Source organism: Streptomyces sp. NPDC005496, from assembly GCF_042872045.1.
GTDB lineage: Bacteria > Actinomycetota > Actinomycetes > Streptomycetales > Streptomycetaceae > Streptomyces.
Genome location: NZ_JBIAJQ010000010.1, coordinates 283,526 through 341,196 on the forward strand (window position 1 = coordinate 283,526; position 57,671 = coordinate 341,196).

Consider the following 57,671-nt stretch of genomic DNA (forward strand, 5'->3'; position numbering starts at 1 on the left):
CCGGTCCACCACAGCGACCGCGCCCGCCTGGGCCGCCATCTGGTTGCGCAGGTAGGGCAGGAGGTAGGTCATTCCCTCCGGGCAGCCCTGGTACGCCAGCGAGAGCCGGTCCTCGGCCGAGCTGAGGACCCGGTGGGTGAAGCGACGTCCGGGAAGGTCCGCCCAGCGCTCCCGCACCCGGGCCCAGCCCCCGGTGCCGGTGGTCCACCGGTACCGCGCCCAGACCGTGAGCGGCACGGTGCCCGTCACGGGGTCCGCCCGTTCGCCGCGGCGAAGACGACCTGCCGCAGTTGCTCGGCATCGGCGATCTCACGAACCCGGCTGTCCGGGATGGGCGTGAAGTCCTTGAGGCCGTAGGAGCCGGAGCCGTGCACGACGACCTCGTCCGTGTCGAGCAGGCCGCGCTCCATGCCGGTGAGGACGCCGGTGAGGACCATCACCAGCGACCACTCCCGCAGATGACGAGGGTCTGCCGGCAGCTCGACGGCCGTGTCCGCGAGCAGCGCCCGGGTCTCGGAGTACCGGGAGAGGCATTCATGCAGCGAGACGACTACGCCGCCCCCACCGTGCGTGCGGATCAGCTGGTTCATCGCGGGTGAGGTCGCGGGCCGGCGGGTGTAGAAGGTCGGTTCGAGGTTCTCGGCCGGATCGAAGGTCGCGGCGGGGTAGTGCGGGTCCTCGTGCTGGTGGTACAACCCGGTCGCCGGGTCGAGGCGGTACGTGGGCGGCGTCGCGTCGTACAGGCTGAGCACCATGTCGGGTGTCGCCATGTGCTGCACCAGGAAGTACTGCGGCGCGGCCGTCGGTGCGGGCAGCAGGGTCGTCCCGAAATGGTGGCCCAGCAGGCCGAAGGCGCTCGACACCGCGTGGGCGTGCGACCGGGTGACGCCGGGAGCCTGCGGCAGCTCGGCATGCTCGGCGAAGGCGCGAACGGCGTCGCAGCACTGGTAGTTGGCCAGGTCCAGGGTGTGCCAGAGCCGGAACCCGGTACGGGCGGCCAGTTCCTGGGCAATGGTGTCGACCACCTGCTTGGTGAGGGGCTTGACCTCAGGTCCACCCGGTGCGAGCACGCACATGGGATTGCGCGCGGCCAGGGCGGTGTCCTCGCTCAGGGCGGAGGACCACAGCTTGGGCCGGGCGGCCTCCGGGACGACGGTGACGATCCGCAGCCTGTCCGGGTCGCTGAGGCCGGTCCGGTAGGCGCGAAGCACCGCGTCCCGCAAGGCCGTTGCCTTGTTCGCCGAGGACGGGGTCACGATCATCACCGGCTCGCCGGTCCGTTCGGTGTGCAGCACCGCGCGGGCCACGATCACCAGCGAGGCCAGGGTCTTGACCGTACGGGTGGCCGGGTTGCCCATCAGGTCGAGCAGGACGAGCCTGCTCGAGCCGACCGTGCCCAGCTCCGCGAAGTGCGGATCGGCGACGGCGAAGAATTCTCTCAACGCGGAGGAGGAGGAAGGAAGTTCGAACGCAGGGGTGAACTCGGAGCTGGACCGGGAGCTACGTCCGACCTGGCTGAGGGCTTGCCGAAGCTGGTCCTCGTATTTCGTCAGGACATCTCCACGGTGAAGAACATCGCTGATCAACGTGCTCCTCCGACGGATGGGATGCGCGCGAGGCGGGTGCATGCACCGACCGGTGCGGTCACGCCCCAGCCTCCGACCCGACGCTCCCGCCCCGATACCGGATCACTACCGGGCGGGTCCTCCGCACGGTTGATCCCCACTTACATGGGACGTCCGCCTGGGCAATGGACGCCGCGGGCGCCGTCGGGCTGCCGGACATGGGGGTGGAGCAGGGAGGCCGCGGCGACGAGCGAGGTATTGATCTCTCGTGCGCGCCTCGTGCGCGAAGAGCAGGTACACCTCGGCAGTGGGCTGCTCAAAACCGTCCTGAGGCATGTTCGTCTCCTCCCTCATGGGCGGAAACGGGGGCCGTCGGACGGCACCGTCGGCGGGGGGTTGGGCGAATAGGGACCCAGCGGTGGGTGCCAGCCGACGTGGTCCTGCGTGCAGCCGCTGAGTCGCCCTGCGTGAGCGTGACGAGCTGGCGGGTCTGGACGGCGAGTTGCAACATCAGGTGCTCCCGGGCGATGACGCGGGAGGCGGCGGGGACGGTGGATGGGGTGGAGGCGGGGGTGGGGCGAGGTGTTCCCTCCGCCTCCGGGACAGGACGAAGGGGAACGCGAAGCCCAGGACTGCTCCTGCGGCACCCCCGACCAGCCCGACCAGAGGGGCGTCCCAGCCCACGCCGGACTCCAGCAGCTCTGTCGGCCCCGCCACCAGGCACCCGAACAGGGCGGTGAGGAGCGCACCACGCCGCCGCTGGTGCAAGGTGGGCCGTTCCCTCAAGGCACGAGACTGTCGAGTTCGATGTCGACAGGGAAGGGAACAGAGACCTTCAATCGTCCTCGATGGATGCCGGTGGCCACATACATGCCGGTCATGCCATCGAGCTCGTAGGTGTGAACAGCAGGGAGCCCAGCTTCATCTTCGATGCGCCAAAAGTGGGGGATCTTGGCCTGTGCGTACTTGAAAGGCTTCAAGGACCGGTCACGATCCGCCGATTCCTCTGAGACGACTTCAATAACCAGAGCCACGTCTTCGGGCGCATACCAGGTTCGATCGGGATCGTACGGCGCGGTGGTGACCAGCGTGTCCGGCTCAGGACGGCTCTTCCTGTCGAGTCGAATGGTCATTTCACGTTCAACCTCGAACCCGGCAGGGACAGTCCGTCGCAGCGCGAAGGTCAGGTTCTCCACGAGCCGAGAGTGCCAGGAACGCTGCGGCGACATCATGAAGATCAGGGCTCCGTCGATGAGTTCCGTGTGCCGCGGGGCTTGGGGAAGATGGTCGAGATCGTCGGCCTCCCAGCCACTCGGCCTAGGCGGGATCATCCAGTCGGGAAGTTCGGCACTCACGGCTTCCTCCAGGTCGCATCAAACAGGTTGACCAGGGCTTTTACCCCGAGTCACGGATGCGGTCGGACGGCTAGAGCCAGCGTAGTTGATATCACAGGTCTCCCGATGGCACCTGGCATCCTGCTGCGTTTCAGGTTGCCTGGAGGCTGGGACAGTTCGGATCTCCGGAGCTGATGGTCAGGCCGCGGCGCGGGCAGAGCCCGGCAGGCCGGAAGTCCAGGGCGGTGAGGAGCGCACCGCGCCGCCGCTGGTCCAAGGTGGGCCGCATCCCCCTCACGCTCACAGGCGGGTCCCTTCGTTCGACGCGGGGCCCCATGCAGTACGCCGGCCTGAGCCTTCGCCTCGTATCGTCTCCTGGCGTGGCGAGCCCGCGGACCGGTTCCCGGTGATCCCGCGTCCCGGGCCGCGGCCGGTGGCCGGTCAGGCGTAGGTGTAGAAGCCCTGGCCGGATTTTTTGCCCAGGAGGCCGCCTTCGACCATGCGCAGCAGGAGCGGCGGGGGCGCGTAGAGGGGTTCCTTGAACTCCTCGTACATGGCCTGGGCGATGGAGACGGTGGTGTCCAGGCCGATGAGGTCGGCCAGGCGCAGGGGGCCCATGGGGTGGGAGCAGCCCAGGGTCATGCCCTGGTCGAGGGTTTCGGCGGTGGCCAGGCCTGATTCGACCATGCGGACGGCGGAGAGCAGGTAGGGGAAGAGGAGGGCGTTGACGAGGAAGCCGGCGCGGTCGGGGGCGGTGATGGGGTGTTTGCCCAGGACGTCGCGGACGAAGTGGTGTGCGCGGGTGGTGACGGCTTCGTCGGTGAGGACGGAGGGGATGAGTTCGACCAGCGGCAGGGCCGGGACGGGGTTGAAGAAGTGCAGGCCGAGGACCTGGCCGGGGCGGCGGGTGGCGGCGGACAGGCGGACGACGGGGATCGAGGAGGTGTTGGTCGCCAGGATCGCGTCGGGGTCTTCGACAATTTTGTCGAGGGTGGCGAACAGGTCCAGTTTGAGCGGCTCGTCTTCTTTGACGGCCTCGATGACGAGGTGGCGGTCGGCGAGGTCGGCGAGGTCGCGGGTGAACGTCACCCGGTCCAGGGCCGCGTCGCGCTGGTCGGAGGTGAGTTTGTTGCGGCTCACTCCGCGGTCCAGGGAGGCGGCCAGGCGGCGGGGGGCGGTGGTGAGGGAGGTTTCGGAGAACACGGCGACGGTGACGTCGAGGCCGGTCTTGGCGCAGAGTTCGGCGATGCCGGTGCCCATGATGCCGCTGCCGACGACGCCGATCCGTTCGATGGCGGCGCCCGGCTGGGCGGGGATGGTGGTGGTCATGTGGGTGTCCCCCAGGTCAGAAGGGTGGCTCCGATGGACATGCCGCCGCCGAATCCGGCGAGCAGTACCAGTTCGCCCGCGTGCAGTGCTCCGGTGCGGTGGGCTTCGTCCAGGGCGATGGGCACGGAGGCGCTGCCGACGTTGCCGTAGCGGGTGAGGGTGCGGTGGGTGTGGGCGGCGTCGAGTCCGGCGCGTTCGACGACGTCGGTGAGCATGACGCCGTTGGCCTGGTGGGGGACGAAGTGGTCGACCGCGCCGATGTCGACGCCTGCGCTGCGGGTGAGGGCGCGCAGCGCGGGTGGGACGTGTTCGGTGACGAAGTCGCGTACGCCGCGGCCGTCCATTTTGAAGTGGTGGCCGCCGTCGGCGACGGTGGCGGCGGAGGCGGGATTGCGGCTGCCGCCGGCTTCGACGCGGATCAGGTGGTGGGCGTCGCCGCGGCTGGAGAGGTCGGTGGCGAGGATGCCGTAGGGGTGGGGTACGGCGCCGACGACGGCGGCTCCGGCGCCGTCGGCGAACAGGATGGCGGTCTTGCGGTCGGTGAAGTCCAGGATGCGGGAGTAGATGTCGGCGCCGATGACCAGGACGCGGGCGTCGGGGCGGACGGTCACCAGGCTGTGGGCCAGGGCGAGGGCGTAGACGAAGCCGCTGCAGACGACGTTGATGTCGAAGCAGGCGGCGCCGTAGGCGCCCAGGTGGTGCTGGACGAGATAGGAGGTGGGGGGCTGGGGGAAGTCGCCGGTGGAGGTGGAGACGATGAGGTAGTCGATCTGATGGGGCGTCAGTCCGGCTTGTTCCAGGGCGCGTTCGCCGGCCTTGACGGCGAGGTCGGAGGTCGCTTCGTGGGGGGCGGCGTAGCGGCGGGTGCGGATCTGGGTCTTGTCTTCGATCCACTGGGCGCTGACGCCGACGCGTTGGGCGACTTCTTCGTTGCCGACCTCGTGCTTGGGCAGGTAGGAGCCGGTGGAGAGGATGCCGATGCCCATGTCAGGCCGCCTGCCCGGAGACGGGGGCGGGAGTGCTGGTGCGCAGGGGGTTGAGGCGGGTGGCGCCCAGCTGGTCGCGCAGGGCGGGGTCGGTGACGCCGAGGCCCTCCTGGGGTGCCAGGCACAGGACGCCGACCTTGCCGGTGTGCTGGTTGAGCTGGACCAGGCGGGCGGCTTCGCCGACGTCGTCGAGCGGGAACACCCGCGACAGCACCGGGGATAGGTGGCCCAGGCGGACCAGGCGGTTGCACTCGGCCTGTTCCTGGAGGTTGGCGGCGTGGCTGCCGATGACGCGTTTGAGGTTCATCCACAGGTAGCGGTTGTCGAAGTGGTGGTCGTAGCCGGTGCTGGATCCGCAGGTGACGACCACGCCGCCCTTGCGGACGACGAACACGGAGATGCCGAAGGTGGCGCGTCCGACGTAGTCGAAGACGACGTGGGGGTCCTCGCCGACCAGGCGGCGGATCTCGCGGCCCAGGCGTTTGCCGAGCTCGATGGTCTGCTCGGGGCTGGGGGCGCTGTCGGTGCCCAGGCCGATGTCGTTGCGGTTGATGACGACGTCGCAGCCCAGGCGGCGCAGCGCGTCGGCCTTCGTCTGGGAGCCGACGACGCCGACGGCGATGCCGCCGGCGTTCTTGACCATCTGCACGGCGAACGCGCCCAGGCCCCCGGTGGCGCCCCAGATGAGGACGATGTCGCCCTGTTTGATGCGGGCGCCGTTGGCGCCGACCAGCATCCGGTAGGACGTCGCCGCGGTCAGCAGGACGCCGGCCGACTCCTCCCAGGTCAGGTGGGCGGGTTTGGGCAGCAGCTGGCTGGCGCGCAGGACCGCGTAGTGGGCCAGGCCGCCGAAGTTGGTCTCGTAGCCCCAGATCCGCTGTCCGGTGCCGAGCATGGCGTCGGCGTGGGTCTGGGGTTCTTGTTCGTCGACCTGGACGCAGCTGGCGACGACGTGGTCGCCCACCTTCCAGTGCCTCACCCCGGCGCCGGTCCGCACGACGACGCCGGCCGCGTCGGAGCCGACGACGTGGTGGGGCAGGTCGTGGCGGGCGGCGTAACCGCCCTGGCGGGCCTGGCGCTTGAGGAATTCGAAGGTGGACACCGGGGCGAAGGTGGCGGACCACACGGTGTTGTAGTTGATGGAGCTGGCCATCACCGCGACCACGACCTCGTCGGGGGCGAGGTCGGGCATCGGTACCTGTCCCACGTGCAGTGACTTGCGTACGTCCTTGTCCTCGACGCCGTCGAACATGCCGGTGTCGCGGGCCAGGATGTGCGCGGCGGTGTAGGTGGCGGGCAGGTCGTGGCGTTCGAGTTCCTGCGGGCCGGCCCCGGACAGCAGGGCCTGGGTCAGAGAGTCCATGAGGTGCCTTTCTCCGTCGCCGGGCCGAGCGGTGGGCGTGGTGTGGGGCGCGGCGGATCGTTGGAGAGCGCGGAAAAGGGGGGGCCGTTGTCGCGGAAGGGGGCCTGCCCGGTGCTCCCCCGCCCCGCGGCGGCAGCCGGGGGCAGGGGAACTGGGGCGGGGGAACTGGGGGTGTTAGAGGACCGCGCCCTGCTTGGTGCGCCGGCGCAGGCTGGGCCTGCTGGACTGGCCGAGGTCCTTCCACATGTCCGACAGGCCGATGACGGTGCGGGCCGCGAACAGCCGGCGGATGGACACCTCCTGCTTGAGTTCGGTGCGGATGAGGCCGACGAGGCGGATCGCGCGCAGGGAGTTGCCGCCCAGGTCGAAGAAGTCCTCGTCGATGCCGACCCGCTCGCGTTCCAGGACGTCGGCGAAGGCCGCGGCCAGCACCCGCTCGGTGTCGTTGCGCGGTGCCCGGTAGGTGCCCTCGTCGAAGGCGGGCTGCGGCAGGGCCGCCCGCTGCACCCGGCCGTCGGCTCCCACCGGCAGGGTGTCGAGGACGGTGAACACCGACGGCACCAGGGACTCGGGGAGCCAGCCCGCGGCGAAGCGGCGCAGTTCGTCGGCGGCGACGCTGTGGCCGGGGGCGGGCACGACGTATGCGGCCAGGCGCTGCGCTCCGGTGGCGTCCTTGCGGAAGCCGGCGACGGCGTAGGCGACCGCGGTGTGTTCGCTCAGCACCTCCTCGACCTCGGGCAGTTCGACGGCGACGCCGCGGACCTCGCCCTGTTCGTCGGCGCGGGCCACGTACTCCAGGCGGCCGCCGGTGCCCCGGCGCGCCCGGTCGCCGGTGCGGTGCATCAGGGTGCCGGGCGGCCCGAAGGGGCAGGGCACGAAGCGCCGCGCGGTCAGGGCGGGGCGGCCCGGGTAGCCGGGGGCCACGCCGGGGCCGGCCACGTAGAGTTCTCCGCTCACGCCGACGGGGACCGGGGCAAGTCCCGGGCCCAGGACGTACAGGGCGGTGTCGTCCAGGGGGCGGCCGACGGTGCCGGCGTGGCGTACGGGTTCGTCGGCGGCCAGGCGGTGGCAGGCGGCGAAGACGGTCGCTTCGCGCAGTCCGTGGCCGTGGACGACGGTCAGGTCGGGGCAGGCGGCCTTGACGCGGCGCAGTGCGGCGGCGGAGACGCGGTCGCCGCCGGTCCACACCTCGCGCAGGGCGGCCAGGCTGTCGGGGCGCTGGGCGGCGATGGTGGCGAACTGCACGGCGGGCAGCCACAGGGTGGTGAGGGCGTGGGCGGCGGCTGCCGCGGCCAGCGCGTCGGCGTCCAGAACCGCGTCGGGGTGGGTGACGACGTGGCCGCCGCTCAGGAGCGGCAGCCACACCTCCAGGGCGAGGGCGTCGTGGGTGGGCGGGGTGTGCCAGAGGACGGTGCTGTCGCCAGCGCCCTGCCAGTGCGGGTCCTGGACGAAGTGGCTCATGTTGCGGTGGCTGACCGCGACCGCCGGGTGGTCGGTGCCGTGGTTCGTCGCGGCGGGCAGGACCGCCAGCAGACTGTCGGGGCGCGGCGGCCGCACCGCCGGCCCGGCGGCGGGCGTGGTGTCGGTGGCGCTCCAGGCGAGGTCGGCCGCGGCCAGCACCGGCAGGTCCAGCTGCGCGGCCAGGCGTGCGGTGTGGGCGGCGTCGGTGAGCAGGACGCTCGCCGGACTCTGGCGCAGCTGCGCGCTGAGCTGTTCGGCCGGGGCGTCGGGGTCCAGCGGCAGGTAGGCGGCGCCGGCTTTCGCGACGCCCAGCAGGGCGATGGCCAGGTCCGCGGAGCGGGGCAGCGCCAGCGCCACGACCTTCTCGCCGGTGAGGCGGGCGGTGAGTTCCCGGGCCGTGCGGGTGGAGTGTTCGTCCAGCTCCCGGTAGGTGAGGGTGCGCTCGCCGCAGGTCAGGGCCGGGGCGTCGGGGCGGCCGGCGGCCTGGCGGGCGAACAGCTCGGGAACCGTCGACCAGTCGGTGGCGGGGGCGGGGCGGCGTGCGGGCAGCACCTGCTCGCGTGCGGGGCCCTCCAGTACGTCCAGTGCGCCGACGGGCGCGTCGGGGGCGGCCACCGCGGCGCGGATGAACGCGATCAGCTCCTCGCCGACGTGGCGCAGTTCGGCGCGGTGGTAGAGGCGGGCGGGGGCGTCCAGGCGGATGAACAGGTCGCTGTCGGCGCTGCCGTCGGTGTAGACGCCGATGGACAGTTCCTCGAAGGTGCCGGTCGTCGCGCCGCTGTAGCGGGCCGGGCTGTCGCCGAAGTGGAGCTGCTCGACGAACTCCACGACGTTGACGACGGCGCCGTAGCTGCCGCGTCCGCTCAAGGGGGTGCCGGCGGCGCGCTGGATGTCGGAGTAGTGGCAGGCGGTGTGCCCGGAGATGTCGTAGGTCTCCTCCACCAGGGCGTCGGCGACCTCGGCGAACGTGGAGTTCAAATCGACGTGCGCGCGCACCGGGACCACGTTGACGGCGAGTCCCGGGGTGCGGCTGGCGACGCCGACGCGGTTGCCGACGGCCAGCGAGAGGAGGAAGTGCGGGCGGTCGCAGCGGTGGCGCAGGAACACCGCGGTGGCGGCGCTGAGCAGCTGCGACATCCACAGGCCCATGGACTGGGCGGTCTTGGTCCACACCTCGGCCTCGGCGCGGGGCACGGACAGGGTCCGGCTGACCATGCCGATGGTCTCGGCCACCTCCGACCAGCGGTCGGCGCTGCCGAGCGGTTCGGACAGCTCGGTGCGCTGGGTGTCGGACAGGGCCACGCGCGGCACCTGGGCGGGCGGGGGCGCGTCGGTGAGGTAGGTGCGCCAGAACTCGCTGTCCTGGGTGAAGGTGTCGGAGTCGAGGTACTGGGTGGCCTCGCCGGCGAAGGAGGCGACGTCCCAGGGGTGCGGCAGCGGCGGCGCCTGATGTCCGCCTGCCAGCGCCGTGTACACCTCCGCGAGGCGCTTGGAGAGCAGGCCGCCGGCGCCGAATCCGTCCGAGATGAGGTGGTGGTAGGCGATCACCAGCAGGGAGCGGGTGGGGGCGAGGGTGACCACGCCGAGCCGGAACAGCAGGTCCCGGCTCAGGTCGAAGGGCCGGCGCACCAGGTCGGCCATGGCTTCGCGGGCCGCCTGCTCGGGGTCGTCCTCGGCGCTCAGGTCGAGGAAGAAGGGCTGCCAGTCCCCCAGGTCGCGGGGCGCCATGCGCAGTCCGCCGCCGTCGTCGGTGAAGTTGACGCGCAGCACCTCCGCCTCGCCCATGACGTGCTGGAACGCGGCGGCGATGACGTCCGTGTCCAGCTCACCGTCCACGTCCCACATGGTCAGTGCATGGTTCGGCGTGTCGGGAGCCATTTCCTGCGCCCGCCACATGCCTTTATGCGCAGACGACGCACCGAATGAACGCACACAGATCAACCCCTCAACAAGCCCGGATTCCGGCGGAATTCGCAGATCGACCCCCATCGTCGTGGGGGTCGGATCAGCCGTTCAAGACAACTCGGTTCCCGGCGGGACAGGGCGCGCTGAGGCTTGCGCTGTCCCGCCGGCGGGACACTTTCCATCTCACTCCCCCGCCCCGCCCCGGCCCGCTTGCTCGCCGGGTGCGGCGGGCGCGGGCGGGTGCGGGTGGGTGTCATCGCGGGTCGGCGGCCATCAGGGACACGATGTGCCCGGCGATCAGCCGGGGTGAGGGGTGGCGCAGCACCACGTTCGGTTTGAGTTTGCGTCCCGTGGACGCGCTGAGGCGTTTGCTGAGCTCGGAGGAGAGCATCGAGTCGAAGCCCAGTTTCATGAACTCGTCGTCGGGGCCGAGCTGTTCGCTGGAGGCGTGGCCAAGGACCACGGCGACCCGTTCCAGGACGTGGTCCAGGACCAGGGCGTGCGCGTCGTCGGGGGACAGTGCCGAGATCCGCTCCGACAGCGGGACCAGGCGGTCCTCGTCGTCCTCCCCGGCCACCTGCGCCTGCGGTGCCGGGGCGGCCGGTGTCGTAGGGGCGAGGGAGCTGAGCCAGTAGCGGCGGCGGGCGAAGGCGTACGTGGGCAGGTCCACCCGCCGGCGGGTGGTGAACAGGGCGTCCCAGTCGACGTGGCCGCCGCGCACGTGCAGTGCGGCCAGCGAGGTGAGCACGGACTCCACCTCGCCGCGACCGCGCCGCGAGGAGGACAGCACCAGCGCGTCGTCCACGTCCTCGACGGTCTCCTGCACCGGAACGGTCAGCACGGGGTGCGGGCTCATCTCGATGAACACCCGCGTGCCGTCGTCGGCCAGGTGGCGGATGGAGGACTCGAAGCGGACCTGCTCGCGCAGGTTGTCGTACCAGTAGCCGCCGTCCAGTCGGGCGGTGTCGACGGGCTCGCCGTACAGCGTGGAGTAGAACGGCAGCTCGGCGGAGGCGGGGCGTACGTCGGTCAGGCAGGCCAGGACCTCTTCGCGGACCCGGGTCACGTGGTGGGAGTGGGAGGCGTAGTCGACGGAGATCCGGCGGGCCTGGGCGCCGTCGGCCTTCGTCTTGTCGACGAACTCGTCCAGTGCGTCGGGTTCGCCGGAGACCACCACCGAGCGGGGTCCGTTGACGACGGCGACGCTCACCCGTCCCTCCCAGGGGGCCAGCCGTTCCTGCACCTCCTGCGCGGACTGGGCGACGGAGGCCATCGCGCCGTGCCCGATCAGGCCCACCAGGGCCTTGCTGCGCAGCGCCACGATGCGGGTGGCGTCCCGTAGGGTCAGCGCGCCGCACACGTAGGCTGCGGCGATCTCGCCCTGGCTGTGGCCCACCACCGCGTCCGGCTGCACGCCCCAGGAGCGCCACAGGGCGGCCATGGACACCATGACGGAGAACAGGGCGGGCTGCACCACGTCCACCCGCTCCAGGGTGGGTGCGCCGTCCTGGCCGCGGATGACGTCCAGCAGCGACCAGTCGACCCACTCGGCCAGGGCGGCCGCGCAGGCGTCCATGCTTTGTGCGAAGACGGGGAAGGCCTCGTACAGTTCGCGGCCCATGCCGGCCCACTGGGAGCCCTGGCCGGGGAAGACGAAGGCGACGCCGCCCAGGGGGCCGGTGGTGCCGCGCACCACCGCCGCCGATTCGCGGCCCTCGCCCAACGCGCTCAGGGCGGCGCTCAGTTCGGTGTGGTCGCGGCCCAGGACGACCGCGCGGTGCTCGAAGCGGGAGCGGGCCGAGACCAGCGACCAGCCGGCGTCGGCGAGGTCGGTGGGCGCGTCGCCGTCCAGGAGGGTACGCAGTCTGTGCGCCTGCAGTTGCAGGGCCTGGGCGCTCTTGGCGGACACCACCCACGGCACGACGGGGCCGATGACCCCACTCCCCCGCACCTGCTCGGGGTGCCCGGGGTGGGACGGCTCGGGTGGCTGGGTCGGGGCCTCCTCCAGGATCACGTGGACGTTGGTGCCGCTGACCCCGAACGAGGACACGCCCGCCCGGCGCGGACCCTGCTGCCGGGTCCAGGGGCGGCCCTCGGCGAGGAGCTCGACGGCGCCCGAGGACCAGTCCACGTGCCGCGAGGGGGCGTCCACGTGCAGGGTCTTCGGCAGGTGGGCGTGGCGCAGGGCCATCACGGTCTTGATGACGCCGCCCACCCCGGCGGCGGCCTGGGCGTGGCCCATGTTCGACTTCAGCGACCCCAGCCACAGCGGCCGGCCGTCCTCGCGGTCCTGGCCGTAGGCGGCCAGCAGCGCGCCCGCCTCGACGGGGTCGCCCAGCACGGTCCCGGTGCCGTGCGCCTCCACCAGGTCCACCTCGCCGGGGGCGATGCCGGCGTTCGCCAGGGCGGTGCGGATCACTTTCTCCTGGGCGCGGCCGTTGGGGGCGGTCAGCCCGTTGGAGGCGCCGTCCTGGTTCACCGCGGAGCCGCGGACGAGGGCGAGCACGGGGTGGTTGTTGCGGCGGGCGTCGGAGAGCCGTTCCAGCAGCAGCACGCCCGCGCCCTCGGCCCAGCCGGTGCCGTCGGCGCCGTCGGCGAACGCCTTGCACCGGCCGTCCGCCGACAGGGCGCCCTGGCGGGAGAACTCCACGAACATCGCGGGCGTCGACATCACCAGCGCGCCGCCCGCCAGCGCCAGCGACGACTCCCCCGAGCGCAGCGACTGCACCGCCATGTGCAGGGCCACCAGTGAGGAGGAGCAGGCCGTGTCCACCGACACCGCCGGTCCGGTCAGGCCCAGTTCGTAGGCGACCCGGCCGGAGGCGACGCTCAGCGCGCTGCCGTACAGCAGGTAGCCCTCCAGGTCCGGGTAGCCGCCTTCCAGGAAGCGCCACCCGTACTCGGAGGAGCTGACGCCGGAGAACACGCCGACGTCGCTGCCGCGGATGTCGGCGGGGACGATGCCGGCGCGTTCGAAGGCCTCCCAGGAGGTCTCCAGCAGCAGGCGGTGGTGGGGGTCGACGGCCAGTGCCTCGCGGGGGCTGATGTTGAAGAAGTCCGCGTCGAAGCCGGCCACGTCGTGCAGGAAGCCTCCCTGGCGGGTGCGGGCGCCGCCGGCGGCGTCGGGGTCGGGGTCGTACACGTCGCGCCATCCGCGGTCCTGGGGGAAGTCGCCGACGACGTCGCGGCCCTCGCGTACGACCTCCCACAGTTCCTCGGGGGTGCAGACGCCGCCGGGGAAGCGGCAGGCCATGGCCACCACGGCGACGGGTTCGCCGCGGCCGGCCTTGAGGTCCTCGTTCTCCTGGCGCAGGCGGTCGCGTTCTTCGAGGAGGGTGCGCAGTGCCCGCTGGACCCGGGCCCCGCCGTCCGCTTGTTCCGCGGAGTTGGTCATGTCCGTTACCTCTTCTCATCCAGAGCCAGGTCGACCAGTGCTTCCAGGTCCAGGTCCGACAACTCCCCCACACCCGCGCCCGGGTCTGTGTCCGGGTCGGTGGGGGTGTCGTTGTCGGGTGCGGGTTGCCGGGCGCAGGCCAGGACCAGGTCCAGGAGGCCCGCGGCGCGCAGCCGCTCGATCGGCACGCTGTGCAGGACGGCGCGGATCTCGCTGTCCTCGGCGCTCGGGGCGGCCTGCGTGTCGTCGTCGGTGGCCGGGCGCAGCAGGTGGCAGATGTGCTCGCTCAGTTCGCGGGGGGTGGGGTAGCTGAAGACGAGCGCTGAGGGCAGGCGCAGGGCGGTGGCGGCGGCCAGGCGGTTGCAGAGTTCGACCGCGGTCAGGGAGTCGATGCCCAGCGGGGTGAAGGCCTGGTCGACGTCGATGCCCGCGCCGGAGGGGTGTCCCAGGACGAGGGCGACCTGGTCGCGGACCCAGTCCAGGGCGACCTGGCGGGCCTCCTCGGCGGGCAGGGCCGTCAGCTTCGCCGCCAGGGTGGGCGACGTGGTGGTGCGGGGTGTGGTGTGGGGGCGGGTGCCGCGGCGGCCGGGGCCGCTGTCGGCGAGTTCGCGCAGCAGCGGCGGCATGTCGTGCCCGCTGGTGGCGCGCAGTGCGGCGAGGTCGAAGCGGGCGGGGACCAGGACCGGCCGGCTGCCGGCGGCGGCCGCGTCGAACAGGGCCAGGGCCTGCGCGGTGGGCATCGGGGCGATGCCCACTCGTCGCAGCCGGGAGCGGTCGCTGTCCTCCAGGTTCTCGGTCATGCCGCCGGCCTGTTCCCACCAGCCCCAGCACAGCGAGGTGGCGGGCCGGCCGGCGGCGTGGCGCTGGAGGGCCAGGGCGTCGAGGAAGGCGTTCGCCGCGGCGTAGTTGGCCTGTCCCGCGGTGCCGAGGGTGCCGGCCAGGGCGGAGAAGTGCCAGAACGCCGACAGGGTGTGGTCCTGGGTCAGTTCGTGCAGGTGCAGGGCGCCGCCCGCCTTGGCGTGCAGGACGTCGTCGACGGCGTCGCCGGTCAGGGCCTGCACGGTGGCGTCGGCGAGGGTGCCGGCGGCGTGGACGACGGCGGTCAGCGGGTGGCGGGCGGGCAGGCCGGTGAGCAGGGCCGCCACCGCGTCGCGGTCCCCCACGTCGCAGGCGACGACCTTGACCGCCGCGCCGGCGGCCTGGAGGTCGGCGACGAGTTCGTCCACCCCGGGGGCCGCCGGTCCGCTGCGGCTGGCCAGCAGGAGACTGCGCACGCCGTGTTCGCGGGCGAGGTGGCGGGCCACGAGGGAGCCCACTCCCCCGGTGCCGCCGGTGACCAGCACGGTGCCGCCGCCGAAGCCGTCTCCGACGTCCAGGACGAGCTTGCCGGTGTGCCGGCCCTGGCTCATCTCGCGGAAGGTGCGGCGGGCGTCGCGGATGTCGCGCAGGGAGATCGGGTTCAGGTGCAGCCGGCCCTCGGCGAACAGGTCCATGACGGCGCCGAACATGTCCTTGATGGCGTCCGGGCCCGTCTCGTACAGGTCGAAGGCCTGGTAGGTGACGCCCGGGTGGTCGATGGCCACCTGACCGGGGTCGCGGATGTCGGTCTTGCCCATCTCCAGGAAGTGGCCGCCTTCGGGGAGCAGCCGCAGGGAGGCGTCGACGAAGGTGTGGGCCAGGGAGTTCAGGACGACGTCCACGCCGCGGCCGCCGGTGGCGCGGTGGAAGGTGTCGACGAAGTCCAGGTCGCGGGAGGACGCCAGGTGCGCGTCGTCCAGGCCCAGCGCGCGCAGGGCGGGCCATTTGGCGGGGCTGGCGGTGGCGTAGACCTCGGCGCCGGCGTGCCGGGCCAGCTGGACGGCGGCCATGCCGACGCCGCCGGCCGCGGCGTGGATGAGGACGCGCTGCCCCTTGCGCAGGCGTATCGCCTGGAAGAGGGCGTAGTAGGCGGTGAGGAAGGTGCAGGGCACGGACGCGGCCTGGGCGTGGGTCCATCCGTCGGGGACGGGCACGAGGAGGCGGTGGTCGGCGACGGCGGTGCGGGCGAAGGCGCCGGTGAAGATGCCGGCGACCCGGTCGCCGGGCGCCAGGTGCGGCACGTCGTCGGCGACCTCCAGGACGACGCCGGAGCCCTCGCTGCCGAGCCCGGCGTCGATGGCGGTGCGCTCCACCAGTCCCAGCGCGATGGTCACGTCGCGGAAGTTCACTCCCGCGGCCTGCACGGCGATACGGACCTGGCCGGAGGTCAGGGGTGCCCGCACCTCCGGGCACGGTGTCCAGTCCAGGTTCTCCAGCGTGCCGGTGTCGGTGATGCCCAGGCGGTGCGGGCCGGCCGGCGGGGCGTCCAGGCGCCGCTCGTCGGCGGTCGCGGGGGCCAGGCGCGGCACCAGGCAGGCGCCCTCGCGCAGGACCAGCTGCTCCTCCCCGGCGGTGAGGGTGTCGGCGAAGCGTTCCCGGGAGGTGTCCGCGTCGTCGATGTCGACCAGCTTGAACCTGCCGGGGTGCTCGCTCTGCGCGGAGCGCACCAGGCCCCACACGGACGCGCCGGGCAGGTCCTCGATGCGGTCCTCGGCGCGGGCGGCAACCGCGTGGCGGGTGAGGACCACCAGCGTGGAGGCGGCCAGGGAGTCCTCGGCGAGGAAGCGCTGGAGCAGGTCCAGGACGCGCTTGTCCGCCGCGGCGACGCTCTCCAGCACGCCGGTGCCGGTGCCGGTGTTGGTGTCGGTGTCGTCCGGGCACACCACCAGGTGTGCGGGGGCCGGGTCCGCGGCGGCGTCCGCCAGCGAGGCGTACGACGCGATGTGCCCGCCTGTTTCGGTCAGTTGGCGGGCCAGGGCGCTGCCGGTGCCCAGGACGCCCCACGGGCTGTGGTGCGGGGCCGGGGTGAGGGCGGCGGGGCGCCAGTGCAGGGTGTAGAGCGGCTGCTGCGCGCCGGGGGCGGTGCGGACCTGTTCGGCGACGGCGGGGCGGAACGTCAGGGCCTGGATGCGGGCCAGGGGTGCGCCGTGTTCGTCGGCGAGGGTCACCGACACGGCGCCCTCCCCGGCCGGGGACAGGTGCACGCGCACGCTGTCGCCGCACTGCCCTTGCAGGTGTGCGCCGCTCCAGGAGAACGGCATCCAGCCCTGCTCGCCGGTCACCTTCAGCACGCCGCCGGCGACGACCGCGTGCAGGACGCTGTCCAGCAGTGCGGGGTGCAGGGCGAAGGCGTCACCGGGGGGTGCCTGTGCGGTGTCGGGCAGGGTGGCCAGGGCGTAGAGGTCCTCGCCGTGGCGCCACACCTCGCGCAGTCCGCGGAAGGCGGGCCCGTAGTCGAAGCCGGCGTCGGTGAACTCCTCGTACAGGTGCTCCAGGTCCACCGGGCGGGCGCCGGCGGGCGGCCATACGCCCGGCGGGTGCGGCTGCCGGGCCGCTTCGGTGGGCTCGGGTGCGGCGGCGAGGTCGCCGCGGGCGTGCCGGGTCCAGCCGCCTTGTGCGTCCGGGTCCTGGCCGGGCCGGGCGTACACCTCCACTGTGCGCCGGCCGGTGTCGTCCGCGGCGCCCAGGACGACGCGCAGCTGCACGTCGCCGTCGGGGGGAAGGATCAGGGGGACTTCCAGGGTGAGTTCCTCAACGCTGTCGCAGCCGGCCCAGGCGCCCGCCGACAGGGCCACGTCCAGGTAGGCGGTCGCGGGGACCACGGCCGCGCCGAACACGCTGTGGTCGCCCAGCCAGCCGTGGCTGTGCAGGGACCAGCGGTGGGTGAAGACCATCTCGCCGGTGGCGGGGTGCTCCACGACGGCGCCCAGCAGCGGGTGCCCGGGGGCCGCCAGGCCCGCGGCGGCGACGTCGGTGCGGTCGCCGGCCTGGAAGTCGAGCCAGTAGCGGCGGCGGGTGAAGGCGTAGGTGGGCAGGTCGACGCGGCGGCGCGTGCCGAACAGGGCGTCCCAGTGCACGGAATGGCCTGCGGTGTGCAGGGCGGCGAGTGCGCCCAGCAGGGCCCGGGGGCCTTCGCGGTCGCGTCGCGAGGCCGACAGCACGAGCGCGTCGTCGATGCCGGCGCTCGCGAAGGCGTCCTGGGTGAGGGAGGTCAGGGTCGCTCCCGGACCCACTTCGAGGAAGACGCTCGCGCCGGCGGCACGGGCGCACTGCACCGCGTCGTCGAAGCGCACCGAGTGGCGCAGGTGCTCCACCCAGTACGAGGCGGACGTCAGCTCGGCGGACGTGGCCAGGCGGCCCAGGCGGGTCGAGATGAGCGGGATCGTCATCCGGCCGGCGGGCAGCTCGCCCAGCGCGCGGGCGAAGTCGTCCAGGACGGGGTCCATGAGCGGGGAGTGGAAGGCGTCGTCGACGGCGAGGAGTTTCGCCGACCGGCCCTGGGCCAGGAGCTGGTCGCGCAGGGCGTGGACCTGGTCGCGCAGGCCCGAGACCACCACCGAGTCGGGGCCGTTGACGGCGGCGATCCCCACCCGGTCGTAGCCGGCGAGCAGCGGCGTGATGTCGCTGTGCGCGGCGCGGACGGCGAGCATCGCGCCGGGTTCGGTGACGGTGGCCATGAGGCGGCCGCGGGCGGCCACCAGCCGGGTCGCGGTGTCCAGGTCCAGGACGCCCGAGACGTGGGCGGCGGCGATCTCCCCCACCGAGTGGCCGATCAGGTGGTCCGGGCGTGGCAGGTGGTGCTCCAGCAGCCGGTAGAGGCTGACCTGCAGGGCGAACAGGGCCGGCTGGGCGAGGTCGGTGCGCCGCTGTCCGTCGGGCTCCTGGGCCAGCAGCAGCGGCTTGAGGGCGAAGGGCAGCTGCGTCTCGAAGCGGGCGCAGATCTCGTCCAGACTCGCGGCGAAGACGGGGAAGGTGTCGTACAGCTGCCGGGCGGTGCCGGCCCAGGGCGAGCCCTGGCCGGGGAACATGAACACGGTGCCGCCGTGGGCGGCGGTGGTGGTGCCGCGGATGACGGCCGGGGACTCCTCGCCCGCGTGCAGCGTCTTGAGTGCGTCGAGGAGTTCGCCGCGGTCGCGTCCCACGACGACGGCGCGGTGCTCGAAGCGGGCGCGGGTCGCGGCCAGCGACCAGCCGGCGTCGGCGAGGTCCAGTGCGCTGTCGGCGCTGAGGAAGTCGTGCAGGCGGCCCGCCTGCTCCTTGAGGGCGTCGGCGCTCTTGCCGGACACCGTCCACGGCACCAGGCCCCCGGCGACCGGCTCCCCCACCGGCAGCGGGTCTGTGGGGGGCGTGGGCGGGGCCTGTTCGAGGATCACGTGGGCGTTGGTGCCGCTCGCCCCGAAGGACGACACTCCCGCCCGGCGGGGACGGCCCTCGGGGGTGGTCCATTCGCGGGCCTCGGTGAGGAGCTGGACCGCTCCGGCCGTCCAGTCGACGTGGCTGGAGGGGCGGTCGACGTGCAGGGTGCGGGGCAGCACACCGTGGCGCATCGCCATCACCATCTTGATGATGCCGCCCACCCCGGCAGCCGCCTGGGTGTGCCCGATGTTCGACTTCAGCGACCCCAGCCACAACGGCGAGCCGTTCTCACGCTCGCGGCCGTAGGTGGCCAGCAGGGCGCCCGCCTCGATGGGGTCGCCCAGCGTGGTGCCGGTGCCGTGCGCCTCCACCGCGTCGACCTCGCCCGCCTCCAGGCGGGCGTTGGCCAGCGCCGAGCGGATCACCCGCTGCTGGGCCGGACCGCTGGGCGCGGTCAGCCCGTTGGAGGCGCCGTCCTGGTTGATGGCCGAGCCGCGGATCACCGCCCACACGTCGTGCCCGTTGCGCCGCGCGTCCGAGAGGCGTTCCAGGACCAGGACGCCGACGCCCTCGGCGAAGCCGGTGCCGTCCGCGGCGTCCGCGAACGCCTTGCACCTGCCGTCCGCGGACAGGCCGCGCTGGCGTGACATCTCCCGGAACACCTGCGGCGTGCCCATCACGGTGACCCCGCCCGCCAGCGCCAGGCCGCACTCGCCCTGCCGCAGAGACTGCACCGCCTGGTGCACGGCCACCAGCGAGGAGGAGCAGGCGGTGTCCGTGGACAGCGCCGGACCCTCCAGGCCCAGCGTGTACGCCACCCGGCCCGAGGCCACGCTCAGCAGGGAGCCGATCTGCCCGTAGCCGGCGATCGCCTCGGGGGTGGCGAAGTGGTTGCCGTAGCCGAAGTAGGCAAGGCCGGCGAAGACGCCGGTGTCGCTGCCGCGCAGGGTGTGGGGGTCGATGCCCGCCCGCTCCAGCGACTCCCAGGATGCCTCCAGCAGCAGCCGCTGCTGGGGGTCCGCGGACAGCGCCTCGCGCGGGCTGATCCCGAAGAAGTCGGCGTCGAAGTCCCCCGCGTCGTACAGGAATCCGCCCGAGCGGGTGCTGCACGTGCCGGGATGGTCGGGGTCGGGATCGTAGAGGCCGGGCACGTCCCAGTGGCGGTCCTCGGGGAAGCCGGACACCACGTCCGCGCCCGAGCGCACCAGTTCCCACAGCTGTTCGGGGGAGGTCGCCCCGCCGGGGTAGCGGCAGGCGACGCCGACGATCGCGATGGGCTCGGCGGCGGCGTCCGTCAGCTCCTGCAGGCGCTTCCTGGTCTCGATCAGTTCGATCGAGGTGCGCCGCAGGTAGTCCAGGACGTCGGCGTTGTTGTCGTTGGTCATCGCTCTCCCCTAGCCGAGCTCTTTGTCGAGCAGCGAGAGGAGCTCTCCCGCCGAGGCCGCACTGATCTGGTCGACGATGCCGACCGGTGATCCGGCGCCCGCCATCGAACGCACTCGGCCCTGCAGCTCGCCGAGCAGAGTGGAAATGGTGCTCTGGTCCTCCTGGGCGAGCGTGGCGAACGCGTCCTCCAGCCGGGCGCCCAGTCCCTCGATCTCCCGCACCAGCGGGGCGGCCGGCGAGGCGGGGGCGCTCTCCTCGGGCATGAGGTGCTCGTACAGGAAGGCGGCCAGTGCCTGGGGGTTGGGGTGGTCGAAGACCAGGGTGGCGGGCAGCTTCAGCCCGGTGACGGCCGCCAGCTTGTTGCGCAGCTCCAGCGCCGTCAGCGAATCGATCCCGAGCTTCTTGAACGTCTCGGCGGGAGCGACCCGCGCGGTGTCGGCATGCCCCAGGACCAGGGCGGTCTGCGTGCGGACGGCCTCCAGCAGCGCCGTGCGCGCCTCGGCGGGAGCCATCAGCTCCAGTTGCTGCGCCAGCGCGGGCCCGGCCGCTGTCTCCGCGCCCGCCGCCCGGTCGTCCGCGCCGAAGGCGGCGGCCAGGGTGCGCAGCAGCGGGGAGCCCATCGGTGCACCGCCCGTGGTGGCGAGCGCGGCCTGGTTCAGGCGCACCGGCACCACGACCGGCCGGCCGGTGCCGAGCGCCGCGTCGAACAGGGCGAGTCCTTCGCGGGTCGACAGGGGCTGTACGCCCTGGCGTTGCAGGCGTTCGACGTCCGCGTCGCCCAGGTCGGCGCCCATGTCGCCGCGCTCGGCCCAGAAGCCGAAGCACAGGGCCAGGGCGGGCAGGTCCTGGGCGCGGCGGGCCTGGGCCAGGCCGTCGAGGTAGGCGTTGGCGGCCGCGTAGTTGGCCTGTCCCGCGGTGCCCAGGACGCCGGCGACGGAGGAGAACAGCACGAACGCGGACAGCGGGAGGTGGCGGGTCAGTTCGTGCAGGTGCCAGGCTCCGCGCACCTTCGGCGCCAGGACCGTATCCAGGCGGCCTTGGTTCAGGGCGGGGACGATGCCGTCGTCCAGGACGGCCGCGCAGTGGATGACGGCGCTGAGCGGGTGCGCGGCGGGCACCGCGTCGATCAGCGCGGCGAGCGCGTCGCGGTCGGTGACGTCGCAGGCCACGATGTCGACGTGGGCGCCGGCCGCGGTCAGTTCCTCGCGCAGGGCCGCCGCCGCGGGTGCGTGCGGGCCGCGCCTGCTGGTGAGCAGCAGCCGGCGTACGCCGTGCCGCGTCACGAGGTGGCGGGCCAGCAGGGCGCCCAGGCCGCTGGTGCCGCCGGTGATCAGGACCGAGCCGGACCCCAGCCCCGGCACCAGCGCGCCGGGGTCGGTGGATCGGCGTGGCAGGGGGGCCAGTTGGGGGCGGCTGAGGCGCCCGGCGCGGAGTCGGAGCTGGGGGTGGGCGGTGGCGGCGGCCGCGTGCAGGAGGTCGCGTGAGGCGGGGTGGTCGTCGGTGTCGATGAGGGTGAAGCGGCCCGGGTTCTCGGTCTGCGCGGTGCGTACGAAGCCCCAGAGGGCGGCCGCCGCGGGATCGGCGGGGACGGACTCGTCGCCGGACGCGCCCCGGGTCACCAGGACCAGACGGGAGGCGGCGTACCGCTCCTGGCCCAGCCAGGCCTGCGTCCACTCCAGCACCCGGTGCAGGGCGGCCTCGACCGCGGCCGGCGCACCCGTGTCGGCGCCCGTGTGGTCGAGGTGGGCGATGACCTGGGGCGGCAACGGCCCCTCATGAGCGGTGAGTTCCCCGACGCCGGTGAACACCGCCGCGTCGGCTGCGGGGGCGGGCGGGGGCGGAAGCTGCTCCCAGTCGAGGTGGAACAGCGCGTCCTGGTCCTCGAAGCTCAGCTCGCTCAGCCGGGTGAGGTCGGCGGGGGCAAGGCTCAGTGAGGCGATGGAGCCCACCGGGGTGCCGTCGTGGCCGGCGAGGGTCACCGACACGGTGTTCTCGCCCGCCGGGTCCAGCCGCACGCGCAGCACGCCCGCCGGCGCGGCCGAAAGGCGCAGGCCCGTGCAGCGGGAGGGCAGCAGGCCCTGGGCCGTGGAGGGGCCGGTGCCGTCGAGGAGGCCCAGCGCGGGCCAGACGGCGTGCAGCAGTGCCGGGTGGAGGGTGAAGCGGGCGCTGTCCGGGCTCGGCGTGGGCAGTTCCACCTCGGCGAACAGGGTGCGGTCCCGGCGCCAGACCTGGCGCAGGCCGCGCAGCTGGGGGCCGTGGCCGAAGCCGAGGGCCGCGAGGCGGGCGTACTCCTGCTCGAAGGGCACGCTCGCCGCGCCGGGCGGCGGCCACGCGGTCAGGGCGTCCGGGCCGGCCGGGGGTGTGCTGTCGCGTCCCGCGCGGCCGCTGGCGTTGCGGCTCCAGTCCGCCTCGTCGAGGCCGCGGGAGTGGACGCTGATCGCCCCCGTGCCGTCGACCTGGACGCGGATCTCCCGCTCGCCGCTGCGCGGCAGCACCAAAGGGGTCTCCAGGGTGAGGTCCTCGACGAGGTCGTAGCCCGCCTTGCGGGCCGCCCACACGGCGAGTTCCGCCGGCACGGTGGCCGGTACCAGGGCGGCGCCGTGCACGGTGTGCTCGGCCAGCCACGGGTGGCGTTCGGCCGACAGGCGTCCGCTGCCCGCCACCGCGCCGCCGCCGCGCTCGTCGGGCAGGTCGATGACGGCGTCGAGCAGCGGGTGGTCGCTGGTGCTCGCGGCGGCGGTCTCGCGCGGTGTGTTCAGCCAGTAGCGCCGGCGCTGGAAGGGGTAGGTGGGCAGCTCGGGCACCGGGCCGCCCACCTGGCCGAACACCGCCTGCCAGGACACCGGCGCGCCGGAGACGAACGCCTCGGCCGCCGACCGGTAGAGGCGGTCCAGGCCGCCCTCGTCGCGGCGCAGCGAGCCCACCACGACGCCGGTGGCGCCGTCGGTGGTGTCGAACATCTCCTGGATGTTCATCACCAGCAACGGGTGGGGGCTGAGTTCGATGACGGTGCTGTGCGGTTCCTGCTCGGCCAGGCGGCTCATGGCGGGCCCGAACTGCACGGGCCGGCGCAGGTTGCGGAACCAATAGGCGGCGTCCAGGCGCATCGGGTCGATCACCTCGCCGGTCACCGTCGAGTAGATCGTCACCGCCGACGGGCGGGGGGTGAGTGTGCCCAGCTCGGCCTCCAGGCGGCCCTGGAAGCGGTCCATCAGCGGGGAATGGCCGGGCACACTGGACTTGATCAGCCGGGCGCGGGCGCCGCGGGCCTGGCAGGCGGCGACCAGGTCCTGGACGGCGTCGCTCTCCCCGGACACGGTCGTGGAATTGGGGCCGTTGACCGCGGCGATCCCGATCCGCGACTCCTGTCCTTGCAGCAGGTCCCGCACGTCCTGTTCGGGCAGCAGGATGCCGGCCATGCTGCCCTGCCCGGTGACCTCGGCGAGCAGCCGCGAACGCAGCGCGACGATCTTGGCGGCGTCCTGCAGGGTCAGGGCGCCCGCGATGTAGGCGGCGGCGATCTCGCCCTGGGAGTGGCCGATCACCACGTCGGGGGTCACGCCCAGCGACTGCCACACCCTCGCCAGGGACACCATCACCGCGAAGAGGACCGGCTGGACGACGTCGATGTCCTCCAGGTCCGCCGATGCGGGTCCGTCGCACACGGTGTCGATCAGCGACCAGGACACCCACGGCTGGAGTGCCGCCGCGCAGGCGCGCAGTTCGCGGGCGAAGACGGGTGAGGTCTGGAACAGTTCGCGGCCCATGGCCGTCCACTGGGCGCCCTGGCCGGGGAAGACGAACACGGTCCGCCCGGCCGGGCGTGCGGTGCCGGACACCGCGAGGTCGCCGGTGCCGGCGGCGACGGCGGCCAGGGCGGTGAGCAGTTCCTGCCGGTCGGCGCCGATGACCACCTGGCGGTGCTCGAACAGCGAGCGGGTCTCCACCAGGGCCCGGCCCACCGCGGCGGGGGTCAGCGCCGGGTCCCGGGTGACGAACTCCGCGAGGCGGGCGGCCTGTTCGCGGACGGCTTCCTCGGAGCGCGCCGACAGCACCCACGGCCACGCGGTGCGCGCGGCGGCGGCCGGCTCACCCCCGTCGGCATCGGTGCCGGTGTCGGTGGGGGCGGGGGGTTCGGGGGCCTGTTCCAGCAGCAGGTGGGCGTTGGTGCCGCTGATCCCGAAGGACGACACTCCCGCCCGGCGGGGACGGCCCTCGGGGGTGGTCCATTCGCGGGCCTCGGTGAGGAGTTCAACCGCTCCGGCCGTCCAGTCGACGTGGCTGGAGGGGCGGTCGACGTGCAGGGTGCGGGGCAGCACACCGTGGCGCATCGCCATCACCATCTTGATGATGCCGCCCACCCCGGCAGCCGCCTGGGTGTGCCCGATGTTCGACTTCAGCGACCCCAGCCACAACGGACGGCCGTCCTCGCGCTCCTGGCCGTAGGTGGCCAGCAGGGCTTCGGCTTCCATGGGGTCGCCCAGGCGGGTGCCGGTGCCGTGGGCCTCCACCGCGTCGACCTCGCCCGCCGCGAGGCCGGCGTCGGCCAGGGCGGCGTGCACGACGCGCTGCTGGGCCAGGGGGTTGGGGGCGGTCAGGCCGTTGGAGGCGCCGTCCTGGTTGATCGCCGAGCCGCGGATCACCGCCCAGACGCGGTGGCCGTTTCGCCGGGCGTCGCAGAGGCGTTCCAGGACCAGGACGCCGGCGCCCTCGGAGAAGCCGGTGCCGTCCGCGGCGTCCGCGAACGCCTTGCACCTGCCGTCCGCGGACAGGCCGCGCTGGCGGGCGAGTTCGACGAACATGCCCGGCGTCGGCAGCGTCGACACCCCGCCGGCCAGCGCCAGCGTGCACTCCCCCTCCCGCAGGGAGCGCACCGCCTGGTGCACGGCCACCAGCGAGGAGGAGCAGGCGGTGTCGGTGGACAGCGCCGGCCCCTCCAGGCCCAGGACGTACGCCACCCGGCCCGAGGCGACGCTGAGGTGGCCGCCGGTCAGGGCGAAGCCCTCCACCTCGCCGTTCGCGCCGCCGCCCATCCGCGGGCCGTAGTCGACGCCGTAGATGCCGGTGAACACGCCCGTCGCGGTGCCGCGCAGGGCGTGGGGGTCGATGCCCGCCCGCTCCAGCGCCTCCCACGTCGTCTCCAGCATCAGCCGCTGCTGCGGGTCCATCGCCAGCGCCTCGCGCGGGCTGATCCCGAAGAACGGTGCGTCGAAGTCCGCGAGGTGGGGCAGGAAGCCGCCGGTGCGGGTGTAGGTCTTGCCGTGCGCCTCGGGGTCGGGGTCGTAGAGGGCTTCCACGTCCCAGCCGCGGTCCTGGGGGAAGTCGCCCATCGCGTCCACCCCCTGCGACACCACGTGCCACAGGTCTTCGGGGGAGGTCACCCCGCCCGGGAAGCGACACCCCACCCCCACGACGGCGATGGGCTCGCGCGCGGACTCCTCCAGCTCGCGCACCCGCTCGCGCAGTTCCTGCGCGTCAGTGACGGCACGTCGCAAGTAGGAGCGGAGCTTGTCGACTTCCTCCACCGGGTCCTCCCTCAACTTGTGTGAAAAACGAACTGGGCTACACGTATCCGCGCTCGATCAGGGCGTAGAGGTCGTCGTCGCTGTGCGCGGCGGCCTCGTCCCTGTGCTCGGCGTCTTTGCCGGGTGTGGCGGTGGCCGGGGTGTCGGGCACCGCCGGGTGCAGGAGGTCGAGCAGGCGCTGGGCGAGGCGGCGGGGGGTGGGGTAGGTGAAGGCGACGGTGGCGGGCAGGCGGACGCCGGTGAGCGCGTGCAGCCGGTTGCGCAGCTCGACGGCGGTCGCGGAGTCGAAGCCCAGCGTCTTGAACGTCTCGTCCGCCTGCGCCTGCAGGGCGGGGCCGCTCACCTGGACGCCCTTGGCGGTGAGCAGCGTCGCCGTCTCGGCGCTCACCAGGGCCAGCGCGTCCGCGGGTGAGTCCAGGCCGGCCGCCGCACTGTGCGGGGTGGGGCCGGCGGGGTCGTCCGCGGGGCCGGTGGGGGCGCTGAGCCAGTACCGCTGCCGCTGGAAGGGGTAGGTCGGCAGGGTGATGCGGCGCGGCCGGGCGGCGGCGAAGAGGGCCGTCCAGTCGGCGGGCAGCCCGCGCACATACAGCTGGGCCAGCGCGCCCCAGACCTTGCCGAGGCTGCCGTCGTGCTTGCTCAGGGTGCCCACCACCAGGGGCGGCTCCGCCAGGGTGTCGGCTCTTTCCTCCATCGCGACCTGGAGCACGGGGTGCGGGCTGACCTCCACGAACACGCCGGGGCGGGTGCGCATCAGGTCGTCGACGACGTCGGCGAAGCGCACCGGGGAGCGCAGGTTGTCGTACCAGTACGCGCCGTCCAGGGTGCGGGTGTCCAGGAGCTGCCCGGTGACGGTGGAGTGGAACGCCACCGTCGAGGAGCGCGGGCTCACCCCCGCCGCGGCTTCGAGGACCTGGGCGCGGATGCGTTCGACGTGGTGGGAGTGGGAGGCGTAGTCCACCTTGATGCGGCGTACCCGCACCTGGTCGTCGGCGGCGGCCTTCGCGAACTGCTCCAGGGCCTCGTCGTCGCCGGAGATCACCACCGACTGGGGGCCGTTGACGGCGGCCACCGACAGCCGGCCGGGCCAGTGCCGCAGCCGCTGTGTCACCCAGTCGGCGGGGGCGGCGACCGCGCTCATGCCGCCCAGGCCGGCCAGTTCGGACAGGCACTGGCTGCGCCGGGCGACGATCTGCGCGGCGTCGGGCAGGGACAGGGCGCCGGACACGCAGGCCGCGGCGATCTCCCCCTGGGAGTGGCCCACCACCGCGTCGGGGACCACGCCCAGCGAGCGCCACAGCCGGGCCAGCGACACCATCATCGCGAACAGTGCGGGCTGGATGACGTCCACCCGCTCCAGTGACGCGGCGCCGGGCGCCCCGGTGACGACGTCCACCAGGGACCAGTCCACCCAGGGCGCCAGCGCCGTGGCGCAGTCGTCGACGGCGCGCGCGAAGACCTCGCTGTGCGCGTACAGCTGCCGTCCCATGGCCGGCCACTGCGAGCCCTGGCCGGGGAAGACGAAGACGACCGGGCCCGTCTCGCCGCCGCTGACGCCGCGGACTCCGCGGGTGGGGGTGGTGCCTGTGGCGAGGGCGTCGAGGCCGGCGAGCGCGTCCGTGCGGCCGGTGGTGAGCAGGACCGCGCGGTGGGTGAACGCGGTCCGGGTCGCGGCCAGCGCGTGGCCCACGTCGGCGGCCTGCCAGGGCGTGCCGGCGAGCTGGTCCCGCAGCCGGGCCGCCTGGGCGCGCAGGGCCTGCTCGCCGTGCGCGGACAGCACCCACGGCACCGTCGCGTCCGCGGCTGCCGGTTCCGGTTCCGGCTGCCGCGACGGGGCCGGGGGGTGGGGGGCCTGTTCGAGGACGAGGTGGGCGTTGGTGCCGCCCATGCCGATGGAGGAGACGCCGGCGCGGCGCGGCCGCTGCGGTGTGCCGGGCCAGGGTCTTGGGGTGCGCAGCACCTCGAAGTCGCGGTCGAAATCGGCGATGGCGGGGTTGGGGGTGCCGAAGCCGGGCTGGGCCGGGAGCTGGGCGCGTTCCACGCACAGGGCGGCCTTGACGAAGCCGACGATGCCCGCGGCCGGTTCCAGGTGGCCGACGTTGGCTTTGACCGCGCCGAGCACCAGGGGCCGCTCGCGGCCGGCGCCGGCGCCGGCCTGGCGCAGGCCCGACGCCTCGGCCGGATCGCCCAGGCGGGTGCCGGTGCCGTGGGTCTCGACGTAGTCGACGTCCCGCAGGTCCAGGCCGGCGCGGGTGAGGGCCGCGCGGACGGCCGCGGCCTGTCCGGTGGGGCTGGGGTCGGGCATCCGGGAGGTGGCGCCCGCGCCGGCCACGCCCCAGCCGCGGATGACGGCGTAGACGTGGTCGCCGTCGGCGAGCGCCTGGTCGAGGTGTTTGAGGACGACGAACGCGCCGCCCTCGCCGCGTACGAAGCCGTTGGCGCGCTCGTCGAAGGGGAAGCAGTTCCCCTCGGGTGACAGGGCGCCCAGGTTGGCCAGGCCCGCGCCGGTCTCGGGGTCGGTGATCAGGTGCACGCCGCCGGCGATCGCCAGGTCGACGGCGCCGGAGTGGATGCGTTCGCACGTCAATGCCAGCGACACCAGCGAGGAGGACTGGCCGGAGTCCGCGCACAGGCTCATCCCGCGGGCGTCGAAGAGGTGGGAGATCCGGTTGGCGATCAGTGCGCCGCTGGAGCCGAGTGCCGCGTAGTGGTCGTCGCGGTCGCTGCCGGAGTGTCTGCGCAGCAGGTCGTATCCGGAAGGGGCGGCGCCGACCACGACGTCGATGTCGCGGCCCGCGAGGGCGCCCGCGGGGATGCCGGCGTCCTCGACGGCCTCCCAGGCCAGTTCGAGTCCCAGGCGCTGCACCGGGTCCATGGCGGCGGCCTCGGCGGGCGCGATGTCGAAGAAGCCGGCGTCGAAGGTGTCGACGCGGTCCAGGAAGGAGCCCGCGTCCAGGGTGGCCGCGTCCGGGTGGGACAGGTGGCGGGTGTGCGCGTCGGCCGCCCGCTGGGGCGGGAACGTGCCGATGGTGGACCTCCCCTCGACGAGCAGCTGCCAGAACTCGGCCGGGCTGTGCACGTCGGGAAAGCGGCACGACATCCCGATGACGGCGATGTGGGCGGCTTGGCCGCTCATAGCTTGTCCTTCCCCTTGCCTTGGTCCTGGGCTCCTGTCGGCGCCTCGCCTCGCGCTCACAGCCAACGGGTCAGCAGCTTTCGCAGCTCGTGGGGCGCGTCCATGAAGTCGTAGTGGCCGCCGTCCACCACCCGGAACTCGACGGAGTCCGCGTAGCGGCGCCAGCCCTGCAGGCCGGCCAGGCTCACGTCGGTGTCGTCGCGCCAGTGCACGACGACGACGGGGCAGGGCACCTTCACCGCTTCCACGCGCCGGTAGGCGGCCGCGGCGGCGTGGTCGCGCAGCAGCACCATCAGGCCCATCGCGATCATGTCGGGGCGCGGTTCGATGCCGCGGCTGCGCACGAACGCCTCGACCTCGGCGCGCAGTTCGCTCTCGCTCATCGCCAGCATGCGGTCGCCGGCGGCGTCGTGCGGGGCCATCTGGCCGGACACGATCAGGCACTCCGGGGTGGGCAGGCCGCGTTCGGCGAGCGCCAGGACGCTCTCGTAGGCGGGCAGCGCGCCGGCGCAGTGCGCGAAGAACGCGAAGGGGCGGTCCAGCAGCGGGGTGAGGGCTTCCACCAGGTCGGTGGCGAGGTTCTCGTAGGTGCCGTAGTGGGGGTGGCCCAGCCGGTTCTCGCGGCCGGGGAACTGCACCGGGCAGATCTCGACGTCGTCGAGCGTGGCCGGCCAGGCGCTGAACGCCGAGGCTCCGGAGCCGGAGAAGGGGAAGCAGAAGATCCGCGCGAGGGGGTCGGCGGAGGGCGGGCGCACGAACCAGGGCGAGAGGGTGGCGGCGGGGGCGCTGGTCATGGCGTGGGCCGTTTCTGCGCGAGGACGGGGAGGTGGGTCATCCCGGCGATGAAGTACGACCGCAGGTGCTGCGGTTCGCCGGCGAGCTCGATCGAGGCGGTGCGCTCAAGGAGTTCCTCGAAGAAGATCCGCAAGGTCAGCCGGGCCAGCGGCGCCCCGATGCAGAAGTGCGGGCCGAACCCGAACGCGACGTGCCGTTTGGCGTTGGGGCGGGTGATGTCGAAGCGGTGCGGGTCGGGGAACTGGGCGGCGTCGCGGTTGGCGGAGCCGATCCAGGCCACGACCGCGCCGCGGGCGGGGATGGTGCCGCCGCCGATCTGGACGTCGTCGACGGCGTAGCGCATGAAGTTGCAGGCGCCGGAGGTCCAGCGCAGCCCCTCCTCGACCAGGTTGGGGATCAGGGTGGGGTCGGCCTGCGCCTTGTCGAACTGCTCGGGCCGTTCGATGAGTGCCTCGACCGTGCCCGAGACGGTGTGCGGGGTGGTGACGTTGGCTCCCAGGAGGATGCTGTAGCCGTCGAGGGCGATCTCCTCGTCCGACAGGGCCGCGCCGCCGGGCCGCACGCTCATCAGGTGGTTGAGCAGGCTGCCGTCGTCGTCGCTGTTCCCGCTGCGGCGCCGCTCCTTGACCCAGTCCTTGACGTAGGTGACGAGCTCGTGGTGGGAGATGGCCAGCGTGGCGGCCTCGCTGCCCTGCTGGAAGTGCGGGTCCGAGGGGGCGGTCACCATCGCGGTCAGCTGGACGAGTTCGGCCCAGTCCTTCTCCGGGATCCCCAGCAGCGGTCCGGTGACGATCGCCGGCAGCAGCAGCGCCTGCTCGGCCAGGTCGAACACCTCGCCCTCCAGCGCCGGCTGGAGGAAGCCGACGATGGAGCGCCGGATGGAGTCCTCCCAGGACTTCACTGCCCGGGCGGTGAGCTTGGAGCCCAGCGGGCGGCGGACCTCGGTGTGCCGGGGCGGGTCGGTGGAGGTCAGCAGCACCCCGGCCGCGACGTCGTCCTGCCCGAGGTGGGTGGGTACGGTGCCGCGCTCGGAGGTGAACTCCCGGTGGTCGCCCAGCACCCGGCAGACGTCCTCGTGGCGGGTCACCGACCAGAACTCCCGCCCGTCGGGCAGCACTTGGTGGTGCAGCGGCGCCCGCTCGCGCATGACGTCCCAGACCGGGTGCGGGTCACCCGAGGTGTACAGGTCCAGGTCGAACAGGTCGAGGGTGCCGAGGTCGACGTCGCGCGGGGGACCCGGCGTCAGCCTCACGCCGCCGCCCTCCCCTGTTCGATCAGCTCGCTGACCCGGGCCGGGGTCTGGGCGAGGTAGAAGTCGCGCACGGACAGCTGGACGCCGTAGTCCTGCACCACCCGGTCGATGATCTTGATGCCGGTCAGCGAGTTGCCGCCGAGCGCGAAGAAGTCGTCGTCGGGGCCCACTTCACGGCCGCCGAGGTACTCCCCCCACAGGGCGGCGATCTCCTGCGCGAGCGGGGCCAGCGACTGTGACGGTGCGGCCTGTCGTTCCTGTGACGTCTCGTCCTGCCCACCTCGCGGGTGGAGCACCTGCGGCGACGATTCCATTGCCAGCCATTTCCTTCCTCTGTCGAACGGGAATGCCCGCCCACGCCATCACGGCCCCGAAGAGAGGGGCGCCTCTTTTCGCTGTCGCGCCGACGTGACGCATCGTTTTCGACGGCCGAGAGGTTTCCCTCTTGTTTCTTGCGGACGGCTCGTGCCGTACCCGAAAAAAAGGGGGGGGTGCCGTTCTCCGTCTCCCGGCGGCGTCGAACGCGGCGGGCGCCTTTGCGCATTTCAAAAAGGCGGCCGGCTCCTGTCGTCCGCGCCCCGCCCCGGAATCGATCACGCGGGGGGCGCGCCGCTGGGAAGCCATCGCGACGCCAACGTAGATGGCCCGGGAAACCGGGGGCAAGCGATGACAGCGCCGAGCGCCCGGGCGGGCACCGGTTGTCCCGCCGACAGGACACCCGCCCCCGCTCCCTGCCCGCCAGGCCGGTACGGAGGCGGGACAGGGGCGGTCCTCGGGCGGCCGCGCGGCAGGCGGTACGGGCGCGTACGCGGCGCGGCCTGTTCCTCGCGCCCGAGTTTAGAACGCGAATACGCGATACCGGCGGGCAACTCCTTTGTGAACAGCTCCGGTTGGGCCGGTCTTTCGTTGCCAGCGCCGTGAAGGCCGACTTAGGGTGACGGCCGGGAGGAACCCCCAGTAGCTTTCCGGGTTCATCAACCAATCACGTGTGGAGGGGATTTCCTTGCTCAAGTCCGAGCGGCTTGCGGTGCTACCCATCGACTCGTACGACCTGGATTCCGAGCTGTCGATCGTGGACAGCCACGAGTACGGCGGCGAATACGACACCTTCACCTTCGGGTCGTGGTCGTCCCACGTGCTGGCGAACGGCACCGGCGCCGATTCCGACACCGCTTTCCGTCCCCACGAGGGCAGCCTGGCCCTGACCGAGCTGGGCAAGCAGCTGCCGGGCATCATGTCCATGGTGGCCAAGCACTTCCCGCTGGACCGGCTGCAGTGGGTGCGCATCTTCAGTCTCCGGGACGGGATCATCGCCCCGCACGTGGACTTCCTGGAGTGGGCCAAGCCCGGCACCCGGGTGCAGATCCCGCTGCGCACCAGCGAGGAATCCCTCCATTCCGAGAACGGATACGTCTACCACATCCGCCGCGGCGAGGTGTGGAAGATCCACTCGACCGACCCGCACTCGGCGCGCAGCACCTCCAAGGCCGCCCGGCTCTCGGTCTGCCTCGACTTCTCCGACGCCGAGGAGCCCATCGAGATCCGCGGTGACATTCCCGCCACCGAGCCGGTCCGCATCATCGAGCGGCCCGAGGTCGGCGCGGCGGAGCTCGAGGAACTCCTGGACACGGGCAAGGACTTCACCCCCGAGACGATGCGCTCGGCCTTCCGCCGCTTCGCCGAAGTCCACTTCGAGCGGCGCGCGCACGCCACCGCGGCGTTCGACTGGTACGTGGCGGCCGCCCGGCGCAGCGGCGACGAAAACCTGGTCGCCAAGGCCCAGGCGTTTCGCACCTACTGCATCGAGAAGCGCGGCGACGGCGAGGCGTTCGTCTGGTGAGGCACCTCCCGGCGGCGGCCGGGTGCGGGCGCCCGCGCCATGCCCCGCACTCCCGGCCGGCCGCCACCCGGAAGTCACCTCACATGGGTGACCTCCTCGCCTTCATCCGGCGTCGCCGCCTGAGCCGGGCCCGGCAGGTGAACGTCCTTGCGTCCGGGCCGTGTTGACGGGTCCTGGTGTCATGTTCGGCAGTGCCTTCGCTCCGGCTGAGGCCCGTGTGCTTCACGCACCGGGACGCAGCCCCGGGGCCGGGCGCTGCCTTGGCATGTCTCCACGCCACTCCCCCGGCCGGCCGTGCCCCGGCCGGCCGTATCGGCATGCCCACTGCCGCCCGCGTAACGGGGCACCCAGGTGGTCAACTCACCCTGGAATAGCACTAGTTCACGCATTCGCCCTGTCGGACTGGGTCCGCCGGGGTGGGCCGGGATCGACGGATGGCACGCCGCTGCGTTGCGGCGTGCCATCGGCCGGTCGTGGGCTGGGGGTCAGCCCTTGGTGGTGCCCTCACGCAGACGCTGGATCATGTGCCGGGTCGTCTCGATGGGGCTCTCGTCGGGAAGCTCACGCGAGCGCGGGGGCAGTGCCGCGTTGAGTGAGGCGATCTTCTCGCCCCAGCCGTCCTGGCCGGCGAAGGGGATCGTCTCGCCCTCCTGGACGTCGGGGAAGGGGCGGTAGCTGTTGAGGCCGCTGCTGTCACTGCCGCGCACCAGCAGCGGGTCGAGGTAGATGCCGTTGCTGTGGATGCGGGTCCTCGTGGAGATGTAGCCCATGTCGAGACCGCAGCGGCGCTTGGCGGAGGTGTTGGCCTCCGAGTAGTGCAGCAGGTGGGGGTGGTGGATGGACACGTCGCCGGGCTGCAGCTCGATGTCCACGACACCGCGCTTTTCCACCCACTCGCGCACCAGGTCCTCGTCGGAGGCGGAGAACAGCATGTTGTCCGTGTCCGTGCGGGAGGAGGGCTTGTGCAGCGGCAGTTCGTGGCTGCCGGGGATCATCCGCAGGCAGCCGTTCTCCGTGGTGCTCTCGTCGACGGCCAGCCACACCGTCAGCGCCTCCATGGGACTGAGCGTCCAGTACGCGCCGTCCTGGTGCCACAGCACGGGCTGCCCGTCGTAGGGGGGCTTGCAGATGTAGTGGGCGGTGAAGCAGGCCAGGTCGGGGCCGAGGAAGAACTCCGCGATGTCCACCAGCCGGCGATCGGAGACCAGGCGCGCCCAGAAGGCGTCGTTGCGGATCAGCGGGTGGTGGAAGTGCTCGGGACGCAGGTCCGGGTACTTGCGGGTGAGCCAGTCAACGTGGGCGTGGACCTCCTCCAGGAGGTCCTTGGGCACGACGTTGCGGATGATGGAGAAGCCCTGCTCGGCGTATTCCGCCGCAGCCTTCTCCAGAACGCCCTCGCCAAGTGAGGTCATGTGTCAACTCCTTGTCAGGTGTCAGGTACCGCTTGCCGCGCGGAAGGAGGTCGTGGAGCCGCCACGGCGTACCATCTGCCAGCTCCTGGAGTTCAGCCGCGGACATGTGGGGGTGGAGGTGGCCGAAACCCGGGGGGTGCCGGGCGGCGTCGCCTCGGACGCGGCCGCTGCCGTCCACGTGGGGCGGCTGGTGTTCCCCGGCCGGCGGGCAGCGGGCAGGGGTGTGAGTGGCTCGTCCGCGTGTGCCGGCCGGCGCTCGCGCCCCACAGCGGTCCGTCGGGCCGGATCACGCCGGCCCGCAGCGGCGGGTGTTGGGGCTGCTCGCCGTTTCCCGGCGGTCCCGTACTTGTGTCCGCCGACAGTCCAACTGTGTCCGGCGGCCAGGAGGGTGTCAACGTCCCTCGGTTCCGTGGAGCTCTTTGCCCGGGCACCGGTGAGGTGAGGTGACTGTCCTGCTGACAGGACAGTGACGGGTGCCCCTCCCCCGGCACGTGCCGCATGCGCGGTGCGCCCCGGCCCGTTCCGTGGCGGGGCCCGCCGGCGTGGCGGTTTCGGCGCGGTTTTCTTTCTCCCGCCGCGTGAACTCCTGGCACCGGCGGGTGATTGTTCGCCGCCGCCCGGCCTTTTGTCTGCCGGGGTGTGTCAACGTGCTGCATCTGATGGGGACTTCACGCCGTACAACGGCGGGGCATATATTATTGAGGGCCCCGACCAGGCAGCGTTGAAGCGCCGGTTTCGGGGCCTTGTTTAACGCGGCCGCGAATGCCGTCCGACTCCGATCTGCCTCTGTCCGGGCCGTGGCCTCACGAAAGCCCTCGCAGAGCACTGCCCTAGGCCGACACCAGCTCACCCATTGAGTTGTCCGGCGGATGAGGATGACGTGACTATGTCCATGCACCCAGGGCCGAATCGGCTGAGCATCACCGACCTGCACGAGTCGGTCGACGATCCCGCACTCACATCCATGACGCTGCTCAACGAGCTCGCGGGACGATATCCGGATGCGGTGTCTTTTTCGGCGGGGCGCCCCTTCGAGGGCTTTTACGACGTCGAGAACCTATCACGCCACCTCACGACGTTCCGGAATTACCTCCAGGACGAGATAGGCCTTCCCGCGGACCAGGTACGGCGCACGTTTTTCCAGTACGGGCGCACCAAAGGGTTCATTCACGAGCTGATCGCGCGGCAGTTGCAGACCGACGAGGGCCTGACGGTGAACCCGGAGTCCATCGTGGTGACCACCGGCTGCCAGGAGGCGATGGTGCTGGTGCTGCGGGCGCTCGTGCGCGACTCCCGCGACGTCATCCTGGCCGCGACGCCGAACTATGTCGGGTTCATCGGGGCGGCCCGGGTGGCCGGCGCCCCGCTGCGCAGTGTCCGCGAGGGCGAGGGGGGCATCGATCTGCAGGATCTGGAGCGGCAGATCGTGGTGGCGCGGCGGGAGGGACTGCGCCCGCGTGCCTGCTATGTGGTGCCGGACTTCGCCAACCCCAGCGGGGCGAGCATGTCGCTGGCGGACCGTCTCGCGCTGCTCGACCTGGCGCGGCGGGAGCGGATCCTGGTCATCGAGGACAACCCGTACTCCCTTTTCTCGGCGGGCGGTCCACCGCTGCCGATGCTCAAGTCCCTGGACGAGGAGCACCAGGTGATCCATCTGGGGTCGTTCGCGAAGTCCGCGTTCGCCGGCGCCCGCGTCGGGTATGTCATCGCCGACCAGCCGGTGACGTCGTCCTCGGCCGCGGATCCGGTGCTGCTGGCGGACCATCTCGCCCGGCTGAAGAGCATGGTGACGCTGAACACCTCGACCGTGGCGCAGGCGGTCATCGGCGGGTATCTCCTGGAGAACGGATGCAGTCTCAAACGCGCCACCGCCCGGGAGGCCGCGGTCTACCGGCGGAATCTTTCTGCCGTGCTGGACGGGCTGGCGTCGGTGTTCGGGCCGCGGGCGGGTGCCGTGCCGGACGTCTCGTGGAACACGCCGCGGGGCGGGATGTTCGTCGTCGTGACGCTGCCGTTCTCGGCGGACGACGACATGCTCGAGTACTCGGCGTCGAAGTTCGGTGTCCTGTGGACGCCGATGCACCACTTCTACGGGGGCAGCGGAGGCTTCCACCAGGCCCGGCTCTCCTTCAGCGTGCTCACCCCCGAGCAGATCGCCTCAGGTGTGGAGCGGCTGGGCCGGCTGGTGCAGGACCAGCGGGGCAAGCAGATGGCCGAGGTGCCCGCCGCGGGCCGCTCACAGGTGTTGCAGCCGCAGCCGCTGTGACGGCACGGCGCACGGCATGAGGGCGGCCCCCGGACGCGATGCGTTCGGGGGCCGCCCTCGTGGTGCGGGTGGTCACAGGCGCACGGGCAGCGCGTTGAGCAGGCGGGCGCCGCCCGGGGTGGCCTCGGTGTAGCGCAGTGCCTTGCGGCTGACGGTGACTTCGAGGCTGTCGCGCTGGATCAGCAGGTGGTTCAGGGCGATCTCGCCTTCGAGGTGGGCCAGGGCCGCGCCGGGGCAGTAGTGCGGGCCGGCGCCGTAGGCGAGGTGGCCCTGTCCGCGCTTGAGCTCGCGTTCGACGTCGCACTGCTCGGGCTGGTCGAAGACGTGCGGGTCGTAGTTGGCGGACTGGTAGGAGCCGGTCAGGGCGTCGCCCTTGCAGATGGCGTAGCCGGCGAACTTAAGGTCCTCGGTGGCGTAGCGGGGTCCGGCGGTCGGGATGGGGTTGGCGACGCGCATCAGCTCGTGGATGGCGTGCGGCAGGGCGTCGGGCCGGGCGCGCAGCAGGGCGAGCTGGTCGGGGTTGTCGAAGAGGGCGAGGACCGCGTTGGGGATGAAGTGGGAGGTGGAGTGGTGTCCGTTGTTGACCACGAGGAGCACCATGGAGATGATCTCGGCTTCGCTGAGCCGGTCGCCGTCCTCGCCGGTGCTCTGCACGAGGGTGGAGATCATGTCGTCCGTGGGCTGGGCGCGGCGCCGCTGGATGAGTTTCTTGACGTAGTCGACCATCTTGCGGGCGCTGGTCGCCAGGTCGCCGTCGGGGTCGGTGTACTGGTTCATCCACTTGCGGACCTGCGGCTGGTCGGCCTCGTCGATGCCGATGAGTTCACAGATGACGGTTCCGGTCAGGGGTGAGGAGTAGTCCTCGATGAGGTCGCCGGAGCCCTTGGCGGCCAGGTCGTCCAGGAGCCGGGCGGAGATCTCCTCGATGCGGGGGCGCAGGCTGTTGATGCGGCGGACGGTGAAGGCGGGGGTCACCAGGCGGCGCTGGCGGGCGTGTTCCTTGCCGTCCAGGAGCATCATGTTGGCCGCGACGTAGGGCCGGAACTCCTCGGGCAGGTCGAGGGCGGCGACCATCTGGTCGGCGACGCTGGGCCCTTGGTGGCCGGGGACGTTGCTGTAGTCGACGACCAGCCGCGGGTCGCTGAGCGCGGCCTTGATGTCCTCGTTGCGGGTGATGAGCCAGACCGGCGGTCCGCCCGGGAACCCGATGCGCACGAGCGGGGCGCTCTCGCGCAGGCGCCCGTAGGCGCCGATGGGGTCGTTCGTGAACTCGGGGTTCGTCAGGCTCACGATCGGCTCAGCCATGGTCGCGTCTCCTTGACAGGGCGTCCTTGTCGAAACGGGGGGGTCTCACACGTCGCGGGTGCTGCCCGTCCCCCGCCCCGGCAGCAGCCGTGCGGGGGACGGTACTTGGGCGCTTTTTTTGGGGTGGGCGTGGCTGCGCCTCGGCGGGTGTGGCGCCGAGGCGGCCGGCATCAGGGGGACGCGGCGGGCTGGGGTCGGGCGGTTTGGCTCAGGCGCGCTTTTTGAAGGTGGACAGCGCCCACACGTATCCCAGGACGGCCAGTGCCAGGCACCAGGCGACGGCGGCGATGGCGTCGCCGCTGTCGGGGTTGCCGGCCAGCAGGCCGCGCAGTGTCTCGATGATCGGGGTGAAGGGCTGGTACTGGGCGAACTGCTTCACCCCGGCGCCCATCGTGTCGGCGGGTACGAACGCGCTGCTGAGGAACGGCAGCATGATCAGCGGCACGGTGGCCAGGCCCGCGGACTCGGTGGTCTTGGCGGCCAGGCCCATGGCGACGGTGAGCCAGCTGGCGCCGACGGCGAGCAGGACGAACAGGCCCAGCACGCCGAGCCAGTCCAGGGCGCCGGCGGCCGGGTCGAAGCCCATCGCGAAGGCGACCGCGACGATGGCGGCGCAGGCCACCAGGCAGCGGACCGTGGTGACGACGACGTGGCCGGTGAGCATGGCGCCGCGGGAGACGTCCATGGTCTTGAACCGGTTGATGATGCCCTTGGTCATGTCGTCGTTGACGGCCGTGGCGGTGGCGCCCAGGCCGTAGCTGACGGCCATCACGAGCAGGCCCGGGGTGGCGTAGTCGATGTAGTCCTCGCCGACGCTGAAGGCGCCGCCGAACACCTTCACGAACATCAGCATGATGACGATCGGGAAGAGGACCGCGTTGAAGACGGTGGTGGGGTTGCGCAGCGTGTGCTTGACGTTGCGGCGCAGCATGATGGCCGAGTCGGCCAGGGCGGTCGAGGCGGTGCTCATCGCGCGATCGCCTCCTTGTCCTTGGTGGTGTGCTCGGTCAGGGCGAGGAAGACGTCGTCGAGGTCGGGTGTGTGCACGGAGAATTCCTGGGCGTTGAGGGTGTGGGCGTCGAGCCGGTCCAGCAGGGCGCGCAGGGACCTGGACTCGCCGTCGCTGGGCACCCGCAGGGTGAGTTCCTCGTCGTTGCGGGTGGAGTCGGCGAAGATGCGGGCGGCCGCGTCGAGGTCGAAGGTGTCGGCGAAGCGGAGCTTGACGTGGGTGCCGGGGATCTGGCGCTTGAGTTCGTCGGCGGTGCCCTGGGCGACGAGGCGGCCCTGGTTGAGGACCGCGATGCGGTCGGCGAGCTGGTCGGCTTCCTCCAGGTACTGGGTGGTGAGGAAGATGGTGGTGCCGTCGGCGACCAGTTCGCGGACGATGGCCCACATGGTGCGGCGGCTGCGGGGGTCCAGGCCGGTGGTGGGCTCGTCCAGGAAGATGATCTGCGGGTTGCCGACCAGGGTCATCGCCAGGTCCAGCTTGCGGCGCATGCCGCCGGAGTAGGTGGAGGCGAGTTTGTCCGCGGACTGGCCCAGGTCGAAGCGGTCCAGCAGGCGCGTGACGACCTGGTCGCCGGAGCGCACGCGCTTGAGGTCCGCCATCAGCTGCAGGTTCTCGCGGCCCGAGAGCAGGTCGTCCACGGCGGCGAACTGGCCGGTCACGCCGATGGCCGCGCGGACCTCCTTGGTGGCGGCGGCCACGTCGTGGCCGGCGACGTGCACGGTGCCGGCGTCGGCCGTCAGCAGGGTGGTGAGCACGTTCACGGTCGTCGTCTTGCCGGCCCCGTTCGGGCCCAGGAGGGAGAACACCGATCCGGCGGCGACGTCGAAGTCGATGCCGTCGAGGACGACGTTGTCGCCGTATGCCTTGCGTAGCCCGGAAACTGCGATCGCGGAACTCTTCATGCCGCAACTGTCCCGGGGGTGCTGACACGGGCCTGCCACGGCCGTGACACGGCGCTCGAGTTCCTCTCGATGTCCCCCGCCCCCACCCCGCGGCAGGACCGGTGCACGCGTCGCACGCCGCGCGGGCGCACGCGGCGGCCGGGCGAGGAGGGCGGGGCGGGGAGACGGCTCAGGGGCGTCCGCGTGTGCGGACGCCCCTGGTGCTCGCGCCGGTTCCCCTCTGCCGCCCCGGTGGGCGGTGTGCGGGGGTCAGTGGGGGCGGGCGGTCTTCGTCTCGATCACGTCGAGCACCTGCCGGCCGAGGTCGACCAGGTACATGTGGTCGCCCGGGAACTCCACGTAGGAGAAGCCGGCGGTGGTCGCCTCACGCCACTGCTGTGCCTCCTGGGCGGTGACCAGGCCGTCGCTGTCGCCGCGCAGTGAGCAGATCGGCACCGGCAGCGGGGTGTCGGTGCTGGGCACGTAGGCCTCGTGCATCTCGCAGTCGGCCTGCAGGACCGGCAGGATCAGCTCGCGCATCTCCGGGTGGTCCAGGGCCTCGTGCCGGAATCCGGCGAACTCCTCGACACGGGCGAGGAATTCCTCGTCCGGGAGTCCCGCCGCCCGCCGCTCGCGCTGGGTCCAGGGGCCCGGGGAGCCGCTGACGACGAGCTGCTCGACGTGGACGCCGCGCGCGAGGAGCAGGTGCGCCAGTTCGTAGGCGAGGACCGCGCCGAGGCTGTGCCCGAACAGGACGGTGCGCGCGCCCTGTCCGAGCTCGGCGGCGATGGCGTCGACCTCGGTCTTGGCCGCCTCGACGACGTTGCGGTACGGCGGTTCCATGAGCCGGCGTTCACGGCCGGGCAGTTCGACCGCGCTCACCCGCCAGCGGCCGGCGGCCAGCTCCCGCCAGGGGTGGAAGAACGAGGGGCCCGCTCCGGCGAAGGGCACGCACAGCAGTGTGGTGCCGTTCGCCGGTGGTGCGGACGTGCCGGGTTCTGTCACCTTGACCAACCCCAATCATCGTGTTTCGTTGATGCGCCGGTGGCGGGCATCGTTTTCAGACGGCTGCGAGCTTGCGGGCGACGACCTTCATGATCTGGCCGGCCGGCTTGGGCATGTGCAGGTCGTGGTGGGTGGCGTCCACGTCGTACTCCTCGTAGGAGCCGAGGATGTAGGGCCGCCATTCGGGTCCGTAGGAGGACTGTCCGTCGGTCTTGTCCAGCGTCGCGTTGAAGTACAGCACGTCGCCGCGGTAGACCGGCGAGACGAAGTCGCCCATCTTCTGCAGGTTGTTGGCGCCGACCTTGGACATGGTGTCCAGGAAGTCGTCCATGTTGCCGGTGTTCATGAACTTGCCGAACACCTCCTCGATGTCGGCCCGGTACAGGTCCTGGGTGCGGCCGGCGACCTGCTTGAAGCCGTTGTCGGCCGTGCCGGTGGCGGGCTGGGTGTCCAGGATGGCGACCAGGCCGACCTCGTGGCCCAGGGCGTCCAGGGCGGCGGCCAGGGCGTGGACGATCGGGCCGCCGTAGGACCAGCCGACCAGGTGGTAGGGGCCCTGCGGCTGGACCTTGAGGATCTGGGCGAGGTAGTCCTCGACCATCTCCTGCACCGAGCCGGCCATCGGGTCGTGGCCGTTGGAGCCGCGGGACTGCAGGGCGTAGGAGGCGCGGTCGGGTACGTGCGGGGCGAAGGTGAAGTACGCCCAGCCCAGGCCGCCGCCGCCGTGGACGAACCACACCGGGGGCTTGCCGGTGCCGGGGTCCCGGTTGAGGGGCAGCACGACGCCGAAGGAGTCGGCGTGGTCGCCGGGGATGCTGCCGATGAGCAGCAGCGCGGCCAGTTCGGCGACCGTGGGGTACTGGATGATGGTGCGCAGCGGCATGTCGGCGCCGAACGCCTTGCGGATGCGGGCGCTGAGCCGGGTGGCCAGCAGGGAGTGGCCGCCCAGGGCGAAGAAGTCGTCGTTGATGCCCACGCGCTCCAGCTTCAGCAGGTCGCTGAAGAAGGCGCACAGCTTCTCCTCGTGGGAGTTGCGGGGCTCTCCGCTGCTGACGGTGCTGGTGTGCTCGGCCGGCAGCGCCCCGCGGTCGATCTTGCCGGCCGGGTTGAGGGGGAGCTGGGACAGCGGCACCACGGCGGCCGGGACCATGTAGTCGGGCAGCCGGGCGCGCAAATGGTCGGGCAGTGCGGCCACCAGCGGGCCGATCGCCTGGGCCAGGGCGGGGGTGTTGTGGCGGATGCGTCCGGCGACCGTGCTGGGCACGAAGGCGCCGCTGACGGACCGCGGGCCGGGCAGCAGGACGGCGTCGAAGCTGTGGGGGGCCTCGCCCGACCAGGTGAGGACCGCGTGTTTGCCGTGGCTGCGGGCGAGGGCGGTGACGTCGTGCGGGTCCAGGGGGCGGCCGGTGGGCGGCTCGCTGTGGTGGACGCCGGCGAAGAGCGCTGCGGCGCTCTCCTCCGCCAGCCGGGCGTTGGGGATGCCGGTGATCCGCAGCGGGCGCTCCGTGCGGGCGGTGTGCTCGCCGATGGCGGCCAGATCCGTCACGTCGCGGCCCCACACCAGGGCGGGCGCCGAGCTCACGTCGAGGACGTCGGCGGGCTCGGTGTGCAGGACGACCTCGTAGCGGTGGCGGGTGAGCGCGTTGTGCGCCTGGCCGGCCTTGAGGCGGATGTCGGCGGCCAGCTGGTGGCGGGCGGCCCACTGGGCGAACCACTGCGGGGCAAGGGCCAGTTCACGCTGGGCGAGCAGGGCCTGCTCCACCGCCGAGCGGATCTCCTCGTGGGAGGCGTAGGGCTGGGCGGCCTGGGCCTGCGCGGTGGCGAGGATGCGCAGGGTCTCGGCGTTGCGGACGTCGCCGAGGACCAGGCGGCCGCCCGGCGCGAGGAGGGGCAGCAGGCCGGTGAGGACCTGCTCCAGGTACTCGGCGCTGGGGAAGTACTGCACCACCGAGTGCAGGACGACGGTGTCGAAGGTGCCCTTCGGCAGTCCGGACAGGTCGTGGGCCGGCTGGGCGCGCAGGGTGACGCGCTCGCCGTAGCCGGCCTGCTCGACGTGGGTGCGCAGCCGGTCGATGGCGGTGGCGCTCAGGTCGGTGCCCCAGTACTCCTCGGCCTCTCCCGCCAGCTTGGACAGCAGCAGGCCCGAGCCGACGCCGATCTCCAGGATCTTGCGCGGGGCGAGCCGCGCGAGGTCGGCGGCGGCCGCGTCCTGCCACTGGCGCAGCTGGTCGACGCCGATGGGCTCGCCGTCGTCCAGGGTGGTGAAGTGCTGGAAGTCCTCGCCGAAGGGCTCGTCCAGGGCCTGGGCGTAGTGGTCGTCGAAGAGGTGGCGCCACTGCGCCAGTTGGGCGTCGGTGTCGGCGACGGCGGCGTCCGGGTCGGGTTCGATGTAGGCGACCAGGCGCTGGTCGCCCTTTTGGTCCTCGCGGACCACGACCGCGGCCTGCGCCACCGAGGGGTGGCCGGACAGCACGTGCTCGATCTCGCCGAGTTCGATGCGGAAGCCGCGGACCTTGACCTGGGAGTCGGTGCGGCCCAGGTATTCGACCTGGCCGTCCTTGTTGAACTTCACCAGGTCCCCGGTGCGGTACATGCGGGCGCCGGCCGGGCCGAAGGGGCAGGCCACGAAGCGCTCCGAGGTCAGGGCGCTCTGGCCGAGGTAGCCGCGGGCCAGGCAGGTGCCGGCCAGGTACAGCTCGCCGGCCACCCCGGGGGCGACAGGGCGCAGGGCCGCGTCCAGGACGTAGACCTGGTTGTTCCAGATGGGGGCGCCGATGGGCACGCGGTCGGCGCCGGGCACGTGCTGCCAGCCGGTGACCTCGACGGTGGCCTCGGTGGGGCCGTAGAGGTTGTTGGCGCTGCAGCCGGGAAGCAGGTCGGTGAACCGGTTGGCCAGGGCGGCGGGGAACGCCTCGGCGGCGACCTCGATCCAGCGCAGGCTGGTGCAGTCGCCGGCGGTGGGCTCGGTGACGAACGCGGACAGCAGCGAGGGCACGAAGAACGCGCCGGTGACCTGCTCGCGCTGGATGAGGCCGGCGAGGTAGGCGGGGTCGCGGCGGCCGTCGGCGCCGGCGACGACGATCGAGGCGCCCATCTGCAGGTTGGAGAACATCTCCGGCACCGAGGCGTCGAAGCTGGCGGAGGTGCTGACCAGCATGCGGTCCTCGACGGTGACGTCGAAGTGCTCAAGGCCCCACTGGATCCGGTTCATGATCGAGCGGTGGGCGACGGGCACCCCCTTGGGGCCGCCGGTGGAGCCGGAGGTGAAGATGACGTAGGCGGCGTTGTCGGGTGACAGGGTGCGCTGGGGGTCGGTGTGCGGGTAGCCGCTGGTGTCGGGCAGCACCCCGTCCAGGAGCAGCAGCGGCTTGGCGCCGGCCAGCACGTGCCGCACCCGGTCCTTGGGCAGTTCGGTGTCCAGCGGCACGTAGGCGGCGCCGGCCTTGACCACGCCGTACACGGCGACCAGCAGGTCCACCGAGCGGGGGATCTTCACCGCGACGAGCTGTTCGGGGCCGGCGCCCTGCTCGATGAGCCAGTGCGCCAGCTTGTTGGCGCGCCGGTTGAACTCCTCGTACGTCAGCGTCTCGTCCTCGGCGATGACCGCGACGCGCTCAGGGTCGCGGCGCACCTGGGCCTCGAAGGCGTCGGGCAGGGTGGTCGCGGTGACGGGGTGGGCGGTGTCGTTGACGCGGCGCACCAGCCAGTCCCGCTCGTCGCGGCCCAGGACCTCGATGGTGCTCAGCGGGGCCGTGGGGGCGGCGGCGACCTGCGTGAGGACGCGCACGAAGCGGGCGGCGATGTCCTGGGCGGTGTCGCGGTCGAAGAGCTGGGTTGCGTACATGAGGTCGCCGCGCAGGGTGCCGGTGTCGGTCACCGCGAGGCTGAAGAACAGGTCGGCAAGCGAGGTCTGGGTGAGGTACTGCTCGAACTGCACGCTCAGGCCGGGCAGTTCGAAGTCGGCCTTCTCAAAGCTCTGCCAGGCGAACATCACCTGGAACAGCGGCTGGTAGGAGGTGGAGCGGTCGGGGTTGATCAGCTCCACGAGGGTCTCGAACGGCACGTCCTGGTGCTCGTAGGCGGCCAGGGCCTTGTCCCTGACCTGCGGCAGCAGGTCGACGAAGGAGGGGTTGCCGGACAGGTCCACGCGCAGGACCTGGGTGTTGACGAACAGGCCGACCAGGTCGGCGAGCGCCTCGTCGGTGCGTCCGGCGATCGGGTTGCCGATGGTGACGTCGTGGCCGCCGCCGAGCTTGTTCAGCAGCACGCCGAGGGCGGCCTGGACGACCATCGCCATGGTCATGCCGCGCTCGTCGGCGAGCTTCTGCAGGCCGGCGGCGACGTCGGCGCCGACCTCCAGCGGCAGGGAGTCGCCCTTGGAGTTGCGGGTGGCGGGCCGGGGGCGGTCCAGGGGCAGGCTCAGCGGCTGCGGCACCCCGGACAGTTCCTTGCGCCAGTACTCGGCCTGCGCCGCGGCCAGGCTGCCGGGGTCGCCGACGTCGCCCAGCAGTTCGCGCTGCCACAGCGCGTAGTCCTTGTACGTCACCGGCAGCGGCTCGAACCGCGGCGCGCGCCCCTCGAGGCGGGCGGTGTAGGCCTGCGTGAGGTCGCGGGCCAGCGGGCCGCCGGAGACCCCGTCGGAGGCGATGTGGTGGATAAGGAGGACCAGGACGTGTTCCTGGGGTGCGCAGCGGAACAGGCGCACCCGCAGCGGGATCTCGGCCATCAGGTCGAAGCGGTGCGCGATGAACTCGCCGACCGCCGCGTCGAGTTCGGCGGGTGCCACGTCCACGACGGGCACCTGAACGGGGGCCTGGCCGGCGGGCACGATCTTCTGGTGGGGTTCGTCGTTGGCGTCGGTGACGTAGGTGGTGCGCAGGGGTTCGTGGCGGGCGACGACGTCGCCGACGGCGGCGATGAGGGCGGCCTCGTCCAGCGGTCCGGTGAGGCGGAACGCGGGAGAGATGTTGTAGGTCTCCGCGCCGCCCTCCAGCTGCTGGGTGAGCCACATACGGCGCTGGGCGAAGGAAAGGGGAATCACTGGTTGTACTCCTCTACGATCATCCTGCGGAGAGCGGGGCGAAGCGGAACAGCCGATTCCTGTGACCAGGCGGCGAGGGCGGCCACCGTCGGCAGGTCGAAGATCTTGCGGATGGGGATCTCCATCCCGATCTCGGCGCGGGCGCGGGTGATCAGCCGGGTGGCGAGCAGGGAGTGCCCGCCCAGTTCGAAGAAGCCGTCGTCGAGGCCGACCTTGTCCACGCCCAGCACGTCCGCGAACAGCGTGGCCAGCTGCCGCTCGCGGGGCGTCTGCGGCGCCCGGAAGGGGGTGGCGGAGGTCAGGTCGGGGGCGGGCAGCGCCTTGAGGTCGAGCTTGCCGTTGGGTGAGAGCGGCAGCCGCTGGAGCGGCACGTAGACGGCCGGGACCATGTACTCGGGCAGCCGGTCGGCGAGGTGCTCGCGCAGTTCGGCGGCGCCGGGGAGGCCCGCGCCCTCGGCGGGCACCAGGTAGGCCGCCAGGAAGGGGGTGCTCTGGCCGCCGTGCTGGGTGACGACGGCGACCTGCGCGATGTGCGGATGGGTCGTCAGGGCCGCCTCCACCTCGGCGGGTTCGACCCGGTAGCCGCGGATCTTGACCTGGGTGTCGATGCGGCCCAGGTGCTGCAGCTCCCCGTCGGGGGTGAGGCTGGCCAGGTCTCCGGTGCGGTACATGCGCGAGCCGGGCGGGCCGTAGGGGTCGGGCACGAAACGCTCGGCGGTCAGCGCGGCCTGATTGTGGTAGCCGCGGCCCGCGCCCGCCAGGTACAGCTCGCCGGGGGTGTCGGGGGGCAGCACGCCGAGGCCGGGGCTCAGCACGTAGGCGCGTACGCCGGGGAAGGGCCGGCCGATGGGTACCCCGGCCGTGTAGTCCTGGTCGGGGTCCAGGGTGTGGCCGGTGGCGTAGAACGTCTCGCTGGGCCCGTAGCTGTTGATGACGCGGGCCTTGGGCCAGCGCTCGCGCACCCGCCGCGCCAGGACGGGGGTCAGGACCTCGCCGGAGATGTTCAGGGCGGTGGGGTCGATGCGGCCGGCGAGCTGGTCGACGAGTTCGGCGAAGGCCGAGGGCACCGAGCAGATGACGTCGACGTCCCAGCTGTCGCGTTCGGCCAGCTCCAGCACGTCGCGCACGATCTCGGCGGTGCCGCCGGTGCTCAGCGCGGCGAACGTCTCGAAGGTGGCGACGTCGAAGCCGAAGGAGGCGGCGACAAGGACCCGCCGGCCCGCCTCGGCGCCGGCGTGCGCGATGAGCGCGTCGACGGCGTTGACGACGGTGCTGTGGGTGACGCCGACGCCCTTGGGCACCCCGGTGGAGCCGGAGGTGTAGATGACGTAGGCGAGGTTGTCGGGGCCCGCCGCCGCCCGCGGTGCGGCGGCGGGGGCGGGTGCGGTCGGGTCGAGGTCGTCCAGGACCAGGACGCCGATGTCGGTGGCGGGCACCAGGGCGCGGGTGGCCCGGTCGGTGAGGATCAGGTGCGGGCGGGCGGTGGGCAGGACGTGCGGGAGGCGGGCGGCGGCGTAGGCGGGGTCGACGGGCAGGTAGGCGCCGCCCGCCTTCAGCACCGCCAGCAGGGCGACGACCACGTCCACGGTGCGCGGCAGGACCACGCTGACGACGGTTTCGGGGCCCACTCCGCGGGCGGCGAGTTCGGCGGCCAGGCGTTCGGCGCGGGCGTCCAGTTCGCGGTAGGTCAGCGAGGTGGGGCCGGCGATGACGGCGACCGCGTCGGGGGTGCGCCGCACTTGGGCGGCGACCCGCTCGGTGAGGGTGGTGTGGGAGGCGGCGACGGGCCCCTCGTTGAGGGTGGCCAGCAGCTGCCGGCGTTCGGCCGGCTCCAGGGACTGGATGTGGGCGACCTTCAGGGCGGGGTCGGCTGCCAGCTGGCCCAGGAAGCGGGCCAGGCACCGGGCGTAGTGGCGGATGGTCGCGGCGTCGAAGACGCCGGGCGCGTACTGGATGACGAGCTGCAGGTGGGTGTCGGCGGCCGCGGTCAGGCACAGCGCGTAGTGGTTGCCGGCGAAGGGCCGCAGGCCCGTGAAGGTGATGCCGTCGGCGGCGTCGCTGGCGGCGCCCAGGCCCTCCCGGTCGACGGGGTAGGACTCGAAGACGACCAGGGTGTCGAACAGGGACCGCACCCCGGCGGCCTTCTGGATGTCGGGCAGCCCGTGGTAGTGGTGCTCCACCAGGTCCGCCTGGCGGGCCTGCAGGGAGCCCAGCAGGCCGGCGACGGTCTCGCCGGGCGTGTAGGCCACCCGCACGGGGACGGTGTTGATGAACATGCCGACCATCGACTCCACGTCGGCGACCGCGGGCGGGCGTCCGGAGACCGTCGCGCCGAACACGACGTCCTGGCGGCCGGTGAGCTGGCCGAGCAGCAGCGCCCAGGCGCCCTGGACCAGGGTGTTGGCGGTGATGCCCAGCGCGGCGGCCCGCTGCAGCAGTTCGCGTGCCTGGCCGTCGGGCAGTTCGACCTCGACCTGGGCGCGCGTGCCGTCGTCCGCGGCGGTGCCGTCGGGCACCAGCAGGGTCGGCTCCTTGAGGCCCTCGAGTTCGCCGGCCCAGGCGCGGGCCGCCTCGTCCTTGTCCTGGGCCGTCAGCCAGGCCAGGAAGTCGCCGTAGTCGCGGGGCGGGGGCAGGGTGCCCGCCCGGCCGTCCGCGGCGTACAGCAGCAGCAGGTCCTGCATGAGCAGCGGGGTGGACCAGCCGTCGTACAGGGCGTGGTGGGCGGTCAGGACGAGTTCGGGCCGCTCGGGGTCCAGGGTGGCCAGCGCCAGGCGGATCAGGGGCGGGCGGTCCGCGTCGAAGTAGGCGCGCTGGTCCCCTTCGAGGAAGCGCTCGAAGTCCTCGGTGCGCCGCGGCTCGGGCAGGGCGCTGAGGTCCAGGTGGGTGAAGGGCAGGGTCACGTCGGCGGGTACGACCTGCACCAGGTCGCCGTCCGCGCCTTCGACGAACGCCGCGCGCAGGGCCGGGTAGCGGTCCAGCAGGGCCTGTCCGGCGCGCTGCATGCGCTGGGGGTCGACCCGGCCGGACAGGTGGAACACCAGCTGGATGTGGTAGGGGTCGACGTCGGCGAGCCTGGCCTGGAAGAGGATCCCGGACTGGGCGGGGGTGGCGGGCCAGATGGTGCTCAGCCGGCCGAAGCGCTGCTCCCAGGTGTCGATCTCGCGCTGGCCGACGGTGACCAGGGGGGCGTCGCTGGGGGTCAGCCCGCCGGCGTGCGGGTGGGCCGCGTGGCGGGCCAGGGCGGTCAGTGCCTGCACCCACAGCGCGGCCAGTTCGGTCACCTCCTGGCGGGTGAGGACGCCGGTGGGGAAGCCGAAGTAGGCGCTGAGTTCGGCGCCGGTGCCGGTGTCGGCGGCGACCGCGTTGATCTCCAGGGCGGAGAGCACCGGCATGTCGGCGTCCGGTGCGGCGATCAGGTCCGCGTGGCCGGTGTCGGGGGCCCAGCCCAGGTGGCGCAGTTCCTCGGGCAGGTCGGCGCTGGAGGCCTTGCCGAGGTAGTTGAAGCCGATCTGCGGGCTGCGCGCGCCGGCCAGCCGGGCGGCGGTGTCGGGGTTGAGGTGGCGCAGCAGGCCGTAGCCCAGGCCGTGGTCGGGGACGGCGCGCAGCTGTTCCTTGACGGCCTTGACGGCGCGGCCGGCGGCCGGACCGCCGGCGAAGGCGTCCGCGAGGTCGACGTCGCTGACGTCCAGGCGCACCGGGTACATGGCGGTGAACCAGCCCACGGTCTCGGAGAGGTCCGCGCCGGGCACCAGGTGCTCCTCGCGGCCGTGGCCCTCCAGGCGCACCAGTGCCGGGCCCGCCTGCTGTCCGCGGGTGCGGAGCCAGCGGGCCAGGGCCAGTGCCAGGCCGGCCAGCAGGCCGTCGTCGACGCCGCCGCGGAACCGGGCGGGCAGGGTGGTGAGCAGGGTGTGGGTGACGTCGGCGGGCACCGTGACGCGGACGGTGTCCACGGTGGCGCTGACGTCGCGGGAGATGTCCAGGGGGCGGGCGCCCAGCACGGGTTCGTCGGTGCGGCCGATGTCCTGCCAGTGGGCGAGCTCCGCCGTGCGGCGGGCGGTGGCGGCCTCCTCGGCCAGGGCGTGCGTCCAGCGCCGCAGCGAGGTGCCGTGCACCGGCTGCGGGCGGTCGCCCTGGCCGCGCGCGTGCTGCCAGGCGGTGACCAGGTCGGGGAGCAGGATCCGCCAGGACACGCCGTCGACGACCAGGTGGTGCAGTACGACCAGCAGCCGGTCGGTGTCGTTCTCGCAGGTCAGCCACACGAACTGGGCCATCACCCCGGCGTCGGGGTCCAGGCGGTCGGCGGCCGCGTCCAGTTCGCCCTGGACGGCGGCCTCGGCGTAGGCGCTCTCGCGCAGCAGGGCGCCGGCGTCGACGCTGCCGGCCGGTGCGATCCGCAGTCCCCGCTCGGCGCGGTCCAGGCGTGAGCGCAGTACGTCGTGGCGGTCCAGGACCCCTTGCAGGGTGGCCGTCAGCGTGGTGCGGTCGATGCCGGGGGGCAGGGTCAGCAGCGCGGACATGCAGAACCGGTTGATGCCGCCGCCCGCGGCCAGGATGTGTGCGGCGGTGGGCGGCAGCGGCGTGAAGCCGACGCCGCCGCCGGGCAGTTCGGCCAGCGTCACCCGTTCCTGGGCGGCGCGGCCCTCGACGAGTTCGGCGAGCCGGGCGACCGTGCGGTGCTCGAACACCTCGCGGGTGGTGACCTGTACGCCGCGTGCCTTGGCGCGGGCGACGACCTGGATGGAGCGGATGCTGTCGCCGCCGCTGGTGAAGAAGTCGTCGTCGGTGCCGATCTGTCCGGCGCCCAGCACGTCGGCGTACACCTCGGCCAGGACGTGTTCGGTGGCGGTGCCCGGGGCCCGGTAGGTGGCGCCGGCGAACTGCGGGGCGGGCAGCGCGGCCAGGTCCACCTTGCCGTTGGCGCTCAGCGGCAGCCGGTCCAGGACCACGAGCTGGGCGGGCACCATGTAGTCGGGCAGCCGTTTGGCGGCGAAGCGCCGCAGGTCGGCCGGGGACACGGTGGCGTTGATGTCCACGTCCCCACCGGATGCGCCCGCGCCCGCCTCCTGGCTTTCGGGTGTGTCGGTGGCTTTCTGGGCGACGTAGCCGACCAGGCGCGGGGTGCCGGTGTGGTCTGCGCGCAGGGTGACCACGGCCCGGCTGACGGCGGGGTGGCGGGCCAGGACGGTCTCGATCTCGGTGGGCTCCAGGCGGATGCCGTTGACCTTGACCTGGCTGTCGGCCCGTCCCGCGTAGGCGAGGTGGCCCTGCTCGTCCCGGCGGGCGAGGTCGCCGGTGCGGTACATGCGGGTGCCGGGGGCGCCGAAGGGGCAGGGCACGAACCGCTCGGCGGTGGCCGCGGCGGCATCGTGGTAGCCGCGGGCCAGGGGGCCGGCCACGTACAGCTCGCCCACCACGCCCGGGGCGACGGGGGCCAGTTCCGGTCCCAGGACGTGGGCGCGCATGTTGGCCAGCGGTGTGCCGATGGGTACGGCGCCGGTGCCCGACGCGTGCGGGGGCAGGGTGAAGGTGGAGGTGTAGAAGCTCTCGGTCTGCCCGTAGGCGTTGATGACGCGGGTGCCGGGCAGGGCGCGGCGGATCTTCTCGGCCAGGTCGAAGGAGAGGGCCTCGCCGGCCAGGACGACGGTGTCCACCTGCAAGGCCAGGCCCCCCGCACCGCCGGTGGTGGGGGTGAGGTGGTCCAGGAGGGCGGAGAACACCGCGGGTACGGCGCTGAGGGTGGTGCCCGACCAGTGGTCGCGTTCGGCCAGGGCCAGCACGTCACGGACGATCTCCACGCTCGCGCCGGTGGTCAGCGCGGTGAACATCTCGAACACCGACACGTCGAAGTTGACGGAGGTGGCGGCGAGCATCCGCGAGCCGGCCTCGACGTGGGTGCGCCGGCGCAGGTCCTGCAGTCCGTTGACGACGCCGGCGTGGGTGACGGCGACGCCCTTGGGGGTGCCGGTGGAGCCGGAGGTGAACATCACGTACGCCAGGTTGTCCGGCGTGATGCCCGCCTGGGAGCTGTCCACGACCGGCCCGTCCAGGTCCAGGTCGAGGTCCAGGTCGTCCAGGCACAGCACGGGCGCGGTGCTCGCCTCCAGCACCGCGGCGGCGGTGGCGCGGTCGCTGAGGACCAGCGCCGGGCGGCCGGTGTCCAGGAGCTGGCCGATGCGGGCGGCCGGGTAGTTCGGGTCGACGGGCAGGTAGGCGCCGCCGGCCTTGAGCACCGCCAGCAGGGCGACGGGCAGGTCCGCCGTGCGGGGCAGGGCGACGGCGACCAGCACGTCCGGTCCCACGCCGCGCTCGCGCAGGACGGCGGCCAGCCGGCCCGCGCGCGTCTCCAGTTCCCCGTACAGCAGGGTGGTGTGCCCGCACACCACGGCGGGGGCGCCCGGGGTGCGGGCCGCCTGCGCGGCGACCAGGCCGGGCACGGTGGCCGCGGGCACCGCCGCGTCGGTGGCGCCCGCGCGGGCGAGCTGGGCGTGTTCGGTGTCGCTGAGCACGTCGATGGCGCCCAGGCGGGTGGCAGGGTCGGCGACGACCTGGCGCAGGACGCGTACGTAGCGTTCGACCAGGGCCGTGGCGGTGGCGGGGTCGAACAGCTGGGTGGCGTATTCCAGGCGGCCGTAGGCGTGTCCGGCGGGGGTGGGCACGATGTTGAGGAACAGGTCGAACTTGGCGGTGTCGGTGCCGGCCGGCAGCGGGGTGATCCGCAGGCCGGGCACCTCGATCTGCGAGAAGGAGAACTGCCAGGCCAGCATGACCTGGAACAGCGGCTGGTAGGCGGTGGTGCGGTCGGGGTTGAGGAGTTCCACCAGGTGCTCGAAGGGGACGTCCTGGTTGTCGTAGGCGGCCAGGGCCCGGTCGCGGACCTGGTCCAGCAGCTCGCCGAAGGTGGGGTTGCGGGCGAGGTCGACGCGCAGCACCCAGGTGTTGGCGAAGAACCCGATGAGGTCTTCGAGCTGTTCGTCGGCGCGGCCCTCGATGGGGCTGCCGATGGTCAGGTCGTTGCCGGCGCCCAGGTGGTGCAGGAGCACCGCCAGGACGGCCTGGGCGGCCATCGGGGCGGTGGCGCCGTGCCCGGCGGCCAGTTTCCCGATCCCGGCGACCAGGTCGGCGTCCAGTTCGAAGTCGGCGTGGCCGCCGCGGTGGTCGGCCGAGGTGGGGCGCGGCCGGTCCAGGGGCAGCTGCACCGGCTGCGGGACGCCGGCCAGTTCCTCTTTCCAGTACCGCAGTTGCTCGGCGGCGACGCTGTCGGCGTCGTCGACCTCGCCGAGCATCTGGCGCTGCCACACCGTGTAGTCCTTGTACTGCACCGGCAGCGGCGTGAAGGCGGGCGCGGTGTTCGCGGTGCGGGCCGTGTAGGCGGTGAGCAGGTCCCGCATGAACGGGGCCATCGACGCGCCGTCGGCGGCGACGTGGTGGAAGACGAACACCAGCACGTGCTCGTGCGCGGACAGCCGCAGCACGGTGGTGCGCAGCGGCAGGTCGCGGTCGAGTTCGAATCCCGCGGACGCGATCTCGCGCACCGTGTCCTGGACGGCGTCGGCGCCGACGTCCAGCACCCGGAACAGCGGGGCGGCCTGGTCCGCGGGCAGGATGTGCTGCTCGGGTGTGCCGTCCTGGCTTTCCACCAGCAGGGTGCGCAGGCTCTCGTGCCGGGTGACGACGTCCCCGACCGCCGCGGACAGCGCCGTGGTGTCCAGCGGCCCGTCCAGGCGCAGCACGAAGGGGATGTTGTACGTCGCGGAGGGCCCCTGCAGGCGGTGCAGGAACCACAGCCGGCGCTGGGCGAAGGACAACGGGATCATCGTGCAGCTCCTAAACGTTCATCTGGCGCAGCTGGAGGCGGTTCGACTTGGCCGACTTGCCGAGGTGGCCCGCCAGTTCGGCGACGGTCGGGCTGCGGAACACGGTGGTGACCTTCACGTCGACCTTGAGTTCGTTGCGGATGCGGCCGATCAGCCGGGTGGCCAGCAGGGAGTGCCCGCCGTGGTCGAAGAAGTCGGCGTCGATGCCGATCTGCGGCACGCCCAGGAGTTCTGCGAACAGCCGGCACAGGACTTCCTCGTCGGGGGTGCGCGGTCCGCGGCCGGTGGCGGCGGGGCCGTGTTCGGGGGCGGGCAGCGCGCCGCGGTCGAGTTTGCCGCTGGGGGTCTGCGGCAGGCTCTCCAGCGCCACGATCGCCGAGGGGACCATGTAGGCGGGCAGGTGCTCGCGGGCCAGGGCGGTCAGGGCGGCGGTGTCCACGCCGGCCGCCTGGGTGCCGGGGGCGGGGACGACGTAGGCGACCAGCCGCTGGTCGCCCGCCTGGTCCTCGCGGACCACGGCGACCGCGCTGTCCAGGCCGGGGTGGGCCGCCAGGACCTGTTCGATCTCGCCGAGTTCGATGCGAAAGCCGCGGATCTTGACCTGGAAGTCGCTGCGGCCGATGTACTCGACCTGGCCGTCGCCGGTGAAGCGGGCGAGGTCGCCGGTGCGGTACATGCGGGTGCCGGGCGCGCCGTAGGGGCAGGCGACGAAGCGGGTTGCGCTCAGGGCGCTCTGGCCGAGGTAGCCGCGGGCCAGCTGGGTGCCGGCCAGGTACAGCTCGCCGGTGACGCCGGGGGCGACCGGGCGCAGGGCCGCGTCCAGGACGTAGACCTGGGTGTTCCAGATGGGGGCGCCGATGGGCAGGTGGTCGCTGCCGGGGATGTGCTGCCAGTGGGTGACCTCGACGGCGGCCTCGGTGGGGCCGTAGACGTTGTGGGCGCCGCAGCCGGGCAGCAGGGTGGTGAACTTGTTGGCCAGGGCGGGCGGGAAGGCTTCGCCGGCGACTTCGATCCAGCGCAGGCTGGTGCACCGGGCGGCGGTGGGTTCGGCGACGAACGTCTCCAGCAGGGAGGGCACGAAGTCGGCGCCGGTGACCTGGTGCTGCTGGATGAGCTGGGCGAGGTAGGCGGGGTCGCGGCGGCCGTCGGGGCGGGCGATGACGACGGCGGCGCCGACCTGCAGGGGGGCGAACAGTTCGGGTACCGACACATCGAAGCCGGCGGTGGTGCTGAGCAGCACCCGGTCCTGGGGCGTCACGTCGAAGTGCCCGAGGCCCCACTGCAGCCGGTTCATGATGGCCCGGTGGGCGACGGGCACGCCCTTGGGGCCGCCGGTGGAGCCGGAGGTGTAGATGACGTAGGCGGCGTTGTCGGGTGACAGGCTGCGCTGGGGGTCGGTGTGCGGGTAGTGGCCGACGTCGGGCAGGGCGGCGTCCAGGACGAGCAGGGGGCGGGCGCCGGCCAGGACGTGCTGGACGCGCTCGGGCGGCAGTTCGGTGTCGATGGGCACGTAGGCGGCCCCGGCCTTGACGACGGCGTAGATGGCCACCATCAGGTCCACCGAGCGGGGGATCTTGACCGCGACGAGCTGTTCGGGGCCGGCGCCCTGCTCGATGAGCCAGTGCGCCAGCTGGTTGGCGCGCCGGTTGAACTCCTCGTACGTCAGCGTCTCGTCCTCGGCGATGAGCGCGGTGCGCTGGGGGTCGCGGCGCACCTGCGCTTCGAAGGCGTCGGGCAGGGTGGTCGCGGCGAGGGGGCGGGCGGTGTCGTTGACGCGGCGCACCAGGTGGTCGAACTCGTCGCTGTCCAGGACGTCGACCCCGGCGACGGGCGCCGCCGGGTCGGTGAGGATCTCCTCCAGGACGCGGACCAGGCGGGCGGCGACGGCTTTGGCGGCCCTCTGGTCGAACAGGTCGGTCTGGTAGTCCAGGGACAGCCGCAGGTAGGGGTCGGAGGAGTTGAGGGTCAGCGGGTAGTGCGAGCCGGCGAAGGGGCGGATGGCGTCGATGGTGAAGCCGGCCGAGGTGTTCGCCTCGACGATGCCCTCCCGGTCGACGGGGTAGTTCTCGAACACCACGATGGTGTCGAAGAGGCTGGGCAGTCCCACGCCGCGCTGGATGTCGGCCAGGCCGTAGTAGTGGTGGTCCAGGAGGCTGATCTGCCGGTTCTGCAGGTCGGTGATGACCTCGCCCAGGCTCTGGCCGGGGGCGCAGCGGGCGCGGGTCGGCAGGGTGTTGATGAACAGGCCGACCATTTCGTCGGAGCCGGCCAGGTCGGCGGGGCGGCCGTTGACGGCGGCGCCGAACACCACGTCCTGCTGCCCGGTCAGTTTGCTGAGCAGGATCGCCCAGGCGCCCTGCAGCAGGGTGTTCAGGGTGACGCCCAACTGGGCTGCGCGGCGGGCCAGTTCGCGGCCCTTGTCGATGGACAGCGGCACCTCCACCCGGCCCAGGGAGGACGCCTGTCCGCTGGAGGTCAGGTGGGCGGCCACCAGGGTCGGCTGGTCGAAGCCGTCGAGTTCGCTCTTCCAGCGGGCGGCGGAGGCCTCCCGGTCCTGGCGGGACAGCCAGGCCAGGTAGTCGCCGTAGCTGCGCACCGGGGCGAGGTCGCCGCTTTGTGCGTACAGCCGCACCAGGTCGGTGATGACCAGGGGTGAGGACCAGCCGTCGAAGAGGGTGTGGTGGGCGGTGATGATGAGTTTGGTCCGCTCGGGTCCGCAGGTGAGCTGGGTCAGGCGCAGCAGCGGGGGGCGGGCGGGGTCCAGCGGGTGGGCGCGGTCCTCGGCCAGGGCCCGGTCCAGGGCGGCGTCCTGGTCGCTGTCGCTGTGGCCGCTGACGTCCAGGTGCTGCCAGGGCAGGGTGACGTGCTGGGGCACGACCTGGACGGGTTCGCCGTCGGCGGTGCTGACGAACGCGGAGCGCAGGTTGGGGTGGCGCTGGAGCAGGGCCTGTCCGGCGGCCTGCATGCGGGCGGGGTCCACGGGTCCGGACAGGTGCAGGACGAACTGCATGTGGTAGACGTCGAAGGCGCCGTCGGCCAGGGCGGCCTGGAACTGGATGCCGGACTGTCCCGGGGCCTGGGGCCACACCTGGGCCAGTGCCCCGTAGCGTTCCTCGAAGGCGTCGATGTCGCTCTGGGTGAGGGTGACCAGGGGGGCGTCGCAGGGGGTGAGGCCGCCGATGTGGGGGCGGGCGGCGTGGGCGGCCATGCCGTGCAGGGCCCGCACCCACAGCTCGGCGATCTCGCCGGCCTGCTCGCGGGTCAGGACGCCTTGCGGGAAGAGGAAGGCGGCCTGCAGGCAGGTGCCCTCGCCGGTGTCGGTGGCGACGGAGTTGACCTCCAGCGCGGACAGGGCGGGCAGGTCCTCGTCGGGCTGCGCGATCAGCTGGGCGGACCAGGACGCCGGGCCCCAGCCGTCGGTGCGCAGTTCCTCGGGCACGTCGGCGTCGGAGATCCGGCCGAGGTAGTTGAAGCCGATCTGCGGCACGGCCAGGCCGGCGAGCTGGTCGGCGCCGTCGGGGTTGAGGTGGCGCAGCAGTCCGTAGCCCAGGCCCTTGTCGGGGATCCGGCGCAGTTGTTCCTTGACCAGCTTGATGGCGGTGGCGGCGGCCGGCCCGCCGGCCAGGGCCTCGTCGAAGTCGACGGTGCGCACGTCGATGCGGGCGGGGTACATGGTGGTGAACCAGCCCACGGTGCGCGAGAGGTCGGCGCCGGGGACGGCGTCCTCCTCGCGGCCGTGGCCCTCCAGGCGGACCAGGGCGGGGGTGTCGGCGGCCCGCCAGTGGTGCACGGCCAGCGCCAGGGCGGCCAGCAGTACGTCGGTGCCGGTGCCGCGGAATGCGGCGGGCAGTGTGGTCAGGACCGCTTCGGTGACGTCGGCGGGCAGCTGGACCCGCACGGTGTCCAGGGTGGACCACACGTCCACCGCGGGGTCGAGGTGGCGGCTGCCCAGTGGCGGGTCGGGGGCTTCGAGCAGGTCGCGCCAGTACGCCAGTTCCTGCTCCCGGCGCGGGCTGAGCGCCTCCTCGGCCAGGGCGGCGGCCCAGCGGCGGGCGGAGGTGCCGGTGGCGGGCAGCTCGGGCCGCTGTCCGCGGCGCACCTGCTGCCAGGCATGGGCGAAGTCCGCCATCAGGATGCGCCAGGACACCCCGTCGACCACCAGGTGGTGCAGGACCACCAGGAGCCGGCCCGCGCCGGTGGGCGGGGCGAACCACACGAAGTCCGCCATCGTGCCGGCACACGGGTCCAGGCGGCCGGTCGCCCGGTGCAGTTCCTGCCGGGCGACGTCCAGCAGGGCCGGGTCCTCGAAGCGGCCGTCGCACTCGATGCGGTGCAGGAGGTCGGCGGCGTGCACGCTGCCCGGCGGTTGGGCCACGAGCTGGGGCTGCGGGCCGTCTTCGAGGCGGGCGCGCAGCAGGTCGTGGCGGTCCAGGACGGCGTCCAGGGTGGCGGCCAG

At 72.7% G+C, this 57,671-nt stretch carries 24 protein-coding genes (2 of these 24 running past the window's edge); 2 read left to right on the top strand and 22 right to left on the bottom strand.

Annotated features, from left to right (window positions below):
• From ACFYQQ_RS29360 to ACFYQQ_RS29425, 14 genes are all read right to left on the bottom strand, one after another.
• On the bottom strand, positions 1 to 249 hold the 5' end (the start) of the coding sequence (locus tag ACFYQQ_RS29360) for a GNAT family N-acetyltransferase (protein ID WP_355783229.1). Its footprint begins 876 nt before the window's first position; only the first 249 of its 1,125 coding nucleotides appear in the window; the start codon lies at positions 247 to 249; its stop codon lies beyond the left edge, outside the window.
• Positions 246 to 1,628 carry a DUF6002 family protein gene (locus ACFYQQ_RS29365; RefSeq protein WP_355783227.1) on the bottom strand — a complete coding sequence of 461 codons (1,383 nt, stop codon included), beginning with the start codon at positions 1,626 to 1,628 and terminating at the stop codon, positions 246 to 248. The genes ACFYQQ_RS29360 and ACFYQQ_RS29365 overlap by 4 nt, the downstream gene beginning before the upstream one ends.
• A 719-nt stretch (positions 1,629 to 2,347) precedes the next feature.
• Entirely contained in the window at positions 2,348 to 2,896 is a 549-nt protein-coding gene (locus ACFYQQ_RS29370; protein ID WP_355783242.1) for a Uma2 family endonuclease, read from the bottom strand.
• Between the two features lie 444 nt (positions 2,897 to 3,340).
• Entirely contained in the window at positions 3,341 to 4,228 is an 888-nt protein-coding gene (locus tag ACFYQQ_RS29375; RefSeq protein ID WP_355783224.1) for a 3-hydroxybutyryl-CoA dehydrogenase, read from the bottom strand.
• Entirely contained in the window at positions 4,225 to 5,214 is a 990-nt protein-coding gene (locus tag ACFYQQ_RS29380) for a ketoacyl-ACP synthase III (RefSeq protein ID WP_355783221.1), read from the bottom strand. Before ACFYQQ_RS29380 ends, ACFYQQ_RS29375 begins: the two co-directional genes overlap by 4 nt.
• A gap of 1 nt (position 5,215) precedes the next feature.
• Positions 5,216 to 6,577 (bottom strand): crotonyl-CoA carboxylase/reductase, encoded by a 1,362-nt coding sequence (gene ccrA, locus ACFYQQ_RS29385; RefSeq protein ID WP_388905666.1) that lies wholly within the window; start codon positions 6,575 to 6,577, stop codon positions 5,216 to 5,218.
• A 174-nt stretch (positions 6,578 to 6,751) separates the two neighbouring features.
• Positions 6,752 to 10,027 (bottom strand): AMP-binding protein, encoded by a 3,276-nt coding sequence (locus ACFYQQ_RS29390; RefSeq protein WP_388905670.1) that lies wholly within the window; start codon positions 10,025 to 10,027, stop codon positions 6,752 to 6,754.
• A 169-nt stretch (positions 10,028 to 10,196) separates the two neighbouring features.
• Positions 10,197 to 13,337: an acyltransferase domain-containing protein gene (locus tag ACFYQQ_RS29395; RefSeq protein WP_355788079.1), complete on the bottom strand. Its 3,141-nt coding sequence runs from the start codon at positions 13,335 to 13,337 to the stop codon at positions 10,197 to 10,199.
• A 5-nt stretch (positions 13,338 to 13,342) separates the two neighbouring features.
• Positions 13,343 to 19,936, bottom strand: coding sequence for a type I polyketide synthase (locus ACFYQQ_RS29400; protein ID WP_388905673.1), 6,594 nt, complete (start codon positions 19,934 to 19,936; stop codon positions 13,343 to 13,345).
• A gap of 9 nt (positions 19,937 to 19,945) precedes the next feature.
• Positions 19,946 to 25,462 carry an SDR family NAD(P)-dependent oxidoreductase gene (locus ACFYQQ_RS29405; RefSeq protein WP_388905678.1) on the bottom strand — a complete coding sequence of 1,839 codons (5,517 nt, stop codon included), beginning with the start codon at positions 25,460 to 25,462 and terminating at the stop codon, positions 19,946 to 19,948.
• A gap of 37 nt (positions 25,463 to 25,499) precedes the next feature.
• Positions 25,500 to 28,595: a type I polyketide synthase gene (locus tag ACFYQQ_RS29410; RefSeq protein WP_356240315.1), complete on the bottom strand. Its 3,096-nt coding sequence runs from the start codon at positions 28,593 to 28,595 to the stop codon at positions 25,500 to 25,502.
• Positions 28,596 to 28,651: 56 nt separating this feature from the next.
• Positions 28,652 to 29,389, bottom strand: coding sequence for an alpha/beta fold hydrolase (locus ACFYQQ_RS29415; protein WP_356169013.1), 738 nt, complete (start codon positions 29,387 to 29,389; stop codon positions 28,652 to 28,654).
• Positions 29,386 to 30,642, bottom strand: a complete 1,257-nt coding sequence (locus ACFYQQ_RS29420) for a cytochrome P450 (protein WP_355782505.1) — start codon at positions 30,640 to 30,642, stop codon at positions 29,386 to 29,388. Before ACFYQQ_RS29420 ends, ACFYQQ_RS29415 begins: the two co-directional genes overlap by 4 nt.
• Positions 30,639 to 30,956, bottom strand: coding sequence for an acyl carrier protein (locus tag ACFYQQ_RS29425; RefSeq protein WP_355782503.1), 318 nt, complete (start codon positions 30,954 to 30,956; stop codon positions 30,639 to 30,641). Before ACFYQQ_RS29425 ends, ACFYQQ_RS29420 begins: the two co-directional genes overlap by 4 nt.
• 689 nt (positions 30,957 to 31,645) lie before the next feature.
• Between ACFYQQ_RS29425 and ACFYQQ_RS29430 the strand changes: the two genes are divergently transcribed.
• Positions 31,646 to 32,482: a putative nonproteinogenic amino acid hydroxylase gene (locus ACFYQQ_RS29430; protein ID WP_355782500.1), complete on the top strand. Its 837-nt coding sequence runs from the start codon at positions 31,646 to 31,648 to the stop codon at positions 32,480 to 32,482.
• A gap of 485 nt (positions 32,483 to 32,967) precedes the next feature.
• Here the strand turns inward: ACFYQQ_RS29430 and ACFYQQ_RS29435 are convergent, their stop codons facing one another.
• A complete protein-coding gene (locus tag ACFYQQ_RS29435; protein ID WP_355782498.1) occupies positions 32,968 to 33,894 on the bottom strand; it encodes a phytanoyl-CoA dioxygenase family protein in 927 nt (308 codons plus the stop codon).
• A gap of 886 nt (positions 33,895 to 34,780) precedes the next feature.
• Here ACFYQQ_RS29435 and ACFYQQ_RS29440 point away from each other — a divergent pair.
• On the top strand, positions 34,781 to 36,160 hold the full coding sequence (locus ACFYQQ_RS29440; RefSeq protein WP_355782495.1) for a PLP-dependent aminotransferase family protein: 1,380 nt from the start codon (positions 34,781 to 34,783) through the stop codon (positions 36,158 to 36,160).
• A 72-nt stretch (positions 36,161 to 36,232) separates the two neighbouring features.
• Here the strand turns inward: ACFYQQ_RS29440 and ACFYQQ_RS29445 are convergent, their stop codons facing one another.
• The 7 genes from ACFYQQ_RS29445 to ACFYQQ_RS29475 form a co-directional block, all read right to left on the bottom strand.
• Positions 36,233 to 37,465: a cytochrome P450 gene (locus ACFYQQ_RS29445; protein ID WP_355782493.1), complete on the bottom strand. Its 1,233-nt coding sequence runs from the start codon at positions 37,463 to 37,465 to the stop codon at positions 36,233 to 36,235.
• 208 nt (positions 37,466 to 37,673) lie between these two features.
• Complete coding sequence (locus ACFYQQ_RS29450; RefSeq protein ID WP_355782490.1) at positions 37,674 to 38,435, bottom strand: ABC transporter permease; 762 nt, start codon at positions 38,433 to 38,435, stop codon at positions 37,674 to 37,676.
• Entirely contained in the window at positions 38,432 to 39,376 is a 945-nt protein-coding gene (locus ACFYQQ_RS29455) for an ATP-binding cassette domain-containing protein (RefSeq protein ID WP_355782487.1), read from the bottom strand. The genes ACFYQQ_RS29450 and ACFYQQ_RS29455 overlap by 4 nt, the downstream gene beginning before the upstream one ends.
• A gap of 249 nt (positions 39,377 to 39,625) precedes the next feature.
• Complete coding sequence (locus tag ACFYQQ_RS29460) at positions 39,626 to 40,375, bottom strand: alpha/beta fold hydrolase (protein ID WP_355782885.1); 750 nt, start codon at positions 40,373 to 40,375, stop codon at positions 39,626 to 39,628.
• A 40-nt stretch (positions 40,376 to 40,415) separates the two neighbouring features.
• Positions 40,416 to 45,401: an amino acid adenylation domain-containing protein gene (locus tag ACFYQQ_RS29465; protein WP_388905687.1), complete on the bottom strand. Its 4,986-nt coding sequence runs from the start codon at positions 45,399 to 45,401 to the stop codon at positions 40,416 to 40,418.
• A complete protein-coding gene (locus tag ACFYQQ_RS29470; protein ID WP_356240322.1) occupies positions 45,398 to 53,215 on the bottom strand; it encodes an amino acid adenylation domain-containing protein in 7,818 nt (2,605 codons plus the stop codon). Before ACFYQQ_RS29470 ends, ACFYQQ_RS29465 begins: the two co-directional genes overlap by 4 nt.
• 10 nt (positions 53,216 to 53,225) lie before the next feature.
• A protein-coding gene (locus ACFYQQ_RS29475) for an amino acid adenylation domain-containing protein (protein WP_388905691.1) crosses the window boundary here: on the bottom strand, positions 53,226 to 57,671 show its 3' portion. It continues 3,324 nt past the right edge of the window; the window shows 4,446 of its 7,770 coding nt (coding positions 3,325-7,770); its start codon lies beyond the right edge, outside the window — the gene reads right to left on this strand; its stop codon occupies positions 53,226 to 53,228.

Excerpts from the sequence above, each read along its gene's own strand:
- ACFYQQ_RS29365 (WP_355783227.1), bottom strand. The coding sequence starts at position 1,628 with ATGCACCCGCCTCGCGCGCATCCCATCCGTCGGAGGAGCACGTTGATC.
- ACFYQQ_RS29370 (WP_355783242.1), bottom strand. The coding sequence starts at position 2,896 with ATGATCCCGCCTAGGCCGAGTGGCTGGGAGGCCGACGATCTCGACCAT.
- ACFYQQ_RS29375 (WP_355783224.1), bottom strand. The coding sequence starts at position 4,228 with ATGACCACCACCATCCCCGCCCAGCCGGGCGCCGCCATCGAACGGATC.
- ACFYQQ_RS29380 (WP_355783221.1), bottom strand. The coding sequence starts at position 5,214 with ATGGGCATCGGCATCCTCTCCACCGGCTCCTACCTGCCCAAGCACGAG.
- ccrA (WP_388905666.1), bottom strand. The coding sequence starts at position 6,577 with ATGGACTCTCTGACCCAGGCCCTGCTGTCCGGGGCCGGCCCGCAGGAA.
- ACFYQQ_RS29390 (WP_388905670.1), bottom strand. The coding sequence starts at position 10,027 with ATGGGGGTCGATCTGCGAATTCCGCCGGAATCCGGGCTTGTTGAGGGG.
- ACFYQQ_RS29395 (WP_355788079.1), bottom strand. The coding sequence starts at position 13,337 with ATGACCAACTCCGCGGAACAAGCGGACGGCGGGGCCCGGGTCCAGCGG.
- ACFYQQ_RS29400 (WP_388905673.1), bottom strand. The coding sequence starts at position 19,936 with ATGACCAACGACAACAACGCCGACGTCCTGGACTACCTGCGGCGCACC.
- ACFYQQ_RS29410 (WP_356240315.1), bottom strand. The coding sequence starts at position 28,595 with ATGAGCGGCCAAGCCGCCCACATCGCCGTCATCGGGATGTCGTGCCGC.
- ACFYQQ_RS29415 (WP_356169013.1), bottom strand. The coding sequence starts at position 29,389 with ATGACCAGCGCCCCCGCCGCCACCCTCTCGCCCTGGTTCGTGCGCCCG.
- ACFYQQ_RS29425 (WP_355782503.1), bottom strand. The coding sequence starts at position 30,956 with ATGGAATCGTCGCCGCAGGTGCTCCACCCGCGAGGTGGGCAGGACGAG.
- ACFYQQ_RS29435 (WP_355782498.1), bottom strand. The coding sequence starts at position 33,894 with ATGACCTCACTTGGCGAGGGCGTTCTGGAGAAGGCTGCGGCGGAATAC.
- ACFYQQ_RS29440 (WP_355782495.1), top strand. The coding sequence starts at position 34,781 with ATGTCCATGCACCCAGGGCCGAATCGGCTGAGCATCACCGACCTGCAC.
- ACFYQQ_RS29445 (WP_355782493.1), bottom strand. The coding sequence starts at position 37,465 with ATGGCTGAGCCGATCGTGAGCCTGACGAACCCCGAGTTCACGAACGAC.
- ACFYQQ_RS29450 (WP_355782490.1), bottom strand. The coding sequence starts at position 38,435 with ATGAGCACCGCCTCGACCGCCCTGGCCGACTCGGCCATCATGCTGCGC.
- ACFYQQ_RS29455 (WP_355782487.1), bottom strand. The coding sequence starts at position 39,376 with ATGAAGAGTTCCGCGATCGCAGTTTCCGGGCTACGCAAGGCATACGGC.
- ACFYQQ_RS29470 (WP_356240322.1), bottom strand. The coding sequence starts at position 53,215 with ATGATCCCGTTGTCCTTCGCCCAGCGCCGGCTGTGGTTCCTGCACCGC.